This is a genomic window from Pseudomonas sp. JDS08PS003 (genome assembly GCF_045013505.1).
GTDB classification, from domain to species: domain Bacteria; phylum Pseudomonadota; class Gammaproteobacteria; order Pseudomonadales; family Pseudomonadaceae; genus Aquipseudomonas; species Aquipseudomonas protegens_B.
On sequence record NZ_CP120724.1, the window covers coordinates 340,344 to 396,293 of the forward strand.

Annotated in this window: 51 protein-coding genes and 2 pseudogenes (2 of these 53 running past the window's edge); 27 read left to right on the forward strand and 26 right to left on the reverse strand. The window is 62.8% G+C overall.

Annotated features, from left to right (window positions below; translation table 11 throughout):
- On the forward strand, positions 1-667 hold the end of the coding sequence (locus tag P7C00_RS01555) for a TonB-dependent receptor (RefSeq protein WP_404938028.1). The gene continues 1,712 nt to the left of window position 1, outside the view; the window shows 667 of its 2,379 coding nt (coding positions 1,713-2,379); its start codon lies off the left edge, out of view; its stop codon occupies positions 665-667.
- A 66-nt stretch (positions 668-733) separates the two neighbouring features.
- Positions 734-2,083, forward strand: a complete 1,350-nt coding sequence (locus tag P7C00_RS01560; RefSeq protein ID WP_404938029.1) for an aryl-sulfate sulfotransferase — start codon at positions 734-736, stop codon at positions 2,081-2,083.
- 102 nt (positions 2,084-2,185) lie between these two features.
- Here the strand turns inward: P7C00_RS01560 and P7C00_RS01565 are convergent, their stop codons facing one another.
- From P7C00_RS01565 to P7C00_RS01605, 9 genes and pseudogenes are all read right to left on the reverse strand, one after another.
- On the reverse strand, positions 2,186-2,527 hold the full coding sequence (locus tag P7C00_RS01565; protein ID WP_404938030.1) for a hypothetical protein: 342 nt from the start codon (positions 2,525-2,527) through the stop codon (positions 2,186-2,188).
- Entirely contained in the window at positions 2,524-2,961 is a 438-nt protein-coding gene (locus tag P7C00_RS01570) for an SMI1/KNR4 family protein (RefSeq protein ID WP_404938031.1), read from the reverse strand. Before P7C00_RS01570 ends, P7C00_RS01565 begins: the two co-directional genes overlap by 4 nt.
- Positions 2,962-3,056: 95 nt before the next feature.
- Positions 3,057-3,722: a hypothetical protein gene (locus P7C00_RS01575; RefSeq protein WP_346634077.1), complete on the reverse strand. Its 666-nt coding sequence runs from the start codon at positions 3,720-3,722 to the stop codon at positions 3,057-3,059.
- 75 nt (positions 3,723-3,797) lie between these two features.
- Positions 3,798-4,013, reverse strand: coding sequence for a helix-turn-helix transcriptional regulator (locus P7C00_RS01580; protein ID WP_016963103.1), 216 nt, complete (start codon positions 4,011-4,013; stop codon positions 3,798-3,800).
- A gap of 9 nt (positions 4,014-4,022) precedes the next feature.
- Positions 4,023-4,601, reverse strand: coding sequence for a hypothetical protein (locus P7C00_RS01585; protein ID WP_123725363.1), 579 nt, complete (start codon positions 4,599-4,601; stop codon positions 4,023-4,025).
- Between the two features lie 508 nt (positions 4,602-5,109).
- Positions 5,110-5,586, reverse strand: coding sequence for a DUF6392 family protein (locus P7C00_RS01590; RefSeq protein WP_404938032.1), 477 nt, complete (start codon positions 5,584-5,586; stop codon positions 5,110-5,112).
- A gap of 150 nt (positions 5,587-5,736) precedes the next feature.
- The gene (locus P7C00_RS01595) at positions 5,737-6,942 is read right to left on the reverse strand and encodes a CynX/NimT family MFS transporter (RefSeq protein WP_404938033.1); all 1,206 of its coding nucleotides are present in this window, start codon (positions 6,940-6,942) and stop codon (positions 5,737-5,739) included.
- Positions 6,929-7,390, reverse strand: a complete 462-nt coding sequence (locus tag P7C00_RS01600) for a nucleoside deaminase (RefSeq protein ID WP_346634080.1) — start codon at positions 7,388-7,390, stop codon at positions 6,929-6,931. The genes P7C00_RS01595 and P7C00_RS01600 overlap by 14 nt, the downstream gene beginning before the upstream one ends.
- A gap of 23 nt (positions 7,391-7,413) precedes the next feature.
- Positions 7,414-8,075: pseudogene (locus P7C00_RS01605) on the reverse strand (ankyrin repeat domain-containing protein).
- Between the two features lie 108 nt (positions 8,076-8,183).
- Here P7C00_RS01605 and P7C00_RS01610 point away from each other — a divergent pair.
- The 12 genes from P7C00_RS01610 (at position 8,184) to P7C00_RS01665 (ending at position 18,634) form a co-directional block, all read left to right on the forward strand.
- Positions 8,184-9,038: a LysR family transcriptional regulator gene (locus P7C00_RS01610; RefSeq protein WP_404938034.1), complete on the forward strand. Its 855-nt coding sequence runs from the start codon at positions 8,184-8,186 to the stop codon at positions 9,036-9,038.
- Between the two features lie 197 nt (positions 9,039-9,235).
- Positions 9,236-9,559, forward strand: coding sequence for a hypothetical protein (locus tag P7C00_RS01615; RefSeq protein ID WP_016963092.1), 324 nt, complete (start codon positions 9,236-9,238; stop codon positions 9,557-9,559).
- A 416-nt stretch (positions 9,560-9,975) separates the two neighbouring features.
- Positions 9,976-10,791 (forward strand): energy transducer TonB, encoded by an 816-nt coding sequence (locus tag P7C00_RS01620; RefSeq protein ID WP_265531645.1) that lies wholly within the window; start codon positions 9,976-9,978, stop codon positions 10,789-10,791.
- A gap of 55 nt (positions 10,792-10,846) precedes the next feature.
- Positions 10,847-11,572 (forward strand): MotA/TolQ/ExbB proton channel family protein, encoded by a 726-nt coding sequence (locus tag P7C00_RS01625; protein WP_123725356.1) that lies wholly within the window; start codon positions 10,847-10,849, stop codon positions 11,570-11,572.
- Position 11,573: 1 nt separating this feature from the next.
- Positions 11,574-11,975 carry a biopolymer transporter ExbD gene (locus P7C00_RS01630; protein WP_346634083.1) on the forward strand — a complete coding sequence of 134 codons (402 nt, stop codon included), beginning with the start codon at positions 11,574-11,576 and terminating at the stop codon, positions 11,973-11,975.
- A gap of 390 nt (positions 11,976-12,365) precedes the next feature.
- Entirely contained in the window at positions 12,366-12,947 is a 582-nt protein-coding gene (locus P7C00_RS01635; RefSeq protein WP_253166919.1) for an alpha/beta hydrolase, read from the forward strand.
- A 58-nt stretch (positions 12,948-13,005) separates the two neighbouring features.
- Positions 13,006-13,938 carry a sigma 54-interacting transcriptional regulator gene (locus P7C00_RS01640; RefSeq protein ID WP_346634084.1) on the forward strand — a complete coding sequence of 311 codons (933 nt, stop codon included), beginning with the start codon at positions 13,006-13,008 and terminating at the stop codon, positions 13,936-13,938.
- 317 nt (positions 13,939-14,255) lie between these two features.
- Positions 14,256-15,038, forward strand: a complete 783-nt coding sequence (locus P7C00_RS01645; protein ID WP_346634085.1) for a MetQ/NlpA family ABC transporter substrate-binding protein — start codon at positions 14,256-14,258, stop codon at positions 15,036-15,038.
- Between the two features lie 630 nt (positions 15,039-15,668).
- The gene (locus tag P7C00_RS01650; protein WP_011058611.1) at positions 15,669-16,334 is read left to right on the forward strand and encodes an amino acid ABC transporter permease; all 666 of its coding nucleotides are present in this window, start codon (positions 15,669-15,671) and stop codon (positions 16,332-16,334) included.
- Positions 16,315-16,974 (forward strand): amino acid ABC transporter permease, encoded by a 660-nt coding sequence (locus tag P7C00_RS01655; RefSeq protein ID WP_346634086.1) that lies wholly within the window; start codon positions 16,315-16,317, stop codon positions 16,972-16,974. Before P7C00_RS01650 ends, P7C00_RS01655 begins: the two co-directional genes overlap by 20 nt.
- A complete protein-coding gene (locus P7C00_RS01660) occupies positions 16,971-17,753 on the forward strand; it encodes an amino acid ABC transporter ATP-binding protein (protein WP_253166916.1) in 783 nt (260 codons plus the stop codon). Before P7C00_RS01655 ends, P7C00_RS01660 begins: the two co-directional genes overlap by 4 nt.
- The gene (locus P7C00_RS01665) at positions 17,750-18,634 is read left to right on the forward strand and encodes a transporter substrate-binding domain-containing protein (protein ID WP_346634087.1); all 885 of its coding nucleotides are present in this window, start codon (positions 17,750-17,752) and stop codon (positions 18,632-18,634) included. Before P7C00_RS01660 ends, P7C00_RS01665 begins: the two co-directional genes overlap by 4 nt.
- 243 nt (positions 18,635-18,877) lie before the next feature.
- Here the strand turns inward: P7C00_RS01665 and P7C00_RS01670 are convergent, their stop codons facing one another.
- Positions 18,878-20,038: an AAA family ATPase gene (locus P7C00_RS01670; protein ID WP_346634088.1), complete on the reverse strand. Its 1,161-nt coding sequence runs from the start codon at positions 20,036-20,038 to the stop codon at positions 18,878-18,880.
- 259 nt (positions 20,039-20,297) lie between these two features.
- On the opposite strand from P7C00_RS01670, the gene P7C00_RS01675 reads away from it, so the two are divergent.
- Genes P7C00_RS01675 through P7C00_RS01685 form a run of 3 tightly spaced genes read left to right on the forward strand, consistent with a single transcriptional unit; the run spans position 20,298 to position 25,542 of the window.
- Positions 20,298-21,392 carry an efflux RND transporter periplasmic adaptor subunit gene (locus P7C00_RS01675; protein WP_346634089.1) on the forward strand — a complete coding sequence of 365 codons (1,095 nt, stop codon included), beginning with the start codon at positions 20,298-20,300 and terminating at the stop codon, positions 21,390-21,392.
- The gene (locus P7C00_RS01680; RefSeq protein ID WP_346634090.1) at positions 21,389-22,459 is read left to right on the forward strand and encodes an efflux RND transporter periplasmic adaptor subunit; all 1,071 of its coding nucleotides are present in this window, start codon (positions 21,389-21,391) and stop codon (positions 22,457-22,459) included. Before P7C00_RS01675 ends, P7C00_RS01680 begins: the two co-directional genes overlap by 4 nt.
- Complete coding sequence (locus P7C00_RS01685) at positions 22,456-25,542, forward strand: efflux RND transporter permease subunit (RefSeq protein ID WP_404938035.1); 3,087 nt, start codon at positions 22,456-22,458, stop codon at positions 25,540-25,542. Before P7C00_RS01680 ends, P7C00_RS01685 begins: the two co-directional genes overlap by 4 nt.
- Positions 25,543-25,750: 208 nt before the next feature.
- On the opposite strand, the gene P7C00_RS01690 is transcribed toward P7C00_RS01685, so the two are convergent.
- The 12 genes from P7C00_RS01690 to P7C00_RS01745 all read right to left on the reverse strand — a co-directional run bounded on the left by P7C00_RS01690 (position 25,751) and on the right by P7C00_RS01745 (position 37,462).
- Complete coding sequence (locus tag P7C00_RS01690; RefSeq protein WP_346634092.1) at positions 25,751-26,377, reverse strand: class I SAM-dependent methyltransferase; 627 nt, start codon at positions 26,375-26,377, stop codon at positions 25,751-25,753.
- 154 nt (positions 26,378-26,531) lie between these two features.
- Positions 26,532-27,176 carry a methionine ABC transporter permease gene (locus P7C00_RS01695; protein ID WP_404938036.1) on the reverse strand — a complete coding sequence of 215 codons (645 nt, stop codon included), beginning with the start codon at positions 27,174-27,176 and terminating at the stop codon, positions 26,532-26,534.
- Positions 27,166-28,290: a methionine ABC transporter ATP-binding protein gene (locus P7C00_RS01700; protein ID WP_404938037.1), complete on the reverse strand. Its 1,125-nt coding sequence runs from the start codon at positions 28,288-28,290 to the stop codon at positions 27,166-27,168. The genes P7C00_RS01695 and P7C00_RS01700 overlap by 11 nt, the downstream gene beginning before the upstream one ends.
- 1 nt (position 28,291) lies before the next feature.
- Complete coding sequence (locus P7C00_RS01705; protein ID WP_404938038.1) at positions 28,292-29,101, reverse strand: MetQ/NlpA family ABC transporter substrate-binding protein; 810 nt, start codon at positions 29,099-29,101, stop codon at positions 28,292-28,294.
- 113 nt (positions 29,102-29,214) lie between these two features.
- Entirely contained in the window at positions 29,215-30,582 is a 1,368-nt protein-coding gene (locus tag P7C00_RS01710) for an LLM class flavin-dependent oxidoreductase (RefSeq protein WP_346634096.1), read from the reverse strand.
- A complete protein-coding gene (locus P7C00_RS01715; protein WP_346634097.1) occupies positions 30,582-31,781 on the reverse strand; it encodes an SfnB family sulfur acquisition oxidoreductase in 1,200 nt (399 codons plus the stop codon). Before P7C00_RS01715 ends, P7C00_RS01710 begins: the two co-directional genes overlap by 1 nt.
- 39 nt (positions 31,782-31,820) lie before the next feature.
- Positions 31,821-33,062 (reverse strand): SfnB family sulfur acquisition oxidoreductase, encoded by a 1,242-nt coding sequence (locus P7C00_RS01720; RefSeq protein ID WP_346634098.1) that lies wholly within the window; start codon positions 33,060-33,062, stop codon positions 31,821-31,823.
- A 374-nt stretch (positions 33,063-33,436) separates the two neighbouring features.
- Positions 33,437-33,817 (reverse strand): DUF2750 domain-containing protein, encoded by a 381-nt coding sequence (locus P7C00_RS01725; protein ID WP_346634099.1) that lies wholly within the window; start codon positions 33,815-33,817, stop codon positions 33,437-33,439.
- 55 nt (positions 33,818-33,872) lie between these two features.
- Positions 33,873-34,625: an L-cystine ABC transporter ATP-binding protein TcyN gene (tcyN, locus tag P7C00_RS01730; RefSeq protein WP_346634100.1), complete on the reverse strand. Its 753-nt coding sequence runs from the start codon at positions 34,623-34,625 to the stop codon at positions 33,873-33,875.
- A gap of 4 nt (positions 34,626-34,629) precedes the next feature.
- The gene (tcyL, locus tag P7C00_RS01735; RefSeq protein WP_123724242.1) at positions 34,630-35,295 is read right to left on the reverse strand and encodes a cystine ABC transporter permease; all 666 of its coding nucleotides are present in this window, start codon (positions 35,293-35,295) and stop codon (positions 34,630-34,632) included.
- Positions 35,295-36,092, reverse strand: a complete 798-nt coding sequence (tcyJ, locus tag P7C00_RS01740; RefSeq protein WP_346634101.1) for a cystine ABC transporter substrate-binding protein — start codon at positions 36,090-36,092, stop codon at positions 35,295-35,297. The genes tcyL and tcyJ overlap by 1 nt, the downstream gene beginning before the upstream one ends.
- A 374-nt stretch (positions 36,093-36,466) precedes the next feature.
- Positions 36,467-37,462: a D-cysteine desulfhydrase gene (locus P7C00_RS01745; protein WP_346634102.1), complete on the reverse strand. Its 996-nt coding sequence runs from the start codon at positions 37,460-37,462 to the stop codon at positions 36,467-36,469.
- A gap of 189 nt (positions 37,463-37,651) precedes the next feature.
- On the opposite strand from P7C00_RS01745, the gene epsC reads away from it, so the two are divergent.
- A complete protein-coding gene (gene epsC / locus P7C00_RS01750) occupies positions 37,652-38,578 on the forward strand; it encodes a serine O-acetyltransferase EpsC (RefSeq protein ID WP_041115170.1) in 927 nt (308 codons plus the stop codon).
- A gap of 388 nt (positions 38,579-38,966) precedes the next feature.
- The gene (gene betT, locus P7C00_RS01755) at positions 38,967-40,928 is read left to right on the forward strand and encodes a choline transporter BetT (protein WP_185073422.1); all 1,962 of its coding nucleotides are present in this window, start codon (positions 38,967-38,969) and stop codon (positions 40,926-40,928) included.
- A 9-nt stretch (positions 40,929-40,937) separates the two neighbouring features.
- Here the strand turns inward: betT and P7C00_RS01760 are convergent, their stop codons facing one another.
- Positions 40,938-41,195 carry a hypothetical protein gene (locus P7C00_RS01760; RefSeq protein WP_346634103.1) on the reverse strand — a complete coding sequence of 86 codons (258 nt, stop codon included), beginning with the start codon at positions 41,193-41,195 and terminating at the stop codon, positions 40,938-40,940.
- Positions 41,196-41,489: 294 nt separating this feature from the next.
- On the opposite strand from P7C00_RS01760, the pseudogene P7C00_RS01765 reads away from it, so the two are divergent.
- Positions 41,490-41,738, forward strand: a pseudogene (locus tag P7C00_RS01765) (type II toxin-antitoxin system HicB family antitoxin); the annotation flags it as partial.
- 2 nt (positions 41,739-41,740) lie between these two features.
- Here the strand turns inward: P7C00_RS01765 and P7C00_RS01770 are convergent.
- Entirely contained in the window at positions 41,741-42,787 is a 1,047-nt protein-coding gene (locus tag P7C00_RS01770) for a LacI family DNA-binding transcriptional regulator (RefSeq protein ID WP_346634104.1), read from the reverse strand.
- Between the two features lie 205 nt (positions 42,788-42,992).
- Between P7C00_RS01770 and P7C00_RS01775 the strand changes: the two genes are divergently transcribed.
- From P7C00_RS01775 to mgrA, 3 genes are all read left to right on the forward strand, one after another.
- On the forward strand, positions 42,993-45,251 hold the full coding sequence (locus P7C00_RS01775) for a TonB-dependent receptor (protein ID WP_346634105.1): 2,259 nt from the start codon (positions 42,993-42,995) through the stop codon (positions 45,249-45,251).
- Between the two features lie 273 nt (positions 45,252-45,524).
- Positions 45,525-46,853 (forward strand): LLM class flavin-dependent oxidoreductase, encoded by a 1,329-nt coding sequence (locus tag P7C00_RS01780; RefSeq protein ID WP_346634106.1) that lies wholly within the window; start codon positions 45,525-45,527, stop codon positions 46,851-46,853.
- A 153-nt stretch (positions 46,854-47,006) separates the two neighbouring features.
- Positions 47,007-48,044: an L-glyceraldehyde 3-phosphate reductase gene (mgrA, locus tag P7C00_RS01785; RefSeq protein ID WP_346634107.1), complete on the forward strand. Its 1,038-nt coding sequence runs from the start codon at positions 47,007-47,009 to the stop codon at positions 48,042-48,044.
- A 103-nt stretch (positions 48,045-48,147) separates the two neighbouring features.
- Here the strand turns inward: mgrA and P7C00_RS01790 are convergent, their stop codons facing one another.
- Positions 48,148-49,347: an HlyD family secretion protein gene (locus P7C00_RS01790; protein WP_404938039.1), complete on the reverse strand. Its 1,200-nt coding sequence runs from the start codon at positions 49,345-49,347 to the stop codon at positions 48,148-48,150.
- A 77-nt stretch (positions 49,348-49,424) separates the two neighbouring features.
- Here P7C00_RS01790 and P7C00_RS01795 point away from each other — a divergent pair, with 77 nt between their 5' ends.
- Positions 49,425-51,020 carry a DHA2 family efflux MFS transporter permease subunit gene (locus tag P7C00_RS01795; RefSeq protein ID WP_404938040.1) on the forward strand — a complete coding sequence of 532 codons (1,596 nt, stop codon included), beginning with the start codon at positions 49,425-49,427 and terminating at the stop codon, positions 51,018-51,020.
- Between the two features lie 19 nt (positions 51,021-51,039).
- Here P7C00_RS01795 and P7C00_RS01800 read toward each other — a convergent pair whose 3' ends face one another.
- The gene (locus tag P7C00_RS01800) at positions 51,040-52,086 is read right to left on the reverse strand and encodes a helix-turn-helix domain-containing protein (RefSeq protein ID WP_346634110.1); all 1,047 of its coding nucleotides are present in this window, start codon (positions 52,084-52,086) and stop codon (positions 51,040-51,042) included.
- A gap of 292 nt (positions 52,087-52,378) precedes the next feature.
- Between P7C00_RS01800 and P7C00_RS01805 the strand changes: the two genes are divergently transcribed.
- The 3 genes in view from P7C00_RS01805 to P7C00_RS01815 are tightly spaced (at most 31 nt apart) and all read left to right on the forward strand, a layout consistent with a single transcriptional unit that may run on beyond the window.
- Positions 52,379-54,250, forward strand: coding sequence for a fatty acyl-AMP ligase (locus P7C00_RS01805; protein WP_404938041.1), 1,872 nt, complete (start codon positions 52,379-52,381; stop codon positions 54,248-54,250).
- Complete coding sequence (locus tag P7C00_RS01810) at positions 54,247-55,155, forward strand: fatty acid desaturase (protein WP_346634112.1); 909 nt, start codon at positions 54,247-54,249, stop codon at positions 55,153-55,155. Before P7C00_RS01805 ends, P7C00_RS01810 begins: the two co-directional genes overlap by 4 nt.
- A 31-nt stretch (positions 55,156-55,186) precedes the next feature.
- Positions 55,187-55,950, forward strand: partial view of an acyl-CoA desaturase gene (locus P7C00_RS01815; protein WP_346634113.1) — the 5' portion only. 193 nt of this gene lie beyond the right edge of the window; only the first 764 of its 957 coding nucleotides appear in the window; it begins with the start codon at positions 55,187-55,189; its stop codon lies off the right edge, out of view.

The window sequence follows — 55,950 nt, forward strand, 5'->3', positions numbered from 1 at the left end:
CAACGCGGAACTGGGCTTCAAGAGCACCCTGTGGGACCGCCGCCTGCAACTCAACGCCAACCTGTTCTGGACCCAGGTCAATGGCTACCAGACCAACGCCTACGACGATGCCAACCGCGTGCAGTACCTGACCAACGCCGGTTCGGTGCGCTCGCGGGGGGTGGAAGTGGAAAGCACCCTGGTGCCGATTCGTGGCCTGACCCTGAACCTCAACGGCTCCTACAACGACGTGCGTTACCTGTCCTACAAGGACGCGCCATGCCCGCCGGAAGTCAGCCTGCGCCCCGGTGCCCCGGCCTCGTGCGACCTCAGCGGCCACCAGGTGGTGGGCGCCTCGAAATGGATCGGCAACGCCAACGGCGAATACAAGTGGAACCTGGACAACGGCCTGGAAGAGTACGTCACCGCCAGCTACGCGTTCCGCTCCAAGGCCGTGGGCACCGTGGAGGATTCCCAGTACGGGCAGATCCCCAGCTACGCCGTGGTCAACCTCTCCACCGGCCTGCGCGGCAACTACGAACAGGGCCAGTGGGACGTCTCGCTGTGGCTGAAGAACGCCTTCGACAAGACCTACTACACCACCCTCTGGACCGGCGGCAACGGCGGTTACGAAGGCCTGCTGGGCACACCGCGAACCCTGGGCGTCACTGGCCGCTACGACTTCTGAAACCCGGCTTCACGCACCTTGCGCCGGGTTATCCGGCGCCCTTCGACCTGAACAGGAGTGCTCGTCATGCTGCGCGTCAAAACCTCTTTGCCTTTGTTGATCTGCGCCACCTTGCTGGCCTCGGCGGTGCAGGCCGCCCCCAGCGTCTATCCCACCGGAGTGACCCGTTACGACCCGGACAAGGCCTTCAATCAGTACGTGATTTTCAGCGGCGCCGACAAACAGACGCACCTGATCGACATGAACGGCAACGAGGTCAAGAATTGGCCCCAGGCGGGTTTCCCCGCGGCCATCATCGACCCGCAACTGGTGAACGGCGAGCGCGGCCGGGTGCTGTTACAGCTCAAGGACAAGGAGCCGGGGCCCCTGGGTTCGGCGGGCAACGGCCTGGGCAACCAGAGCGTCGGCGAGCTGGATTGGAGCGGCAAGGTGGTCTGGCAGTGGGGCGACCAGGCACCCGGTGGCGCCGCCCAACAGCACCACGACCAGCGCCGCCTGAGCAATGGCAACACCCTGGTGCTGGCCAACAAGGTGCACAAGGTGGCGGGCTTCAAGGTGCCTCAGGTGATCGACGATGCGATCTATGAAGTCAGCCCCGACGGCCAGGTCAAATGGCAGTGGCTGGCCTCCGAGCACCTCAAGGAATTCGGTTTCACTGCGGCGCAATTGAAGCTGGTGTACGGCACCGATAACCCCGACTACTTGCACATCAACAACCTCAGCGTGGTGGGCCCCAATCAGTGGTTCGACGCGGGTGACAAACGCTTCGCCCCGGACAACCTGCTGATCGATTCCCGCAACGCCAACTTCATTGCCATCCTCGACAAGCACAGCGGCAAGGTGGTCTGGCGTCTGGGGCCAAACCTGGCGCCGATCAACCCCAAGACCGTGGCCAAGGTGCCGCGTCCGGTGGACCAGTTCGTCGGCCAGCATGATGCCCACATCATTCCTGCCGGCTTGCCGGGGGCAGGTCACTTGCTGGTGTTCGACAACCAGGGCACGGCAGGCTATCCCTCGGTGCCCCTGGGGCTGATCGCCGGTTCCCGGGTGTTGGAGATCGACCCGATCAAGAACCAGATTGTCTGGCAGTACAGCGCTGCCAGTTCCCGGCAGCCGGGTTGGGCTTTCTACAGCTCGTTCATCAGCAGCGCGCGGCGCTTGCCCAACGGCAACACGCTGATCGACGAGGGCATGAACGGGCGTTTCTTTCAGGTCACTGCCAGCGGCGAAATCGTCTGGGAATACGTCAGCCCTTACCTGGGCAAGGCTCCGGGCAGCGAGGCCATCAGCAACTGGGTGTACCGCGCCTTGCCGGTGAGCTACGACTGGGTGCCCCAGGGCACACCGCGTTCGGAAACGGCGGTGAGCGTGCCGGAGTCGGGGCTGAAACAGGCCAGTGCCAGCGCGGGGATCTGAGCTTGAGGCCGTGCTGCGGCTCCGGTCAGGTCGGGCTGGCGCCCCAGCGGGAGCAAGCGCCCTGGCCACAAATGAGCTGCGGGAGCCGCTCTGGGGAGGACCTCAGAAGTAGAAGAACAGGCCGGTGTCCCGTTCCAGGGCCAGTCGATTCAGGGCGATGAGCTTGTGGATAAGTTCATCCTCCGCCGTCGCGGTCTGGGTAAGGATCGACAACGCCGTGGCCAGGGCGGCCTGACCCTGGATCGAGGCGTCTTCGTAGTCGTCGATCAGAGTGCCCAGGGCGCGGTTCAAGTTCGGTAGCAGGTCGCTGCGCGACAGGGTCGTCCACTGTGCTGCGGACAGCGCCAGCTCCTCCAGGTCGCCCGGCAGGCACTGGTCCAGATCCAGGCGCTGTTGGGCGTCTTTGCTGGTGGGCACGACTATCCATTTACGCGGTGTATTCATGCTTGCCACAGCTCGACAAAGGCCTGGAAGTCGGCAGCCACCGGGTAGCGGCCGGCGCTCTCGGGGTCGAAGATTTCTACCGCTACGCCCGGGCTGTTGAAGTCCAGGCAGATCAGCAGACCGCCAGCGTCCCGGGCAATCGGCAGGCAACCTGCGGCCAGCCCCGGCACACGGCCGGGGCTGGCGTACCAGAGCAGGGTCCAGGGTTGGTTGTTCAGGCTGAAATCGAAGAACTCGCTGAGGCAGGCGTAGCCGTTGCCATAGGGGAAGGTGCCGATCCCCGGCGTGGCGGCCGCGGCGTACTGCACCAGCTGCAGATACAGCGGCGGGAATTCGACGCCGAGGCGTTGCTGCACCTGGGCGATCAGTTGTTCGTCCACCGCCGATCCGGGTTCTATTTCCCAGGCATTCCAATCCAGGGTCATGCTCGACATACGCCTTGTCGTTGAGGGGCCGCGCCCGCCCGATGGGGGATCGGGCGGGCGTCGAGGGGCGATTGTAGGCGTGTCGCCCGGTGGGTGGTAGGCGCTTAGTTGCAGCTTTGGCCTTCGGGCAGGGTGACGGTGTATTTGCGCTGCACCCGGTTGCGCAAGTCCAGGTTGTCCAGGCTCTCCTGCACCAGGAAATCCTCGACCTTGGCGTCCTGGCAGTCCTCGTTGTAGGACGAGGCCCGCAGCAGGAATACCGTGCGCCGGCTCTGCTCGTCCTTGGCCTGGATGTTGAAGGTCGAAAGGGTGGTGTAGCCGGTGCGTTCCGAGGAGCCGATAGCGCGGTAGGACATCGTTGGGGTGCTGGTGCACACGGTCTGTTGGTGCTTGCCGGGCATGCACGTGGTTTTAGTGCTGCTGGGCACCTGGCCGTAGTCGGTGGCGGTGTAGCGATAGCTGGTCTTTTTACTGCCCACATCAAGGGCAATGTTCATGCGAAACGGCGGGTGGTTTTTCGGCAGCGACGATTCGGTATACACCTGCGTAAATCCCATGCCATGAAGGGCGGCGACCATGTCGCGCAGGTAGTAGCTGGCTTTGAGGCCCTGGGCCTCCTTGGCGCTGTTGACGGTCACCAGCACCGGAGCCTTTGGATCGAAGTAGTAGTCTTGGGCCGGGGTGGCGTCGATGGCCACTTCGAGTTTGTTGGCGCAGCCGGTCAAAAGCAGGACGAACAGAAACAGCGGGCAGAGCAGGTAACGAGTCATGAATAAGCCAACGTGCAACGTGATGAATGGATAAGGCTTTAACGATCGGGACTCGGATCAAACAAACGCGGGGGGTTACGCGGGCTCGCTCGCCTGGTATTCCAGCAAGTCGCCGGGTTGGCAGTCGAGTGCGGCGCAGAGTTTGTCCAGGGTCTCGATTTTCATCCCCTTGACCTTGCCATTTTTCAGCAACGACAGATTGGCCTCGGTAATGCCCAGGATGGCGGCCAACTCTTTCGAGCGAATCTTGTTTTTAGCCATGACAACGTCAAGCCGAACGATAATGGTCATCTCATTGTTCTATATGTAGTGACTGTGCTCATCACTGAGGACTTTGGCGTCGCGCATGATAATGGAAAATGAGCAGAGCAAGATTCCTTTGACCACCTCGTAGGCCGCGTAGGACGAGAAACCAGCAGAAATCTGCAGAATCCGCTGGCCCGCTGGCAGGTCGATGGACAGGGCCAGGCCTTGCAGGGTTTCCACCATGGGGAAAGTGGCCGGGGCGACGATCCACAGCATGCCCACGCGCCAGAGGATGCGGATGTTGCGATCGCTCCAGGTTTCGCCGCGGGACAGGCGCAGGAAGAACACCCCGGTCAGCCAGAGGGCGAAGCTCGACAGCAGCAGGGGCAGGAAGTCGAGGATCACCAGCAGGGTGAAACTTGCGGACGAGAGTTTGAAGTCGGCTTCCAGCAGGCGTGGCGAGTGGTCGGCGAATACGCTGAGCAGGGCGCTCAGGACCTGGTCTTTGCTGTAGATCCAGAGTCCGGCGTTGCCGCCAAGCTCCACCACGCCCATGACCCAGGCCAGGATCGCGGCCAGCAGGCCGACCCGTCGTAAGCGGTATTGGGCTGAGCCATTTATTTGGGGGTTCATGCGTCATTCCTTGCAAAACTTGGGGGGTGGTGAATTATTGATAAGTAATTATCGAATTACAATAATTTATTTCTTTGTGAATGCCTTGGGGCTATAGCTTGGAATGATGATGTGGCGAGGGAGCTTGCTCCCGCCCGGGCGGCCGGCGTCCCGGCGCGTAGCGACCGTAAAATCTGAGGTTGCGGTGTTATGGGTGTACATATCCGTTGCTGCGGGTGTGGCGGCTGGCGGTTTCGCCCTTACGGCGAGTCACTTTGGGGCCCCAAAGTAACCAAAGGGCTTTGCCCCTCCACTCGGCGCCTCGCCTAGGCTCGGCGTGCCCTCTCTCCGGCATTGATCCGTGGGCCGCCGCCACAGGCCATCCATGGCCTGGGGCGGCTAACCCGGCGTCCTGCCGGGTTACCCACGGCTCAATGCCTGCGTTCGGCCATCGTGTCTAAGGGGGCAAGAAGATCAAGATCAAAATCTGACGGCGGCCTGCCGGCCGGCCTGAAGATGGGGCGGCGGGTCAGTCGCGATGGGGTTCCAGTAAGTCAAACGACAGGACCTTGATCTGCATGTCGGCGCTATAGACGAATCCAACCCGCGCACTGGGATGCAGAGGCTCCGGCAGGCGGTAGCTCTCCCAGGCGTTGAGCGTGCGTTGCCCATCGGCTGATGGCCTGCGTTCCCCCGAGCGCAGGGGCGTGCCCAACAGCTCGCGAATGTCGGCGCGGGTCATGCTGCGTGAGAACGGGGCGGGCAGTTCGCCGCTGTAGAACGAGCGCCCCTCTTCAAGGGGCATGAGCTCGATCAGTACCTTTTCCAGGGCCAGGCTGTCTTCCCAGAAGTCCAGCATCAGGCCGGGCTCGACGATCACGGTCAGCCATTCGAATTCGTCGTAGATCTTGTCCGTCGGGGGCTTGATACGCTCTCCCCGGGCGACCAGTTCTGCATGGCTGAGCCCGAGGCTGTTTACCCAGCGGCCGATCGTTGCAGCGTCCATCGCTTCTCCAGTGTCCTGAGTTGAGTCTGTGCCAGTTGGGGTGAGTGGCGTCGGCGGCCGATCTTAGCCGGTTGAAAAGGATAGTGGTGCTGTGGAGACATAAAGAAAGCCACCTGCTGCGCTGGCAGGCGGCTGGTTTGAGGACCGCTGTCAGGCCGGTTGTGGCGCTGTGTCGAGCTGGACACAGGCCTGATAACTGGCCGGGCTGAAGATTCGCGTCAACAGCAGCATCGCCAGTACGCCGAGGATCAGCACCCACCAGGCGCTGACAAAGCTGCCGGTGACTTGCCGCAGCCAGCCGCTCAGCCACGGTGAGATGGCGTTGATCAGAAAGCCCACGCCCTGGACGAAGGCCGCCAGTTGTCCGGCTTCCCGGGGATCACGGCGGTGATCCAGGGTCAGGATCAGGCTCAGGGCAAAGCACGCTCCGAGGCCGAAGCCGATCAAGGCTACCCACAGGTGTGGGCTCTGCAAGGGCCACAGCAGCAACCCGAGAAAGCCCACGGCCTGGGCCGCGAGGCTGATGCCCAGCAGCGGTCGGCGGTCGACGCTGCGTTGGGCCAGGGCCGGCATCAGCAGCGCGGCGGTCACTTGGAACAGGGTCATGAAGGCCAGCAACGAGCCGCTTTGGGTGGCGCTCCAGCCCAGTTGCAGGTAGTAGGCCGGCAGCCAGGCCACCATGCTCATGTAGCCGCAGTTCACCAGGCCAAAATACAGCGCCAGCAGCCAGGCGCGACGGTTGCCCCAGAGCTTGATGGTCGGCGCTACGGCGCCTGTGCGGCGCCCGGCTCCCAGTGGCAGGCACAGCCACAGCAGCAGCGCGGCCAGGGCCGGCAGTAGCCAGATGCCAAGCCCCACTTGCCAGTTGGCGAAGTGGCTGGCCACCTGCGGGCTGAGCAGGGCGGCAATGCCGCCACCGCCCATCAGCGAGGCCGAGTAGACGCCCATGGCCAGGGCCACGCGCTGTTGAAATTGGCGCTTGATCAGCGCCGGCACCAGGGCCTGGATCAAGGCCACTCCGGCGCCGCCGAGCAGGGCGGTGGCGAGCAAGGCCGCGGCCTGGCCGAAGAACAGCCGCACCAGGCAGGCCAGCAACACCAGCAGCAAACCCAGGGACACACCGCGGCGTTCGCCGAGGCGGGCTTCGATTCGCACGCCCAGCAGGGCCACCAGGCCCATGCAAATCACTGGCAGGCTGGTGAGCCAGGCGCTGCTCTGGAAGCTCATGCCGGTGGCGCCGCGAATTTCGTTGAGCAATGGGCTGACCGAGCTGAGGATCGGCCGCAGGTTCAGGCCCAGACACACCAGCAGCGCCCAGCCGGCGAGGGTCTTGAATATCGATTCAGTTCGCTGCATGGCGCTCCTGCCAGTCCTGGTAGAGGGCGGCCATTGCCGCCTGGGGCAGGTGCAGCATCGGCAGGCGCTGTGCCTCAAGGGGCTGGCTCAGCTCTTGGTAGATGGCTGCGGTAGAGAGGCCGAACGGTTGCGCCTGTTCATTGCTGGCGGCGAACACCGCGCGGGAGACGCCGCACAGGTACATGGCGGCCAGGCACATGGGGCAGGGCTGGCCGCTGGCGTAGATCACGCAGTCGTCCAGGCGCGGACCCAGTTGCCGGCTGGCGCTGCGGATCGCCAGCATTTCAGCGTGGGCGGTGGGGTCCTGGCTGAGGTGGATTTCATTCACCGCTTCGGCCAGCACCCGGCCGTTGCGCACCAGTAGTGCGCCGAACGGACGGCCGCCCTGTTCGACATTGTGCCGGGCCAGTTCAACGGCCCGTTGCAGGTAGTGTTGATCGTCGTGCATGCAAGGTTCCTAAAAAGGGGGCTTCAGGCAGCGCCGGCATCGCGCAGCAGCTTGGCAATGGCGCGCTGGCCACGGCGTTCGGCCTGTTGCAGCGGGCTGAGGCCGGCGCGGTCCGGCAGGTTCAGGTCGGCGCCAGCGGCAATCAGTTGGGCGACGATCTGCTGGTGTGGCGGGCCGCCGTCGGACAGCACGATGGCTTCCATCAGGCAGGTCCAGCCCAGGTGGTTGACGTGGTTCAGGTCGACGCCGGCTTCGATCAGCAGACGTACGGTTTCCACATGGCCGCGTTCGCAGGCCGGGATCAGGGCGGTGCCGCCGTAGCGGTTGGTGCTCTTGAGGTCGGCGCCATGGGCCAGGGTCAGCTGAGGATTTCGTTGTGACCGCTGGCGCCGGCCAGCAGGTAGGGGCTGTCCTGGATCAGGTTCTTGCGGTTGACGTCGGCCCCGGCCTCGATCAGCGCCCGGGCGATCTCGATACGGTTATCCCGGGTGGCCACCAGCAGCGGGCTGCTGCCGTCCAGGCCACGATCGTCGAGGGCTACGCCTTGCTGGATCAGTTGCTGCACTTGCTCTAACCGACCCTTGTGTACTGCATCCAGCAGCGAGTTGTCGCTGGCCATGACCACCCCCGCCGTTAGCAGACCCATGGCCATCAGGCCGCGTTTGAAGGACAGCTTGAGCTGCATGGGAACCTCCCGTTCCTGCTGATGAAAGGGGAGTATGGTGAAGCTCGTTAGTATTCTGAAATTAAATATAATCATGCCAATCAGTGGCTATCAGGATGGTGGTGAGCAATGTTCGATCCCGTGTTGCTGCGCAGTTTTGTGGCGGTTGCCGACTGCCAGAACTTCACCCGCGCGGCCGAGCGCCTGCACTTGACCCAGTCCACCGTGAGCCAGCAGGTGCGGCGCCTGGAGGAGAGTCTGGGCTGCCAGTTGCTTGACCGCGATCAGCGCCGGGTGGTGGCCACGGTGGAGGGCGAGCGCCTGCTGGCCTATGCCCGGCGCATCCTGGCTCTGCATGAGGAGGCCAGTGATGTGTTGATCAACCAGCGCGGCGAGGAAGTGCTGCGCCTGGGGGTGCCGGAAGACTTCGCCGCCGAGCGCCTGATGCCGATGCTCTCGCGCTTTGGTCGCGACTATCCGGCGGTGCGCCTGGAGGTCACCAGTGGTCTGGGACCGGAATTGCTGCGCCAGTTCCGCCGTGGCGAGTTCGACCTGCTGCTGGTCAAGCAGATGGGCCACAGCGACGACTGCCTGGACTCCTGGCCCGAGCCGCTGTGCTGGGTCGACAGCCTGCGCCAGCCGGCCTTTGGCCGTGATCCGCTGCCATTGGTGGCGTTTCCGGTGGGTGGCCTGTATCGCCAGGAAATGCTCCACCACCTGGAAGTCGGCGGCTGGCCCTGGCGCATCGCCTATTCCAGCGCCAGCCTGGCCAGTGTCTGCTCGGCGGTGGCGGCGGGCCTGGGCATCAGCCTGCTGCCGGTGCGGGTGCTGGGCAAGGGGCATCGGATGCTCGACGCCGACAGCGGTTTGCCGGATATCCAGGGCGTGCGCCTGGCGTTGTACGCCGGCAGCGGCTTGAGTCGGGCCGGCAAGGCATTACAGGAGCAGTTGCGAGCAGTGGCCAGCGTCAAGCCGCAAGTTTAAAACACGGGGAAGTTATAAATGCTTTAGTTTCGGTCATAACTTATAGAGAGCCGATTGCAGGCTATAGCTATTTAATTAGTTATTGCTCAAGTTTGTTTTGGACAGAGTTATAAACGCCGACCATGCTGGGTTTGTGAGTTCCGGGAGGAACTTGCTTCATTGGACGAAACATTCAATCGCATAAGGAAACCCGCATTATGTCGAGCATCAATGGAACCTATGTAAACTCCAACGCTGACGCCCGTCTGGTCGTGACCGACGGCAACGACTCCAACGGTTCGTTCAGCGGTGAGTTGACCCAGGCCGGGGTCAAGTACAGCGTCGCCGGGCATTACCACTTCCAGAACAGCACCGGGCAGCCGACCATCATCAATGTATCTGGCTACAACGATGGCTACGGCTACCAGGCCTGGGCACTGTTCTCTCCCGATCACAACTATTCCCGGTTGCGTGCCTCCGGTGCCCGCAGCAACTTCAGTGGCGATGTGGTCGGCCTGAGCGGCGAGTTCGTCAAGCAATAACACGTTCGATAACAAACAGCCGCTGAATACGCGCTGCCTTATATAGGGCCGCGGGCTATTTCAGCGGCTTTGTCGTGTGCGCTTGTAAAGTTTATTAAGTGCATGGCCACTGAAGTGAGTTGCGAGTGCAATGGAGTTCTATTGTTTTCTGCACTAACAGGCCTGTTTCGATGCTTTGCGGGAATATTTTCAATGCCTGCAAGGCATGACGTTTTTTCCTCTTGGCTACAGCCCTTGAATCACGGGGCCTGGGCTGTTTCTGGTGAGTCCAATATTCCGTTTCGATCTATCTATAACTTGAAAGATTACTTTAAGAGATAAGCGTGGGGCACTGATCATTGACCCGCGGCACCGTTGCGTGGGGGTTGTTCAAACGCCGGTGTCGGGTTTTTCAAAAGATCGTAGGGAGTGAATCCATGGGCAATGTCCAGACCGCCGCCAGTGCACACGAGGTGCTGTGGCGCCAGGCACCGAGCGGCGAGTTGGTCGACCTCGGCCGGCCTCACCGCTCGCCGCTGGGCCAATTACGTCTGCAACGGACGCCCAAGGGGGTATTGCGTCGTCGTGAGGCGATTCTCCTGGGCGTCGCGGCTCTGGTATTGCACGGTGCAGTGATCTACTGGCTGAGCCAGAAACCGACCCCGGTGCTGCCCATCGTGCCGCCGGAAATTCCGCCCATGACCATCGAATTTTCGCACCCGGCACCGCCCGTGGTGGAGCCGCCTCCGCCTGTGCCGGTACAACCGGTGGTGGAGCCGCCGCCTCCGGTGGAGGACGAGCTGGCGGTCAAGCCGCCACCGCCCAAGCCGGTGCCTAAACCCAAGCCCAAACCGGTACCCAAGCCCGAGCCGAAACCGGCGCCCAAGCCGGTGCAGCAGACCCCGGCGGCGCCGCAACCTGCGGCGCCAGTAGCCGCCCCGGCAGCGCCCGCTCCACCGGCCCCGGCCCCCGTGACCCCGGCTTCCGCCAGCGCCGCGTACCTGAAGAACCCGGCGCCGGAGTACCCGTCACTGGCTCAGCGCCGGGGTTGGGAAGGCACGGTGCTGCTGCGGGTGCATGTGCTGGCCAGCGGCAAGCCCGGAGAGATCCAGATTCAGAAGAGCAGCGGTCGCCAGCAACTCGACGATGCGGCCCTGGCTGCGGTCAAGCGCTGGAGTTTCGTCCCGGCCAAGCAGGGCGATGTGGCCCAAGACGGCTGGGTCAGCGTACCCATCGATTTCAAGATTCATTGAGCCGCAAGGCCGATCAAATAACGCGCGCTAAACGCTTACACAGAGGGAACACATCATGACGTTACTGGCATCTCCACTGGAATCCATCGAAAGCGCGGTGATCTGGCTGTTGGTGGTCTTCTCCGTCGCCACCTGGGGCCTGGCCCTGGTCAAGGGCGTGCAGTTCGCCCGCCTCAAGTCCCAGGATCGCAAGTTCCACAATCAGTTCTGGGCGGCGTCCAGCCTCGACTCCGCCGCCTCCCTGAGTGAAACCCAGCCCGGCGCGGCGGCCCGCGTGGCCCAGGCCGGCTATGCGGCGATCCAGGTCGGCGAAGCGCCCCATGCCGCGGACCTGAGCCAGGCGATCAACCATCAGGACCGTCTCGAACGCGCCCTGCGCCAGCAGATCGTGCGTGAGCGCCGCTCCCTGGAAACCGGCTTGGCGGTGGTCGCCAGTATCGGTAGCACCTCGCCCTTTATCGGTCTGTTCGGCACCGTGTGGGGGATCATGGAAGCCTTGAAAGGCATCAGCGCGGCGGGCTCTGCCAGCCTGGAAACCGTGGCCGGGCCGATCGGCGCGGCCCTGGTGGCCACCGGCGTGGGGATCGCCGTCGCGGTGCCGGCGGTGCTGGTTTACAACTACTTCCTGCGGCGCCTGAAGCTCACGGCTGCGGACCTGGATGACTTTGCCCACGACTTCTACAGCCTGGCGCAGAAGAACTCGTTCCGTGTGCTGATCCACCCGAGCGTGCACAAGGCTGCGGCCCAGGGCAGTCAACAGAAAGTGAAGGAGGCGTCCTGATATGGCCTTCTCCACCCAAGACAGCGATGAGGTGCTGAGCGAGATCAACGTCACCCCGCTGGTGGACGTGATGCTGGTACTGCTGGTGGTGTTCATCGTCACCGCGCCGCTGCTGACCAACGCCATTCCCATCAACCTGCCCAAGACCGAAGCCGTGGCCCCGGTGGAGCAGAAGGACCCGCTGGTGGTGAGCATCGACGGCGCCGGCAAACTCTTTATCAACAAGGACGAGATCCAGCCGGATCTGCTGGAAACCAATTTGCAAGCGGCCAAGCTCAAGGACCCGCAAGTGCGGGTCCAACTGCAGGCCGACGATGGCGTCAACTACGGGGAAGTGGCCCGGGCCATGGCGTCCATCGAGCGTGCGGGCATCACCAAGCTGTCGGTGATTACCGCGCGCTGAAACCGAGCAACAAAGCCACGACTTTTCAGGCCGTCTCCTTGGCAGGGTGCGGCCTTTTTTTTGCCTGACGAAAACCCACCTGCAAAGCCCCCCACCGACATGCCCTCCCGTTGGCCCCTTCGCCGGCAAGAACACCACCGAAATCGCGCCAGCTGCAGGAGCTGGCTTGCCAGCGAAGGCGTCCTTGAGAGCGGCGCAAGGCTTGAGGGGCCTCTTCGCCGGCAAGCCGGCTCCTACAAGACCGCCAGCGAAATCGCGTCGGCTCCTGCGGAGGGCGAAGGGATTTTCATATTCATTTAAGGTATTAATAAATAGCTTCTTATTCCTTAACGAATATAAATCCCCTCCCTATACTCGTCCGGGAACAGACACGCAGCAGGAGAGTTCCCCATGCGCAACGAATCCATTCGCTACTTGATTGTGCCGGGCTGGCAAGGATCGCCAGAAGATCATTGGCAAACCCATTGGCAGAACAGCCTGCCCAACAGTGCGCGGGTGGAGCAGGCCGATTGGCTGACGCCGCGTCGCGAAGACTGGGTAGCGGCCCTGGCGGAAGCCATCGCCATCGACGACACGCCGGTGATCCTGATTGCCCACAGCCTGGGTTGCATCACCGTGGCTCACTGGGCGGCTCGCGCGCCCGTAGCGGCGCTGCGCCAGGTACGCGGTGCGCTGTTGGTGGCGCCGGCGGATGTCGAGCGCCCGGCCTGTGCGCCGGCCCTGCGCAATTTCGCGCCTATCCCTCGGGACCTGTTGCCGTTCCCCAGCCAGGTGGTGAGCTCGGACAACGACAGCGCCGTCAGTGCGCCGCGTGCCTTGGAGCTGGCCCGCGACTGGGGCGCCGAAGCCGGGATTCTGGCGGGAGCCGGGCATATCAACGTCAAGTCCGGCCACCAGCGCTGGGAGCAGGGATTCGCCTATCTCTATCGCCTGCAGAACCGCATGGAACAACACGCCTTGCGTCGTGCCTGACCGTCTTTTTCTTGTTTAAACGCCCCCGTCCTCAGGCGGTTTTGGGCGGGAGTCTGCCATGAGTCCTCACACCCCTTTCGGTCAGCCGCTGCTGACCTTTCCCGATGCGGAAAAAAGCCCCCTGAGCATCCGCGCCAAGGCGCTGGTGTTCGTCGATCCGCGTTCGCGGCAACTGCGTGAAGAGCTGGAGCAACTGGCGCCCCGGGCGATCTCGGTGCTGATCCGTGGTGAAACCGGGACCGGCAAGGAGCTGCTGGCCCGGCATATCCACCGTGCCAGTGATCGCGGCGGGTTGTTCGTCTCGGTCAACTGCGGAGCCATCAGCCCCACCTACGCCGACGCCGAACTGTTCGGCTATGCCGCCGGCAGTTTCAGCGGTTCTGCCAGCAGCCGTGCCGGCTGGTTCGGTTCGGCCAATGGCGGAACCCTGTACCTGGACGAGATCGGCGACTTGCCGCTGCCGATCCAGACCAAGCTGCTGGCAGCCCTGGAGAACCACGAAGTGACCAGGGTCGGCGCCCAGCAACCGAGCCCGGTGGATGTGCGCCTGGTGGCGGCCACCAGCATCGACCTGGCCCAGGCGGTGGCGGCGGGCAAGTTTCATGAGCGCCTGTACCGCTACCTCAGCGAGGGCCAGCTGGAATTGCCAGCGCTGCGCGAGCGGGTCGGGGATATCGAATCCCTGGCCGAGTACTTCCTGGGGATCTACAGCCAGCGCCTGGACCTGCCGGTGCCGCTGATCAGCGAAACTGCGCAGCAAGCTTTGGAACGCCACAGCTGGCCGGGCAATACCCGGGAGCTGGAAAACGTTATTCACTTTGCGCTGCTGGTCAGTGGTGGCGAGGAGATCCTGCCGGAGCATCTCAACCTGCCACCGACGCCTTCGCCGCTGGAGCAGATCGAGCAGCTGCTGCGGCAGATCGGCGACAGCGGATCCGCTGCCGAGCGCCAGGCGCTGCACCTGTTGCTGCAACGCACCGCCCTGACCTGAAACCCCGGCCACCGTAGGAGCTGGCTTGCCAGCGAAGGCGTGCGCAAGGGCGATGCAAGGCTGAGGGCCTGTTCGCCGGCAAGCGCAGCGCCGCCCGGCCGGCTCCTACGAAAGGTTGGTCCGGCAGGCGGGAAATCGCAGGCCAGAGCGCTGGGATGCTGTATGAACAAAATGGAATATGAACGTGAACAAAAGATATTGTTCGGGAATAAAAAATCTCGGTATTGTCCGCTCCACGCCAGCAGTGGCACATCACTGGCACCTTGATAAGCACCTTATTTGAAGCCGTCGTCGATTCCGACACCTAAGGACCTTGCATGAAAAAAGTTCTGTTGTTCACCGCACTGGCGGCAGCCCTGAGCGCAGGTATTGCCCAGGCCGGCGAGAAGCTGGTCGTAGCCGCGACCCCGGTGCCCCACGCCGAGATTCTCGAGCTGATCAAGCCAACCCTGGCCAAGGAAGGCGTGGACCTGGAAATCAAAGTCTTCACCGACTACGTGCAACCCAACGTGCAGGTCGATCAGAAGCGTCTGGACGCCAACTACTTCCAGACCCTGCCGTACCTGAAGAGCTTCAACGAAGGCAAGGGCACCCACCTGGAAACCGTGATCGGTGTGCACGTCGAACCTTTCGGCGGCTACTCGAAGAAGGTCAAGTCCCTGGCCGAGCTGAAAGATGGCGCCACCATTGCCATTCCCAACGAAGGCAGCAACAGCGGCCGTGCCCTGATCCTGCTGCAGAAGGCCGGTCTGATCGAGCTCAAGGACCCGAAGAACGCCGTGTCCACGCCGAAGGACATCGCCAAGAACCCGCACAACTTCAAGTTCAAGGAGCTTGAGTCGGCCATGCTGCCACGGGTCCTGGATCAGGTTGACCTGGACATGATCAACACCAACTACGCCCTGGAAGCCGGTCTGAACCCGGCGAAGGATGCGCTGATCATCGAAGGTTCCGATTCGCCTTACGTGAACTACCTGGTGGCCCGTCCGGACAACAAGAACAGCCCGGCCATCCAGAAGCTGGCCAAGGCCCTGACCAGCCCAGAGGTCAAAGCCTTTATCGAGAAGAAATACAGCGGTGCAGTACTGCCGGCGTTCTGATGAACTAGGCTACTGACGCGACAAACCCCTTCAAGGTTTGAACGCCGACGGCTATCACAGCGTCGGCGTTTTTTATTGCGCCCGCGAAAGTCGTAGAAGCCTGGCGAGGCGCGCTTGGGGGATGCAGCGCTTTTTGGACGCCATCACTCAACTCCCGTAGGAGCCGGCTTGCCGGCGAAGAGGCCTTCGAGATTTGTATCGCTCTTACGGGCGCCTTCGCTGGCAAGCCAGCTCCTACACAAGCCTGCTCCTGCACAAGCAAACTGCTACAGCGGAGCGCTCTTGGCGGTGGCTTGGGTGGCTCGGCGCAACGCCGTCAGCCATTTCATCAATTCGTGGGGGTCCAGCGGTTGCGGGGTCTTTGCATCGGCCATGACGGTCGTCCTTGAGAGGTGCAGCGTCCAGTGGGGGGGTGTGGGCGCGAAAGCTCCGTTCGACCCGGTAGAAAAGGTAGTAGCCCTGCGCCAGCCCGGCAAATCCGCGGGTTAGGTTTTTGGGTGATATCAATATGCTTTAACGGTATTTAAAATCTTGTTTTTATAGCTATAAAGTTGCCGCAGCCGGGCGGTTACCCATCGCCCCATGGACTGCACCACCGCCGCTGTACCCCAGCGGCGTCCAGGACTTTCAATGACCCTCGATTACGCTTTTATCCTCAGCACCTTGCCGGCCTTTCTCAAGGCCGTGGGGGTGACCCTGCAGGTCGGCTTGATCGCCATCGGCACTTCCTTGCTGGTGGCCCTGATCAACGCCACGCTTCTGGTGTTTCGCACCCCTTATCTGCACCGGCTGATTGGCCTGTACGTGGAGCTGGCGCGTAATACACCGCTGCTGATCCAGCTGTTCTTCGTCTACTTCGCCTTGCCGGCCCTGGGAATCAAGGTCTCCGGCTTCACCGCGGCGATCATCACCATGACGTTTCTCGGCGGTGCCTACCTCACCGAAGTGCTGCGGGCCGGCGTGGAAGCCGTACCCCAGGCGCAGCTGGAATCGGGGCGCTCCATTGGCCTGTCGCAGTGGCAGTTGCTGCGCTACGTGATCCTGCCCCAGGCCGGGATTCTCAGCCTGCCGTCGCTGTTCGCCAATTTCATTTTCCTGCTCAAGGAAACCACCGTGGTCTCGGCGGTGGCGGTGCCGGAAATTCTCTACACCACCAAGAGCTACATCGCCCTGTACTACAAGACCTACGAAATGCTCGCGGTGCTGACGCTGATCTGCGTGCTGTTGTTCCTGCCGTTGTCGCTGTTGCTCAGCCGTCTGGAAAGGAGGCTGCAACATGGCCAGTTCGGGTCTTGAGTTACTGCTGGTGTCCTTGCCGCAACTGGCCCGGGGCGCTGCGCAGACCTTGTCGATTTCCCTGCTGAGCATTGCCTTCAGCACCCTGGGCGGGGTGCTCTACGGTGTGCTGCGCAGCCTGCAACGCAAGGTGCTGGACGTGCCGCTGCGGATCTACCTGGAGCTGTTCCGGGCGATCCCGGTGCTGGTCTGGCTGTACCTGCTGTTCTTCGGCTTTCCGATCTTCTTCGGCATCAGCATTCCCAGCTTCACCTGCGCGGTGCTGGTGCTGTCGCTGTGGGGCGCCAGCGAAGTCGGCGAGGTGGTGCGCGGGGCCCTGCAATCCCTGCCCCGGGGCCAGCGTGAAGCGGGCCTGTCCATCGGTCTTTCCGGTGTCCAGTTGTACGGCTACGTATTGCTGCCCCAGGCGCTGAAACGCATGACGCCGCCGACCATCAACGTCTACACGCGAATCATCAAGACCAGTTCCCTGGCGGTGCTGATCGGCGTGGTGGACGTGATCAAGGTTGGCCAGCAGATCATCGAGCGCACCTACGAATCGGTGCTGATCTACGGCGTTCTGTTCCTGTTTTTCTTCTTTATCTGCTACCCGTTGTCGGCCGCCTCTCGCGTGCTGGAACGGCGCTGGACGCAAGCATGAGCGCATTGATCGAGTTCCAGGGTTTCAACAAATTCTTTGGCCCGCAGCAGGTGCTCAAGGAGGTCGACCTCAGCGTGGCCGCAGGGGAGGTGATCGTCATCCTCGGCCCCAGCGGCTGCGGCAAGAGCACCCTGCTGCGCTGCCTCAACGGCCTGGAAACCGCCCACAGCGGCCACCTGCGTTTCGCCGGGCGCGAGCTGCTCAGCCCCGGCACTGACTGGCGTCTGGTGCGCCAGCAGATCGGCATGGTGTTCCAGAGTTACCACCTGTTCCCCCACATGAATGTGCTGGACAACATCCTCCTCGGGCCGCTCAAGGTGCAAAAGCGCGAGCCCCGCGAAGCCCGGGCCCAGGCCGAAACGCTGCTGGAGCGGGTGGGCCTGCTGGACAAGCGCGAAGCCTTTCCCCGGCAGTTGTCCGGCGGCCAGCAGCAACGCATCGCCATCGTCCGCTCGTTGTGCATGAACCCCCAGGTGATGCTGTTCGATGAGGTCACCGCGGCCCTTGATCCGGAGATGGTCAAGGAAGTGCTGCAGGTGATCCAGGGCCTGGCCCGGGACGGCATGACCCTGTTGATCGTCACCCATGAAATGGCCTTCGCCCGGGCCGTGGCCGACCGCATCGTGTTCATGGATGGCGGGCGCATCGTGGAACAGAACACCCCCGAGGCTTTCTTCACGAACCCGCAGAGCGCACGCGCGCAGCAGTTCCTGGAGAAGTTCTCCTTCGTTGAAGCACTGCCCAAGAAAGCCCCTAAAAAGGAACTGGAGCTCTTATGAAAACTGCCAAGTCTTCGCTGTTGTTACTGCCGCTGTTCGGTCTGGCCCTGCTGGCCGGCTGCGATAAATCCGCCGAGGCACCCAAGCCTGCGGCCACCGCTGCCAGCGCCGCGCCGGCGGCCGGCTACCTGGACAAGATCAAGGCCCGGGACAAGCTGATCGTCGGTGTATTCACCGACAAGCCGCCGTTCGGTTTCGTCGATGAAACCGGGCGCTATGTGGGTTTTGATACCGACATCGGCCGGCGACTGGCCAAGGACCTGCTGGGGGACGAGAACAAAGTCGAATTCGTCGCCGTGGAACCGGCCAGCCGCATTCCCTTCCTGCAGAGCGACAAGGTCGACCTGATCCTGGCCAACATGACCGTGACCCCGGAGCGCAAGGAAGCGGTGGAATTCACCAACCCCAACCTCAAGGTGGCGGTACAGGCCCTGGTGCCTGAAGGCAGCGTGGTGAAGAGCCTGGATGACCTGGCGAGCCGCACCACCATCGTCACCACCGGCACCACTGCGGACATCTGGCTGACCCAGAACCACCCGGACTGGAAACTGCTCAAGTTCGAGAAGAACACCGAGTCCCTGCAAGCCCTGGCCAATGGCCGTGGCGATGCCTATGCCCAGGACAACCTGATTCTGTTCAGCTGGTCCAAGCAGAACCCGGGCTACCGTGTACTGCCGCAGACTCTGGGCGAGCAGGCGCCGATTGCCCCGGCGGTGAAGAAGGGCAACATCGAACTGCGGGACTGGGTGAATGCCGAACTGGCCAAGCTGGGCGAAGAGAAGTACCTGCTCAAGCTGTATGACCAGTACGTGCGCAAAGAGCTGAGCGACGACACCAAGCCTGAGAGCGTGATTGTCGAAGGCGGCAAATGGCAGGGCTGACCCTCCTCCCTTCGCGTAGGAGCTGGCTGGCCAGCGAAGGCGTCCGTGAGGGCGATGCAGGGCTTGAGGGCCTATTCGCCAGCAAGCTGGCTCCTACGGGGGGGGGCGTATTGCGTTTGAGCCTTGTAGGAGCTGGCTTGCCAGCGAAGGCGTCCGCGAGGGCGATGCAGTGCTTGAGGGCCTCTTCGCCAGCAAGCTGGCTCCTACGACGGGGGCATGGCAATCGGGGCTGGTGGGGAGGGTTCAATCGGGCCAGTACCAGGCCGGTTCGTCGAGCAGGCGCTGGCCGACGATGCCGGTCTGGCCCAGCTCTTTCTCCAGCACGATGCAGTTGCACTCGGGGTCTTCCTGCAAGGCTGCGATCAGGCGCCGGGCGTGGGACACCACCCACACCTGGCACTGCTCTGAAGCCCTGATGATCAAGCGCGCCAGGGCCGGCAACAGGTCCGGGTGCAGGCTGGTCTCCGGTTCGTTGAGCACCATCAGGCTCGGCGGGCGCGGGGTCAGCAGGGCCGCTACCAGCAACAGGTAGCGCAAGGTGCCGTCCGACAGTTCCGCCGCCGACAACGGCCGCAACAATCCCTCCTGATAGAACTCGATGGCAAAGCGTCCACCCTGCAGCGGGGCGATGTTCAGCCGTGCGCCGGGGAAGGCGTCGCTGATGGCTGCCTGTAATGCCTCGGGGTCGCCGATCTCGCGAATGGTCTGCAACGCCGCCGCCAGGTCGCGGCCATCGTGATGCAGCACCGGAGTGCGGGTACCCAGCTGCGGCTGGCGCACCGGGGCTTCGCTGTCGCTGCGAAAGTGATCGTAGAAACGCCAGCGACGAATGAACTCGCGCATCTGCAGCACTTCCGGCGAGCCGCGCAGGCTGCCCACCTGATCGAACAGGCTGTCGAAGTCCGGCGTGTGCTGGGCCAGCACATCCCAGCTGCGGCCCTGACGCGCGCGGATCAGCGGGCCGTCGCGGTCCACCAGCAGGCTCGCGGGACGGTAGAAGGGGCCGGACCAGATGCATTCCTTCTTGATCTGCGGGTCCAGGGAAAACACCGAGCGGCTGGGCTCCGGCAAACCCAGGGCGATGGCGTAGCTGAAGTCTTCTGCGGCAAAGCCCAGGCGCAGGCGCTTGCTGGAAGAGCGCACGCTGGCCTCGATCGGCACTTCGCCGTTGCGCATGCGCCGGGTGAGGGTTTCCGGCCCGGCCCAGAAGGTCGAATCCAGCCCGCCTTCCCGGGCCAGGGCGTTGACCACGCCGCCCTGGGCGGTCTCTGCCAGCAGGCGCAGGGCCCGGTACAGGTTGGACTTGCCGCTGCCATTGGCGCCGGTGATCAGGTTCAGTCGCCCGAGGGGAATCACCAGTTTGTTGATGGAGCGGTAATTGGCCACCGCCAGGGTCTTGAGCATGCCGGGTCTCCTGTTGCGTGGTGCGCAGTGTGCCTGATTTGTAGAGCGGGAGCTTGCTTGCGGCGGCCCTCGAAACCGAGGTTGTGCTTGCCAGGATAGAGCGCGTCGAGGGCCGTTGCGGCTGCTGCGCAGCCGAGCGGGAGCAAGCTCCCTCGCCACCGAAGCCCTCACTGATGAGACCGGCGTGCAAGGGTTGAACCCTGTTCTAAGCTCACAGTCGTAACGTCACTGGCGCGACGATCAAGCACAAGGAGCCTGCATGGCTGGTCTCAAATCGAGGTGGATAGTGGGGCTGAGTCTGCTGGCTCTGCTCGGCGGTTGCGGAGCGGAAAAGCCGACCGAGAAGGAGCGCCCGCGGGTGCGTATCCAGGAAGTGCAGAGCAGCGATTTTGCCCCGTCGGTGACCCTCACCGGTGACGTCCAGGCCCGGGTGCAGACCGAATTGTCGTTCCGTGTCGGCGGCAAGATCATCCAGCGTCTGGTGGATGTCGGCGACCGGGTTTCCGCCCAGCAGGTGTTGGCCCGGCTCGATCCCAAGGATTTGCAGACCAATGTCGACTCCGCCGCTGCCGCGGTGTTTGCCGAACAGGCACGGGTCAAGCAGGCCAGCGCAGCCTTCGTCCGCCAGCAGAAACTCTTGCCCAAGGGCTACACCAGCCAGAGCGAATACGATTCGGCCCAGGCCGCCCTGCGTAGCAGCCAGAGCGCTTTGAGCGCGGCCCAGGCGCAGTTGGCCAATGCCCGGGAGCAGTTGAGCTACACCGAGCTGGTGGCCGAGGCGCCGGGGGTGATCACCGCGCGCCAGGCCGAGGTGGGCCAGGTGGTGCAGGCCACCATGCCGATCTTCAGCCTGGCCCGGGACGGCGAGCGCGATGCGGTATTCAACGTCTATGAATCGCTGCTGATGCAGCCGCCGGGCCAGGAAACCATCCACATCAGCCTGCTGGACAACCCCAAGGTGGCGACCACCGGCAAAGTCCGCGAGGTGACCCCGGTGGTCTCGGCCCAGAGCGGTACGGTGCAGGTCAAGGTGGTGCTCGATTCACTGCCGGCGGGCATGGACCTGGGCTCGGTGGTCAGTGCCACCGCCCGGGCCCATGGCAAGGCCACGGTGGTGCTGCCTTGGTCAGCCTTGACCAAGAATCTCAGCGAGCCGGCGGTGTGGCTGGTGGGCGAGGACGGCAAGACCGTGCTGCACAGCGTCAAGGTCGGGCGTTACCTGACCGGCAAGGTGATCATCAGCGACGGCCTCAAGGGGGGCGAGAAAGTGGTGGTGGCCGGAGGGCAGTTGTTGCACCCGGGGATGTTCGTCGAGATTGCCTCGGCCACCCAGGGTCAGGGAGCACAACCATGAAGCGCCTGTTGCCGTTGTTATGGGTCAGCACCTTGCTACTGGGCTGCTCCAAGGAAGAACCGGCGCCGGAGCCGGTGCGTCCGGTGCTGTCGATCCAGGTGGCACCGCAATCCGAGGAAAGCCTGGGGCGCTTTGCCGGCAACATCCAGGCCCGTTATGAAACCAACCTGGGCTTCCGGGTGCCGGGGCGGATTGCCAACCGCAATGTCGATGTCGGCGCCGAAGTGGGTCCCGGGGACTTGCTGGCGACCCTCGACCCCACCGATCAGCAGAACCAGCTGCGGGCCGCCCAGGGCGATCTGGCCAAGGTCCAGGCGCAGTGGATCAACGCCCAGGCCAATGCCCGGCGCCAGCAGGAGCTGTTCGACCGTGGTGTCGGCGCCCAGGCGCAACTGGACATCGCCCAGACCGACCTGAAGACCACCGGCGCGTCCCTGGATCAGGCCAAGGCTTCCGTACGCCAGGCCCAGGACCAGCTCAACTACAGCCAACTGCGCAGCGATCACGGCGGCGTGGTCACCGCCTGGAACGCCGAAGCCGGGCAGGTGGTGACCGCCGGCCAGCAGGTGGTGACCCTGGCCCGGCCGGAGATCAAGGAAGCGGTGATCGACCTGCCGGCGACCCTGGTGGATCAACTGCCGGCGGACGTGGAGTTCAAGGTCGCGGCCCAGCTCGATCCAAGCATCAGCACCACGGCCACGGTGCGCGAGATCGAGCCCCAGGCCCAGAGCGCGACCCGTACCCGTCGCGCCCGCCTGACCCTCAAGGACACCCCCGAGGCCTTTCGCCTGGGCACCGCCATCAGCGTGACCCTGAGCTCCGCCATCGAGCCGCGCACCGAGTTGCCCCTGACGGCCCTGCAAGAGGTGGATGGCCAGACCCGGATCTGGGTCATCGATCTGCAGAGCCAGACTGTTGCCCCCCGGGAGATCAAGGTGCTCAGCCGCGACAGCGATTCGGCGCTGATCAGCCAGGGGGTCAAGCCCGGCGAGCGCATCGTCAGTGCCGGGGTCAACAGCCTCAAGCCGGGGCAGAAAGTCAAAATCGATGAGGACCGCGCACAATGACGCCTGACAGCAAAGGGAGCTTCAACCTGTCCGAGTGGGCGATCAAGCATCAGTCCTTCGTCTGGTACCTGATGTTCGTTGCTCTGCTGATGGGCGTGTTTTCCTACATGAACCTGGGGCGTGAGGAAGACCCGTCCTTCACCATCAAGACCATGGTGATCCAGACCCGCTGGCCCGGCGCGACCCAGGAAGAAACCCTGAAGCAAGTCACCGACCGCATCGAGAAAAAACTCGAGGAGCTGGACTCTCTCGACTACGTGAAAAGCTACACCCGCCCCGGCGAATCGACGGTGTTCGTCTACCTGCGCGACACCACCAGTGCCAAGGACATCCCCGAGATCTGGTACCAGGTGCGCAAGAAGATCAACGACATCCGCGGCGACTTTCCCCAGGGTTTGCAGGGGCCGGGTTTCAACGATGAATTCGGCGATGTGTTCGGCTCGGTCTATGCCTTCACCGCTGATGGTCTGAGCATGCGCCAGCTGCGCGACTACGTGGAACAGGTACGGGCGCAGATCCGCGAAGTGCCGAACCTGGGCAAAGTGGAGATGGTCGGCGAGCAGGACGAAGTCATCTACCTGAACTTCTCCACGCGCAAGCTGGCGGCCCTGGGCATCGACCAGCGCCAGGTCCTGCAAAGCCTGCAAGCGCAGAACGCGGTGACCCCGGCCGGGGTGATCGAGGCCGGGCCGGAGCGGATCTCGGTGCGCACTTCGGGGCAGTTCGCCTCGGAGAAGGACCTGGCCACGGTCAACCTGCGCCTCAACGACCGCTTCTATCGCCTGGCGGACATCGCCGACATCAGTCGCGGCTACGTCGACCCTTCTACACCGCTGTTCCGTTTCAACGGCCAGCCGGCCATCGGCCTGGCCATTGCCATGAAGAAGGGCGGCAACATCCAGGACTTCGGCAAGGCCCTGCATGCGCGCATGGACCAACTGACCGCCGACCTGCCGATCGGCATCGGCGTGCACAAGGTGTCCGATCAGGCCGAGGTGGTGCAGGAGGCGGTGGGCGGTTTCACCAGCGCCTTGTTCGAGGCGGTGATCATCGTGCTGGTGGTGAGCTTCATCAGCCTCGGGGTGCGCGCCGGGCTGGTGGTGGCCTGCTCGATCCCGCTGGTGCTGGCCATGGTTTTCGTGTTCATGGAGTACAGCGGCATCACCATGCAGCGGATCTCCCTGGGGGCGCTGATCATTGCCCTGGGGCTGTTGGTGGACGACGCCATGATCACCGTGGAGATGATGGTCACGCGCCTGGAGAAGGGCGAGAGCAAGGAGCAGGCGGCGACCTTCGCCTACACCTCCACCGCCTTCCCGATGCTCACCGGTACCCTGGTGACCGTGGCCGGCTTCGTGCCCATCGGCCTCAATGCCAGCTCCGCTGGTGAGTACACCTTCACTCTGTTCGCGGTGATCGCCGTGGCCATGCTGGTGTCGTGGATAGTCGCGGTGCTGTTTGCCCCGGTGATCGGCATCCACATCCTCAGCACCAACGTCAAACCCCACTCCGAGGAGCCGGGGCGCGTCGGTCGCGCCTTCAATGGCGGCTTGCTCTGGGCCATGCGCAACCGCTGGTGGGCGATTGGCATCACCGTGCTGCTGTTTTTCGCCTCGGTGTTCTGCATGCGTTTCGTGCAGAACCAGTTCTTTCCGTCTTCCGATCGGCCGGAGATCCTGGTGGACCTCAACCTGCCGCAGAACGCCTCGATCAACGAGACCCGCATGGCCGTGGACCGGCTGGAAGCGACCCTCAAGGACGACCCGGACATCGAGCGCTGGAGCACCTACATCGGCGAGGGCGCGATCCGTTTCTACCTGCCCCTGGACCAGCAACTGCAGAACCCCTACTACGCCCAACTGGTGATCGTCAGCAAGGGCCTGGAGCAGCGCACGGCGCTGACCCAGCGCTTGCAGAAGCGCCTGCGCGAAGATTTCGTCGGCATCGGCAGCTATGTGCAGGCCCTGGAAATGGGCCCGCCAGTGGGGCGGCCGATTCAGTACCGGGTCAGCGGCAAGGACATCGACCAGGTGCGCAAGCACGCCATCGACCTGGCCACTGAACTGGACAAGAACCCGCACATCGGCGAGATCATCTACGACTGGAACGAACCCGGCAAAGTGCTGCGCATCGACATCGCCCAGGACAAGGCGCGGCAACTGGGGCTGTCCTCCGAAGACGTGGCGCAACTGATGAACAGCATCGTCAGCGGCTCCACCGTGACCCAGGTGCATGACGACATCTACCTGATCAACGTGGTCGGCCGTGCCGACGACAGTGAACGCGACTCACCGGAAACCCTGCAGAACCTGCAGATCGTCACCCCCAATGGCACCTCGATTCCGCTGCTGGCCTTCGCCACGGTGCGCTACGAACTGGAGCAGCCGCTGGTGTGGCGCCGCGACCGCAAACCCACCATCACCATCAAGGCCGCAGTGCGCGACGCGATCCAGCCTACGGATCTGGTCAAGCAACTGAAGCCGGACATCGAGCAGTTTGCCGCGCAGTTGCCGGCCGGCTACTCGGTGGCCACCGGCGGCACCGTGGAGGAAAGCGGCAAGGCCCAGGGGCCGATCGCCAAAGTGGTGCCGCTGATGCTGTTCCTCATGGCGACCTTTCTGATGATCCAGCTGCACAGCGTGCAGAAGCTGTTCCTGGTGGCCAGCGTTGCGCCCCTCGGGCTGATCGGCGTGGTCCTGGCCCTGGTGCCCACGGGCACGCCCATGGGCTTTGTGGCGATCCTCGGGATTCTTGCGCTGATCGGCATCATCATCCGCAACTCGGTGATCCTGGTGACCCAGATCGACGAATACGAGCGCGAGGGTTATCACCCTTGGGACGCGGTACTGGAAGCCACCCACCATCGGCGTCGACCTATCCTGCTGACCGCCGCGGCGGCCAGCCTGGGGATGATCCCGATTGCCCGCGAAGTGTTCTGGGGGCCGATGGCCTACGCCATGATTGGCGGCATCATCGTTGCCACCTTGCTGACCTTGCTGTTCCTCCCGGCGCTGTACGTGGCCTGGTACAAGATCAAGGAGCCGAGCCAAGACACCGACCGCAACCGCCCCACCGCCCCGTAGGAGCTGGCTATTTCAGTAGGAGCTGGCTTGCCAGCGAAGAGGCCCGAGAGGCGGGCGCCTGATCCGGAAACGCCTTCGCCGGCAAGCCGGCTCCTACAGAGGATTTGTGCAGTTCCGTAGGAGCTGGCTTGCCAGCGAAGGGGCCCGCAAGGCAGGCGCTTGATTTTCAGACGTCTTCGCCGGCAAGCCGGGCGGTGTTGTGGGTAGATCAGGCCTTGCGCCAGACGCTGGCCAGCCACGGTTGCTGTTCGCGAGGCAGGCCGGCGGGGCGGTAGTAGTGCTCCAGTTCGACAAACCCGGCATCAGTCAGCAGTGCCTGCCAGGCCGCCAGGTCGTGGTAGGCGCCATAGCGCGGGCCGTTCCAGCCTTCCTGGTTTTCCCCTCGCGGATTGGAGCTGAACAGCACGCCGCCGTCCTTCAGGCTGGCATGCAGCTGCTTGAGTATCCGCGGCAGTTCCTGGCGTGGGATATGAAACAGCACCGCGTTGGCGAAGATGCCGTCGAAGTGACCCGCCGGCAGATCGAGCTTGAGAAAGTCCTGTTGCCAGACTTCGCAACCGCTGTCCTCCCGGGCCATCTGGGCAAAGCGCTCGCAACCGTCGAGGCCGATGGCCACGTGGCCCAGGCGGGTGAAGGTTTGCAGATCACGCCCCGGACCGCAGCCCAAGTCCAGCACGGTGAAGGGCGTCGGGCCCTGGATATGCCGCAGCAGCGCGTCGATGTTCTGGCTGACGTCGTGGTCGCGGGTGCCTTCACGAAAACCTTCGGCTACCTGGTTGTAGTGGCCGAGAGTGGTTGCAGTGATGGTTTCAAGATCGTCGGGGGCGAGTTTCATGGCGGGCTGCGGGGGTTGAGGGCAGGGTGGCCAATATAACGCCAATGGCGACCTTGCGGGCCCAATCGCGAGCAAGCTCGCGCCTACACAGGGCGCTGATCGACCCGTAGCAGCGAGCTTGCTCGCGAAGGCGTGCGAACGGACACCACAACCCTCAACGCTTGTTCAACACCCGCGCCAGACGGTCGCCACCCAGCTGGATCGCCGCCACCAGGATCACCAGTAGCACGATCACCGTGAGCATGATCTGGCTGTCGAAACGCTGGTAGCCGTAGCGGTAGGCAATGTCCCCGAGCCCACCCGCGCCAATCGCGCCGGCCATCGCCGAGGAATTGATCATGGTCACCAGGGTGATGGTGAAACCGCCGACGATGCCCGGCAACGCTTCGGGCAGCAGCACGTGCCAGACAATGTGCCAACGGCGGCAGCCCATGGCCTGGGCGGCTTCGATCAGGCCGTGGTCCACTTCCCGCAGGCTGACTTCGGCGATGCGCGCAAAGAACGGCGTAGCGGCGATGGTCAGCGGCACTACTGCCGCCCACACGCCGTAGGTGGTGCCGACGATCAGCCGGGTAAAGGGAATCAGCGCCACCATCAGGATCAGGAACGGGATCGAGCGGAACAGGTTCACAAAGGCCCCCAGGGCCCGGTTCAGGGTCGGTGCCTCGTAGATCCCGCCCTTGCCGCTGGTGACCAGGATCACCGCCAGGGGAATCCCCGCCAGCAGGGCAATCAGCGAGGACACGCCGACCATCAGCAGGGTGTCGAGAATGCCCTGCAACAAGCGATCAAACCACATAGCCCAGTACCTCCACCTGTTGTGCCCAGTGCCCCGCGCGCTGGCGCAGTTCCTCGGCGCCCAGAGGCGAGCCCTGGACCGCCAGCAGCAGTTGCCCCAGGGCGTGGCCCTGGATCCGTTCCACCCCGCCTTGCAGCAGGCGCACGCGACCGCCCAGGGCGCCGAACAGCGCCGCCAGGTCCGGCTCTTCATGCTTGACGCCGGTGAAACGCAGGCTCAGCACCAGCGCCGCGTCGGCCGCCGTCGGCTGGCTGTGCAGGCGGTTTTGCAGCTCTTGCGGCAGGCCGTGCTGCAAGGGCGCCAGCAGGGTCTTGCTGACCTCGTGTTGCGGGTTGCCGAAGACTTCCCAGACCGGGCCCTGCTCGACAATGCGTCCATGTTCCAGCACCACCACCCGGTCGCAGATGTCGCGGATCACCGCCATCTCGTGGGTGATGAGGATGATGGTCAGGCCCAGGCGCTGATTGATCTCCTTGAGCAGGCCGAGGATCGACTGGGTGGTTTCCGGGTCCAGGGCCGACGTGGCTTCGTCGCACAGCAGGATGTCGGGATCGTGGACCAGGGCCCGGGCGATCCCCACGCGTTGTTTCTGGCCGCCGGACAGCTGCGCCGGGTAGGCCTTGTGCTTGTCCTTGAGACCAACCAGTTCCAGCAGCTCGCGGACCTTGCGCTCGCGCTCGGCCCTGGGCACGCCGGCCACCTTCAGCGGCAGCTCGACGTTGTGCCATACGGTCTTGGCCGACATCAGGTTGAAGTGCTGGAAGATCATGCCGATGCGCCGGCGCAGGGCGACCAGGCGGTCTTCGTCGAAGTCGCCGATGTCCACCTGATCAATCAGCACCCGGCCGCTGCTGGGTTGTTCCAGGCGGTTGATGGTGCGGATCAGCGACGACTTGCCGGCGCCGCTGCGGCCGATGATGCCGAACACTTCGCCGCGCTGGATCGCCAGGTCGATGCCGTGCAGGGCCTGCACCGGCCCCTGCTGGCCCAGGTAGGTCTTGCCCAGGCCGATAAAGCGCACCTGGGCGCGGTTCAGGTCAGGGTGCAGCTCGGTCTGCCCGGAGCGTTGGGGCGCAGCTTCTGGCAGCTTGCGCTGGAGCGTCGCGACACTCATTTCAACCTTCCCAGCCGGCTTGGTAGAGCTTGCCGTGGGCCTTGTCCAGGGCGGCGCGAACGGCTGGCGAGTGCTGGTAGATATCGACGAACTTGATCAGCCGCGGGTCGTTCTTGCTCTTGGGCTGGATCACGAACTGAATCACGTATTCCTTGTGGTCCAGGCCGTCGAACAGCAGCGCCGAGCCGGCATCGAAGGTCTTGGCCAGGCGGATGTAGGCCGGGTAGCCCTGGACCAGATCGGCGTCGTCATAGGCACGCACCAGTTGCACGGCTTCGACCTGGAGGATCTTGATTTTCTTCGGGTTGCTGACGATGTCTTCTTCGGTGGCCTTGTAGCCCACGCCCGGCTTGAGGGTGATCAGACCGGCCTTGGCCAGCAGTTGCAGGCCGCGCCCGCTGTTGATCGGGTCGTTGGCGATGGCCACGCTGGCGCCTTGTGGCAGTTCGGCGAAGCTTTTGTATTTTTTCGAGTACAGGCCGACGTTGTTGATGATGCCCGGGGCGAAGGGCTCCAGATCGAAACCGGCGGCGGCCTTGGCGTTTTCCAGGAAAGGAATGTGCTGGAAGTAGTTCACGTCGATATCGCCGGCGGCCAGGCTGACGTTGGGCGCGATCCAGTCGGTGAACTCCACCAGCTCCACCTTCAGGCCCTGCTTGCCGGCCTCTTCCACGGCGGCCTCCAGGGGAATGGCGAAGGCGGCGGTGGTGCCGACCTTGAGCGGCGCGTCAGCGGCGAAGACGGCGCTGCTGAACAGGCCGAGGGCGAGGGCCAGGGCTTTGACCGGGTGGCGCAGGTGTTTGGTTTTCATGTGGGTCAGGGTCCAAGTCGGGGCGAGGGAATGTGCAGGTTTTGCTGGCTTCTTCGCTGGCAAGTCAGCGCCTACAGGTGAGGTGTGTAGGAGCCGGCTTGCCGGCGCAGCGGTTAGCGGCGGTAGGCCGCGCCGGTGTGTCGTTCAGGCAGTTTGCGGCCTTCGTGGAACAGTTTTTCCCGCAGGGTGCCGTCGTCGTAGGCGGTCTTGTAGGAGCCGCGGCGCTGCAGTTCGGGGATCACCAGGTCGATGAAGTCGACGTAGCTTTCCGGGGTGACGATGCGGGTCAGGTTGAAGCCGTCCAGGCCGGTCTCGGCGATCCAGGACTCCAGGTCGTCGGCCACCTGCTGCGGCGAGCCGACCACGGTGAAGTAGCGGCCGCCCAGTGCGTGCTGGTCCAGCAGCTTGCGCCGGGTCCAGTCGTTGTTCTGCAGGTTCTTGGTGGCCGACTGGATGGCATTGCTCTTCACGTACTGGATGGGTTCGTCGATCTCGTACTGGGAAAAATCGATCCCGGTGGACGCGGAAAAATGCGCCACCCCGGCTTCGGCGCTGGCGTGGCTGCGGTACTCGGCGTGCTTCTTCCAGGCCAGTTCCTCGGTCTCGCCGACGATCACGTTGAGGCCCATGAACACCTTGATGTCCTCGGGGTTACGTCCGGCGGCCACGGCGCTGGCGCGGACCTTGTCCACCTGGGCCTTGGTCGCCGCCTTGTTCTGTCCGCTGATGAACACGCACTCGGCGTGGCGCCCGGCGAACAGCAGGCCGCGATCCGAGCTGCCGGCCTGGAACAGCACCGGGGTGCGTTGCGGCGACGGTTCGCACAGGTGGTAACCACTGACCTGGTAGAACTCGCCCTGGTGCTCGACCTTGTGCACTTTTTCCGGCTGGGCATAGATGCGTTGCTCGCGGTCATTGAGTACCGCGTCGTCTTCCCAACTGCCTTCCCAGAGTTTGTACAGCACCTCCAGGTACTCGTCGGCCTGGTCGTAGCGGCGGTCGTGCTCGATCTGCTCCTTGAGCCCCATGGCCTGGGCGGCGCTGTCCAGGTAGCCGGTGACGATGTTCCAGCCGACTCGGCCACGGCTCAGGTGGTCGAGGGTGGAAAGGCGCCGGGCGAACAGGTAGGGCGCCTCGTAGGTGAGGTTGGCGGTGAGGCCGAAGCCCAGGTTCTTGGTGACAGCGGCCATGGCCGAAACCAGCAGCAGCGGGTCGTTCACCGGCAGTTGGATCGACTCCTTGAGGGGCACGTCCACCGAGTTCTGGTAGACGTCGTAGACCCCGACGATGTCAGCGATGAACAGCCCGTCGAACAGCCCGCGCTCCAGCAGTTGGGCCAGTTCGGTCCAGTATTCGAGGGTCTTGTACTGGGTCGAATTGTCCCGCGGGTGGGTCCACAGGCCGTGGTTGATGTGCCCGATGCAGTTCATGTTGAAGGCGTTGAGCAGGATCTTTTTCTTCACCGTTTCAGGAGCGGCCATCAAATGGTCCCCCGCAGCGGCGGGTTCTGCTGATTCAGGTAGTAGTTGCCCACCGCGTGGTACTTCCAGCGCACCGGGTCGTGCAGGGTGTGCACCCTGGCGTTGCGCCAGTGGCGGTCCAGGCCATGTTCGGCCAGGGTTGCCTGGCTGCCTGCCAGTTCGAACAGGGTGCTGCCGGCGGCCAGGGAGATTTCCGTGCTCAGGGCGCGGACCTCAGCCACGGCGATGGACGCGGCGGCCACGGTGTCGGCGTTGGTCTCGGCCTGGGCCTTGTCGAGGAATTCCCCGGCGCGCTCCAGCAGGGCCTCGGTGGCGTGCAGGCGGATGCTCAGGTGGCCGAAGCTCTTGATGGTCAGCGGGTCTTCAGTGGCCTTGTCGTGGCCGGAGTCGATCCATGGCCGGGTCTTGGTGCGAACGAAGCGCAGGGCGTCCTCGTAGGCGGCGCGGGCGATGCCGGTGTCGATGGCGGCGTGGAGAATCTGCGCCAAGGGGCCGACCGGGGTCGGGCGTTCGAAGGCGCTCTGGAACGGCACCACGTCGGCCTCGTCCACCCACACGTTTTCGAACTGCACCGAGCCGCTGCCGGTGGTGCGCTGGCCGAAGCCGCTCCAATCGTCGATCACGTTCAGGCCCTGGGCGTCGGCGGGGACGAAGGCCAGTTGCTGCACGCCGTGCTCATCCACCACCGAGGTGGGAATGCGCTGGGCATAGATGGCGCCGGTGGCGTAGAACTTGCGCCCGTCGATGCGGTAGCCCTGGTCGCTGCTGTCGCGGCTCAGGCGGGTGGTGCGGTCGTGGGCGGTCTTGGTGCCGAGCTCGGCCAGGGCATTGCCGAAACGGCGGCCGGCCAGGACTTCGGCGTACAGCCGCTGTTTCTGCTGAGGGCTGCCGTTCACCCGCAGCACTTCCAGGGCGTAGAAATGGTTTTGCGGAATCTGCCCCAGGGAGGCGTCGGCCTCGGCGATCAGGGCGATGACCTTGGCCAGGGTGACGTTGGACACACCGGCGCCGCCGTATTCCTTAGGCACGCTGATGCCCCACAGGCCAGAGCGGGTGAAGGCTTCCAGCTCGGGGTGCGGCAGGCGCCGTTCGCGGTCGCGCAGGGCGCTGTCGCGTTTGAAATCTTCCGCCAGGTCGCTGGCGACAATCAGGGCTTGTTCATCGCTGGTGATGACCGCGACGTGTTGAGAAAGAGACATGTGTTTCTCCAGAGATCTGGTCAAAAGCGTTCTGGGCGGTTAAATCCAGGAATGCCGAGCCGGCAGCGTGCCGTTCAGGTGGTAGGCGCCGACAGCGTGGTACTTCCAGCGCACCGGGTCGTGCAGGGTGTGCACCCGGGCGTTGCGCCAGTGACGGTCGAGGTTGAATTCGGCGAGGGTGGCGCGGCTGCCGGCCAGCTCGAAGAGCTTTTCGCTGGCCAGCAGCGAGATCTCGGTGGTCAGCACCTTGGCTTCGGCCACGGCGATGGATGCGCGGGCGGCGGACTCGGCGGTAATCGGCGCCGCGCTGACCTGATCCAGCACCTGCCCGGCCTTGCGCAGCAGGGCTTCGGCGGCGTGCAGTTCGATCTGCAGCTTGCCGATGTCGGCGATCACATACAGGTCATCGCTGGCCCGCTCGACGTTGGCGTCGATCCACGGGCGGGCACGTTCACGGACAAAGGCGATGGCATCGGCCACGGCTTCCCGGGCAATGCCGGCGTCGATGGCGGCCTGGATCAGTTGGGAAACCGCACCCTGGATATTGGGCGACTCGTTGATCCGCCAGTTGTCCAGCACCAGCTCGGACTCGACCCGCACATCGTTGAGCAGGATGGTGCCGCTGGCGGTGGTGCGCTGACCGAAGCCGGACCAGTCGTCGACGATGCGCAAGCCTGGGGTGCCACGGCGGACGAAGGCCAGCACCTGGCGGCCTTCCTCGTTGAGTGCCTTGACCGCTACCCAGTGGGCGAACAGGGCGCCGGTGGAGTAGAACTTCTGGCCATTGATCACATGGCCGTCGGCGTCGGCGGTGATCCGCGCCTTGAGTTCCAGGGTGTTCTTGGTACCGCGTTCCGGCCCGGCATTGCCGATGCGCCAGCCTTCCAGGACGCTCTGCAGCAGCTGTTTTTTCTGCCGCTCGGTGCCGCAGCCGAGAATCAGGTTGAGAATGCCGAACTGGTTCTGCGGGATCTGTCCCAGGGCCGGGTCGGCCGCGGAAATGATCGCGAAGACCTCAGCCAGGGTGACGAAGGAAACCTGTGGCCCGCCGTAGGCGCGGGGGATGGAAATACTGCCCAGGCCGCTGCGGGTGAACTGTTCGATCTGCGCCCAGGGCAGCTTGCGCTGACGGTCACGTTGGGCGGCTTGCTGGCGGGCAACGTCCGCCAGTTCATGGGCGGCCTGAAGGGCTTCGGCGTCGTTGCGCAAAACCCGTGCGGGCAACAAAAGGGGAGCAATATCCAGGTCACTCTGGACCTGAGCTTCGACCAGACTGGACATCAGCGCCACTCCTTGGCTGCACGCAATGCCCTGGCGATCTGCACTGGGGTGATTGTGTTCCGGACCATACCTACCTCACATCTCATGGATATGCCGCGTTCGTGCGGCGAAATCAGAATCAAGAATGTCCGGTGGTCCGGTGCATATACCCTATGCGCGTATAAAAATTAAATAAACTAACTTTTAGGAATATGAATAGAAGGGGTTTACGTATACGGCAGGATGGCCGGTTGCGGCCCAGTGGCTGCGGGCTGGCGCGGTGTGCGGCAGAGGTCGGCGAGCATTTTTCGTCGGCAGAAAAGAACACGGACAGGGGGATAGAAACACGCGAAGTGAGGCGCTCAGCGGTGAACTTTAAGGCTGCGCCGCAGGCGTTACTGGTACTGATCCAGCTCGTGGGTGAGCGATTGCAGCAGTGACTCGGGGGGCAGCAACAGGCCTTGTCCGTGCACATCCGCAAACACCAGGCAGAGCGTGGCGTCGCGCTGCATGCCGGGCAGCCAGTGAGAGAGGAAATGGCTCAGCTCAATGGGCTTGGGTTCAAAGCCGTGCCATGGGCCATGGGCACACAAGGCGGCGAAGTCCGCCTCCGGCCAGAACGCGATGGCGCTGGCCTGGGCAGAGCCGGCGGTGGCCCAGCCGTCAGCGAACAGCCCCCAGATGACCTGGAAATCCGCCACCTTGCGAATCAGGTAGTCGCACCGGGCCTGGGGCGAGAGCCGGAGCAGGTTGTGGATTTTCTGTGGCGCCAGCATCAGGCCTCCATGGCCTGGAGTGGGAGCGGGCAGCCGGCGATGGGGGATTGAAGCTTCATGTGCCGGGTTGGAGAAACTTGCTCAGAAACTGTCGCGTGCGCTCTTGCTGAGGGTTGGCGAACAGCGCCTTGGCTTCGCCCTGTTCGACGATCACGCCCTTGTCGAAGAAGATCACTCGGTTGGCCACGTCCCGGGCGAAGCTCATCTCGTGGGTGACGATGACCATGGTGCGTTTCTCTTCGGCCAGGCTGCGGATGGTGGCCAGTACTTCGCCCACCAGCTCCGGATCGAGGGCCGAGGTGGGCTCGTCGAACAGAATCACCCGGGGTTCCATGGCCAGGGCCCGGGCAATCGCCACACGCTGTTGCTGGCCGCCGGACAGGCGCCTGGGGTAGCTGTCTTCCTTGCCCGCCAGGCCGACCTTGGCCAATAGCTTGCGGCCCAGGGTCAGGGCCTGGTCCCGTGGGGTTTTCTTTACCACCAGCGGGCCTTCGATGACGTTCTCCAGGGCGGTGCGGTGGGGGAACAGGTTGAAGTTCTGGAACACGAAACCCACTTGCTGGCGCAACTGGCGTATCCGGCCTTGTTGCTGGTTGAGGGGGATCTGGCTGTCGATGGCAATGTCGCCGATCCTGATGCGTCCGCTGGTCGGTTCTTCAAGAAAATTGAGGCAGCGCAGGAAGGTGGTCTTGCCCGAGCCGCTGGGGCCGATGATGGCAACCACTTCGCCTTCCTTGACCTCCAGGTCGATGCCGTTGAGTACGGTCTGGCCCTTGAACTGCTTGGTCAGTTTTTCCACCACGATCATGGCTTCAAGACTCCTGGTCGTGCCGATTGACCCGCTCTTCCAGACGGTTCTGCAGGTGCGCGAGCACGCTGGCGAGAATCCAGTAGATCAGAGCGGCGGCAAGATACATGGTGAAAATTTCGAAGGTGCGGGCGGTGATCAGCTGCGCCTGGCGGAACAGTTCCGGCACCTGGATGGTGGCGGCCAGGGCCGTATCCTTGACCAGGGAAATGAAACTGTTGCCCAGCGGCGGCAAGGCGGTGCGCATGGCTTGCGGGAGGATAGCCCGGCGTAGCGTCTGGGCCCGGGTCATGCCGATGCTGGCGGCCGCTTCCCATTGGCCGCGTTCGATGGAGCCGATGGCGGCCCTGAGGATTTCACAGGCGTAGGCCGCCATGTTCAGGGAAAAACCGATCAGCGCTGCGGGCAACGGGTCCAGTTCCAGCCCCAGTTGCGGCAGGCCGTAATAGATCACGAAGAGTTGCACCAACAGCGGCGTGCCGCGAAAGAACGACACGTAGACTCGGGCAATCCAGCTCAGCAGCTTGAAGCGCGACAGCCGCATCAAGGCCAGGCCAAAGCCCAGCAGCAGTCCGAAGAACATGCCGCCGAGGCTGAGGATGACCGTGTAATACGCGCCCTTCAGGAGAAATGGCGCCGAATCCAGCGCCAGTTGCAGACCTGCTTCCATTATTGGGTGACGTCAGCGTTGAAGTATTTCTCCGAGAGCTTTTTCAGCGTGCCGTCGGCCCGCAGCTCTTCGATCGCCTTGTTCACCGCTGCCAGCAGCTCGGGTTCACCTTTGCGCAGGGCCACACCGGCTTCCTGGCGGGAGAAGGGTTCGCCGGAAACCACCAGGGTGTCCTTGGTTTTCTTGATCAACTCGAAGGCGGCCAGACGGTCCACCAGGATGGCGTCGATACGGCCTACGCGCAGGTCCTGGTACTTGGTCGGATCATCGTCGTAGGTCTTGATGATGGCGGTGGGGACGTTGTCCTTGAGCCATTGTTCGTAGTTGGTGCCTAGGCCCACGCCGACCTTGTGGCCACCCAGGTCGGCGGCAGTCTTGAACTTGCCTTCATCCTTTTTCTGGGTCAGGGCCTGGATCCCGGAGACGGTGTAGGGGGTGGAGAAATCGTACTTTTTCTTGCGCTCTTCAGAGATGGTCACCTGATTGACGACCGCGTCCAGGCGCTTGGACTCCAGGGCGGCGAGGATGCCGTCCCATTTGGTCGGTTGCAGCTTGACCTTGACCCCGAGCTTGTTCGCCAGGGCTTCGGAGAACTCCACTTCGAAGCCGGCCAGCTTGCCGTTTTCGTCGACGAAGCTGAACGGTGGATACGTGCCTTCCAGGCCAACGTTGATCACTCCCGCATCCTTGATTTTCTGCAGTTGCTCGCCGGCAACCGCTTGTCCCATCAATCCGGCACCGAGGGCCAGGCCCAGTGTGCCGATCAGCAGATTTCGACGCAGTACGGAAAAGTTCATGACAAGCCCCTGTGATTTCTTATGCACGATGCGGGTGGGAGATGCAGGCCAATCGGTGAGCCGAAAGTAACGCTTTATCCTGCCTTAAATGCAGCTTATGCGTCTCGCGGCAAATGAGCCTGCGGCGCGACTATAAAGTGATGTCTATAGGTTTAAAAATAATATAAATTCACTTTGTTATTCCATTTGGTTTTATATCGCGTGAACGACTCACCCCTCGTAGGAGCTGGCTTGCCAGCGAAGGCGTCTTCGAGGGCGACGCCAGGTTTGCGGGCCTGTTCGCCGGCAAGCCGGCTCCTACAAAAAGCCTTCACGGTGCACATCCCGTAGGAACTGGCTTGCCAGCGAAGGCGTCCTCGGGGCGGCGCAAAGGATCAGGCGAAGGCGCCGGCATAGGCGAACAGGGCGGGGGCTCCACCGGTGTGCAGGAAGATGATCGGACCTTCGTTGAAACGCTGGCGACCGACGCCGTCCAGCAAGCCGGCCATGGCCTTGCCGGTGTATACCGGGTCCAGCAGCAGGCCTTCCTGGCTGGCCAGCAGCTTGACCGCCGCCAGGGTCCCGGCATTGGGTTCGCCGTAACGGGGAGCGAAGTACTCGTCCCACAACTGCACGTTGAAAGCCTCGGGCAGCTTCACTCCCAGCAGTTCGGCGGTGCGTTCGGCCAGGCCCTGGACCTTGGGCCGTTGGTCCTCGTCGCTGCGGGACACGGTCACGCCGATCACCGGCAGTTGCGGCAGTACTTCGCTCAAGGCCAGGGCCAGGCCGCTGTGGGTGCCGGCGCTGCCGGAGGCCAGCACCACCGCGGCAAACTCCAGGCCGCTGTCTTCGATCTGCTGTGCCAGTTCCAGGCCGGCACGCACGTAACCCAGGGCGCCCAGGGCATTGGAGCCGCCGATGGGCACAACGTAGGGTTTCTTGCCGTTGCTGCGCAGGCGCGCGGCCAGAGCGTGCAACTGTTCATCAGCCTGGTCGAGGTTTTCCACCAATTCGACCTTGGCGTCGAACAGGTCCAGCAGCAGGCGGTTGCCGTTGCCCAGGTAGTTGGGGTCTTCGGTGCCGATGGGGTTTTCCAGCAGGGCCACGCAGCCCAGCCCCAGCTTGGCGGCCAGGGCCGCGGTCTGGCGCACGTGGTTGGACTGCAGGGCGCCGGCGGTAATCAGGGTATCGGCACCCTGGGCCAGGGCGTCGGCGGCCAGGTATTCGAGCTTGCGCAACTTGTTGCCGCCCATGGCCAGGGGTGTGGTGTCGTCGCGTTTGACGTAGATGTCGCGTCCGATCCAGGCTGACAGGCGTTCGAGTTTTTCCAGGGCGGTGGTAGAACCGAGCAGGTCGAGACGGTTAAAGCGGGCAAGCTGTTGTTTGATCATGAGTCCGCACGGAACAGGGAAGGTGCAAGGACTATAGGCAGCGATATTTGCCCGGGCAACCGCCAATCGCTTATGCGAAAAAGTGCTTGAAGCCACACAATTAGTTCTTAAGCGCGGCCCTGGCGGGGCGTAAAGTGATCGCCGTTTGCGCGGCCAGATTGTCCGGCTGCCCGAGTAAGGAGTCTTATCGTGAGCGAGCGTTCCAGCCATTGGCAATTGCAGACCATCGTGGGGCAATTGCGTGATGCCCGTGATCAGTGGCGTACCCGCAACGGTCGGGTCAGTGGCGAGCAGGGTGGGCGCGAATTGCCGTCGCGAGCGGCCATGGCGGAGATCCTGGAAGCCCTGTGCGGTGCTCTGTTCCCCATGCGCCTGGGGCCGGTGGACTTGCGCGAAGAGAGTGAAGACTTTTACGTCGGCCACACCCTGGACGCGGCGCTCAATGCCTTGCTGGCTCAGGCGCGCCTGGAGCTGCGTTATGTGGCGCGGCAGAACGGCGAGGCGGACGCCGAGGTCAACGCCAGGGCGATCCGCCTGATCCAGGATTTCGCCCTGGCCCTGCCGGGCCTGCGGGTGTTGCTGGACACCGACGTGCTGGCGGCCTACCACGGTGACCCGGCGGCCCGCAGTGTGGATGAAGTGCTGCTGTGCTACCCGGGCATCCTGGCGGTGATTCACCACCGCCTGGCGCACCATCTGTATCGCGCCGGCCTGCCGTTGCTGGCGCGGATCAGCTCGGAAATCGCTCACTCGGCCACCGGCATCGACATTCACCCCGGGGCGCAGATCGGCCGCAGCTTCTTCATCGACCATGGCACGGGCGTGGTGATCGGCGAGACCGCGATCATCGGCGAGCGGGTGCGTATCTACCAGGCGGTGACCCTGGGCGCCAAGCGCTTCCCGGCGGACGAAGATGGCCAGTTGCAGAAGGGCCACCCGCGCCACCCGATCGTCGAGGACGATGTGGTGATCTATGCCGGCGCGACCATCCTGGGGCGCATCACCATCGGCAAGGGCTCGACCATTGGCGGCAACGTCTGGCTGACCCGCAGCGTGCCGGCCGGTTGCAACCTGACCCAAGCCAACCTGCAGCACGACGACGGCTCGCAGAAGTAGGCGCTGGCTTGTGTAGGAGCTGGCTTGCCAGCGAAGGCGTCCCTGAGAGCGATGCAGGACTTGCCGGCCTCTTCGCCGGCAAGCCGGCTCCTACGGGTGTGAGGCCGTTTCCGAGCAGGGGCTTTTTCGGGCGGAACGATTGCGTGCGACATACGTCATACCCTTCCTTGAGCTAGCGTACTGACAGTACCGCTGAGCCCTGCGATTAGTCCTCGAGCGCCTATCCATGTTTAACTTGAACGCTCGTTCAAGTTAAACCGGTGGTTCGCTGCCCGCTCACAACAGGAGGCTTGCCTTTGCTGAGTCCGTACATTTCAGCCATGTTTCATCCCTTCGAGGTGCACCCTTCATGAGTGCGCCATCCACCTCCGCGAATACTCTGATTCGCATGAACCCTCCGGTGTTCTACTTCGCCGCGAGCTTTATCCTGATCTTCGGCGTGGTGGTGATTTCCATGCCGGAACAGGCCGGCGCCTGGCTCCTGGCGGCGCAAAACTGGGCGGCCAACACGGTCGGCTGGTACTACATGCTGGCGATGACCCTGTACCTGGTCTTCGTGGTGGTCACCGCCTTGTCCGGCTACGGCAAGATCAAGCTCGGTGCCGACCACGACGAACCCGAGTTCAGTTACCTGTCCTGGGCCGGCATGCTGTTCGCCGCCGGGATCAGCATTACCCTGTTCTTCTTCTGCGTCTCCGAGCCCCTGACCCATATGCTGCAACCGCCCCAGGGCGAGGCCGGCACTGCCGAGGCGGCACGTCAGGGCATGCAGTTGCTGTTTCTGCACTGGGGGCTGCATGGCTGGGGGGTGTTCGCGTTCGTTGGCATGGCCCTGGCCTATTTCGCCTACCGGCATAACCTGCCGCTGGCTCTGCGTTCGGCGCTGTATCCGCTGATCGGCAAGCGCATCAACGGTCCTATCGGCTACGCGGTGGACGGCTTCGGCATCATCGCCACGGTGTTCGGCCTGGGCGCCGACATGGGCTTTGGCGTGCTGCACCTGAACTCCGGTCTCGACTACCTGTTTGGCATTGCCCACACCCAGTGGATTCAGGTCGGCCTGATCACCTTGATGATGGGGGCGGCGATCATTGTTGCGGTGTCGGGAGTCGACAAGGGCGTGCGGGTGATGTCCGACATCAACATGCTGCTAGCGGTGGCGCTGCTGCTGTTCGTGCTGTTCGCCGGCCCCACCCAGCACCTGCTCAACACCCTGATCCAGAATCTTGGGGACTACCTGGGTGCTCTGCCGACCAAGAGTTTCGACGTCTATGCCTATAACAAGCCCAGCGACTGGCTGGGCGGCTGGACGGTGTTCTACTGGGCCTGGTGGATTGCATGGTCGCCGTTCGTGGGCCTGTTCATCGCGCGGATTTCCCGTGGCCGGACTATTCGTGAGTTCGTCTTCGGCGTGCTGTTGATTCCCCTGGGTTTCACCCTGGCGTGGATGTCGATCTTCGGTAACAGCGCCATCGACCAGGTGCTCAACCACGGCATGAGTGCCCTGGGCATGTCGGCCATCGACAACCCGTCGATGACCCTCTACCTGTTGCTGGAAACCTATCCCTGGAGCAAGACCGTGATCGCGGTCACGGTGTTCATCAGCTTCGTGTTCTTCGTCACCTCGGCGGACTCCGGCACTGTGGTGCTCTCGACCCTGTCGGCCAAAGGCGGCAACGCTGATGAGGATGGGCCGAAATGGCTGCGGGTGTTCTGGGGCGCGATGACCGCCCTGGTCACCAGTGCGCTGTTGTTCGCCGGCAGCATCGACTCGCTGAAGTCGGCGGTGGTGCTGACCTCGCTGCCGTTCTCGCTGATTCTGCTGTTGATGATGTGGGGGTTGCACAAGGCGTTCTACCTGGAGTCCCAGCGGCGTATCGCCCAACTGCATTCCCTGGCACCGGTAGCGCCTTCGCGACGGGGCAAGGGCGGTTGGCGCCAGCGCTTGAGCCAGGCGGTGCATTTCCCGTCCCGTGACGAGGTGTATCGCTTCCTCGATCAGACGGTGCGCCCGGCCATCGAAGAGGTAACCGCGGTGTTCGTCGAGAAAGGCCTGAACGTGGTGACCCAGCCGGACCCGGCCAATGACAATGTCAGCCTGGAAATCGGCCATGGCGACCAGCATCCGTTCATCTATCAGGTGCAGATGCGCGGGTACTTCACCCCGTCCTTCGCCCGTGGCGGCATGGGCCCCAAAGAGCTGCGCAACCGCCGTTACTACCGGGCCGAGGTGCACCTGGCCGAGGGCAGTCAGGACTACGATCTGATGGGCTACACCAAGGAGCAGATCATCAACGACATCCTCGACCAGTACGAACGCCACATGCAGTTCCTGCATCTGGTGCGCTGAGCCAGGTGCTCAGGCCCTGGTGAACAGTAGGTAGAGCACCAGGGCCAGTACCGGCACCGCAAACACCAGGCTGCCGACCATCAGCTCCGATCTCAGGGGCTGATGGGCGGTGACCATCCCCACTGCGCCGTTGATCACCGTCAACGCCAGCCACAATCCGATAAATCCATAGCTCAATGTCTGTCGGGCAAAGCCCAGTCGTTCGCCGATAAACAGCAGCAGCGCCAGCAGAATCAGGCCGAAGGTGATGATGATGGTGGTGTGCATGGAAAGCGTCTCCTGCAGGAGCGGTCGGACGATGTCGCGCCAGCCGGCACAGAGTGTTTGCCGGCCTGTTCATGGAGCATAGGTGGCAAATCAGAGCATCTGATGCAACGAGACGGGTCTCTTGGTCGGCAAGCCGTCTCCTGTGCTCACGAGCAGGCATTGGGCTATCTGCGTATTGATTAACCAAGTGTGTACAGTGTGTATCTCGGCGTGCTTGGTTGGATAAGGTGCCTGATGGTTCGGTATCCACAGGGCAGGGTTATGCGCTGTCGGGAGATGGTCGGCAAGATTGAGGCGGACGGCGAGCCCTTGCCTCAGGTGCACGAGATCGATGATCACCTGGATAACCCCGACTACGTCGGGGGCGTATGGGGCGTGGTGGAGTTCGACGTGACGCCGTATTTCGGCAAGTCGGTGCGCTTCAATGCCACCCTGCCGGAACACCTGCTGGAGCGCATCGACCAGACGGTCAAGCGTGACCAGCGCTACCGCTCGCGCTCCGGGTTCCTGGCTGCCGCGGCGCTGCGCGAACTGTCGGCCTGAGGCTAGGTGCTTTCACGCTCGATCACCTGGCATTGCAGCAGGTTCAGGCGCTGCACTTCGCCATGGGTTGGCAGTACCCCGAGACTCTCCAGGACCCGGGTTGCGGCCAATACGCCGATTTCCAGTGCCGGTGGTTTGATGGTGCTCAGGCTTGGCAGCAGCATCTCGGCAAAGGGGTAGTCGCCAAAGCCCAGCACCGCGCATTCTTCGGGAATCCTCAGCCCGGCTCGTTGCCCCGCCAGGAGGCCGCCAGCGGCCAGATTGTCGTTGGCGAAGATGATCGCGTCGGGGCGCTCTGAGCCGTCCATCAGGGTTTCCATGGCCTGTTTTCCGGCCTCGAAGGGGGCACGGTCGGCATCCGGGGCGAACACCCGGGACGGCAACTTAAGCTCGGCCAGCGTCGCCAGGTAGCCGTCGCGCCGTTCAAGGGCGCTGAAATCGCCAGGCGCGCTGTTCTGCACGAAGGCGATACGCCGATAGCCCTTGGCGTGCAGGTGGCGAACCGCGCTGACCCCCACCTGAAAGTGGGAAAAACCTATCTGCATGGGCTGGCGCTGTGGCTGGTAATCCCAGGTTTCGATCAGCGGGATCTCGGTTTCGGCGAGCATTTTTTCCGTGCCCGGGCTGTGGAAGTGGCTGGTCAGCACCAGAGCCGCCGGCGACCAGCCGAGAAAGGCCCGTACCGCGCTTTCTTCCTGTTTCGCGTCGAAGTAGCTGGACGCCAGCAGCAACTGATAGCCATGGCGGCTGAGGGTGTCGCTGAAGCCCTGGATGGTCTGGGCGAAGATCGGTCCGGAAATGTTCGGAATGACCATGGCGACGATCCTGCCCCGGGCCGACGCCAGCCCGCCGGCCACCAGATTGGGCACATAGCCGAGTTCGGCCACCACGGCGGCGATGCGTTCCCGGCGTTCGGGGGAGACGCTGTCCGGCTGGTTGAAGTAGCGCGATACGGTGATCGCCGAAACCCCGGCTTGGCGGGCCACGGTGTTCAGGGTCACGCGGCCGGCGCCGCGGCGCTTGCGCACAGGCGTTGGGTCAGTGGTCATGAGCGCTTTCCTTGGACTGAACCAAAAGGCATATAAAAGTAATTTTTCAGTATTGGACGCTCTATGAAGTGCTTGTCGATACTGGCGATGTTAGCGCTAACAAGGCGCCATGTCTGCTACTCGCTCGAGCGAATGCCCAAGACAGATTTCAGGCGCTGCCGGCGCAGATCGGCAGCGGTTCGGGGCATTTTCCAGCAGGTGCAGCATGCAGAATTTTCTTGGGGAACAGTTCAGGCTCCGGCAATCGATTCGTGCCGCTACGCCATTTCGTCCACATCTGGGCTGGCTATTGGCGGGGTTGGCTGCGGTGCCGTTACCGGGGGCCTACGCCGCCCAAAGCGCGGTAACGGCGCAGGATCAGGAGCCGACGCTGAAGTCGGTGACGGTCACCGCCACCCGCCGCGAAGAGTCGCTGCAGAAAGTGCCAGTGGCGGTTTCGGTGGTGGATGGCGAGCAGTTGGAGCGGGACAATCGCAACGGCGTGGCGAGCATCGTGCAGCAGGTGCCATCGCTGAATTTTCGTACCGGTGCTTCGAACAAGGACACTTCGCTGTTCATCCGCGGCGTGGGCACTATTTCCACGTCGCCCGGGGTCGAGCCGACGGTGGCCACGGTGATTGACGGTGTGGTTTACGGCCGGCCCGGGCAGGCCACCCTGGATTTGCTGGACCTGGAACGGATCGAGGTGCTGCGCGGTCCCCAGGGCACCCTGTTCGGCAAGAACGCCTCGGCCGGGGTGCTGAATATCGTCACCAGAGCCCCCACTGCCCAGACCCACGGCTACATCGATCAGTCCTACTACAGCGGCAATGAAAGTCGCACCCGCTTCGGCATTGGCGGCAGCCTGATTCCCGACACCCTCAAAGGCTCTGTCACCACCTTGTTCGGCAGCTACGACGGCAATGTGGATAACCGCCACAACGGCCAGGAGGTCAACGGCTACAACCGCAAGGGCGTGCGCGGCAAGTTGGAGTTCACCCCCGGCGCGGACCTCAAGTTCACCCTGTCCGCGGACTACATGCAGTCTCATGACGACGCGCCCAATGGCGTGGTCAGCAAGGCCCTGACTCCGGCCTTCGCCAATGCCCTGAACCCGGTCCGAGCCAGCAGCGACAACCGCGATATCAACACCGATACCCGGACCCACGTGGAGGACGTCAACAAGGGCTTGTCCGGGCAGCTGGACTGGAATCTGGGTGACTACACCCTGACTTCCATCACCGCCTGGCGTGGCTGGAACAACACCCAGTATCAGGATGGCGACCGACTCGGGAGCGTGACGGCAGCCTTCCCAGGGACCGCCGACAAGGGCGACCTGGACTACAACCAGTACTCGCAGGAATTGCGCCTGGCGTCGCCCAAGGGGCAGTTCCTGGAGTATGTCGGTGGCCTGTTCTACATGCATGGCAAGGACGAGGAGACCTACCAGCGCACCCTGACCACGACCACTGGCGTCAACCGCGGAATTGCCGACTACAGCACCACCAATGACAGCTATGCGGTCTTTGGTGAAAGCACGCTGAATTTCACCGAGGATTTTCGGGGCATTGCCGGCTTGCGCTGGACCCATGACGACCTGAAATACGACCACCGGCGGGTCTCGACTTCGGCCACCACGGTCAGTGGTATCCAGCCGGGTACCCGCAGCTCCGGCTCGGTGGACGAAGATGGCTGGTCGGGTCGCCTGGGGCTGCAATACGACCTCAGCGACAGCATCACCAGCTACCTGACCTATTCCCGAGGCTACAAGGGGCCGGCCTACAACGTCTTCTTCAACATGCAGCCCCGGGACACCGACGCGCTGAAGCCCGAGACTTCCAACACCTGGGAAGCCGGGATCAAGGCCAGCAGTTGGAACAATCGCCTGACCACCAATCTGGCGGTGTTCCACAGCGAGTACGACAACTACCAGGCCAACTTCTTCGACACCGTGGCCGGGCAGGTGGTGACTCGGCTGATCAACGCCGGCAGCGTCAGCACTGAAGGCGTCGAATTGGACTACGCCTTGCAGGCCACCCAGCAACTGAAGTTCTCTGGAGCCTTGGCCTACACCCGGGCGCGGATCGACGAGTTTGCCTGCCCGCCAGGGGCGGCTGCCTCGTGCAACGTCAATGGCAAACCCTTGCCCTTCAGTCCGGACTGGAAAAGCTACGTACGGGCCGACTACAGCATCCCGCTGGATAACGGCCTGGATATCGAGTTGGGCACCGACTACAGCTGGCAGAGCGAAGTGCAGTACGACATCAGCCAGAACCTCGACACCCGGCAGGGCGCCTACGGTATCTGGAACGCCAGCATCGCCCTGGCGGATTACAACGACGGTTGGCGCGTGGCCTTGCTGGGGAAGAACCTTGCCGACAAATCCTATTCGCCCTTGCTGGCCAGTGGCGGCAACTACATCTATCGCGCGGTGCCTCGCGATGACGAACGTTATTTCGGCGTACAGCTGCGCAAAGACTTCTGATGCCCTTGCCGTTGTAGGAGCCGGCTTGCCGGCGAATGGGTCAGCGAGATGGGCGCAGGTCTTGAGGGTGCTTTCGCTGGCAAGCCAGCTCCTACGGTGGAGGCGGTGATAGCGGCCGTTGTGTCTGTCACCAACAGGCTGTTGTAGGAGCCGGCTTGCCGGCGAATGGGCTAGCGAGATGGGCGCAGGTCTTGAGGGCGCTTTCGCTGGCAAGCCAGCTCCTACGGTGGGCGTTGGGGTGTCTCTTTTGCAGGATGAAACAAGGAGTGATCCATGTCCCGTTCCACTCGCCAGCTCAAGCTCGGCGCCTTTCTTATGGCCACTGGTCACCACGTTGCCGCCTGGCGTCATCCGGATGTGCCGGCCCAGGCAGGGCTGGATTTTGCAGTCTATAAAGAACTGGCGCAGATCGCCGAAGCCGCTCGCTTCGATGCACTGTTTGTCGCCGACAGCCTGGCAGCCGCTACGGGCACCATCGCCAGCCGCATGGCGCGCTCCGACTACTTCGAACCCTTGACTTTACTTTCGGCCCTGGCGGCTGTGACCGAGCGTATAGGGCTTATTGCCACTAGCACTACGAGCTATAACGTACCGTACCACGTAGCACGTAAATTCGCTTCGCTGGACCATCTTTCAGGGGGGCGGGCGGGGTGGAATCTGGTGACTTCCGACAATGCCGCCGAAGCGCAGAACTTCGGTCGTGACGAACATTTCGGACATGCCGAACGTTATCGCAGAGCCCGTGAGTTCTATCAGGTGGTCACCGGGCTCTGGGACAGTTGGGAGGACGATGCTTTTGTCCGGAACAAGGCCAGTGGCGAGTATTTCGATCCGAATAAGCAGCATTTACTGGAGCATCGTGGCGAATTCTTTCGGGTCAAAGGGCCGTTGAATGTGGCGCGTCCGCCGCAGGGTTATCCGGTGATCGTTCAGGCCGGCTCTTCCGAGAGCGGTCGTCAGCTGGCGGCCCAGACTGCTGAAGTGGTGTTCACTGCGCAGCCCTCCCTGGCCGCCGCACAGGCCTTTTATGCCGACCTGAAAGGGCGTCTTGAGCAGTACGATCGTAGTACGGAATCGCTGAAAATCATGCCCGGGGTGTTCGTGGTAGTGGGGGACAGCGAAAACCAGGCCCGGGAAAAGTTCGAATCTTTCCAGGAGCTGGTGGAGCCCGAAGTGGGGGTGGCTCTGCTTGGGCGGATGCTGGGCAATTTCGATTTGTCTGGTTTTGCGCTGGATGCACCTTTGCCGCCATTGCCGCTGACCGACAGCGGTCAGCAGAGCCGCCAGAAGCTGCTCACCGAACTGGCCGGCAAGGACAACCTGACCCTGGCCCAGCTAGGGCGCAAGATTGCCGGCGGCCGTGGGCATTACAGTCTGATCGGTACGCCCGCGCAGATTGCCGATGAGCTGCAAGCCTGGTTCGAGGAGGGCGCGGCCGATGGTTTCAATGTGCTGGTGCCGCATCTGCCTGGCGGGTTACGCGATGTTGCCGACCGGGTGATTCCGGAACTGCAGCGGCGCGGGCTGTTCAGAACTGAATATGAAGGCCGCACGCTGCGGGAAAACCTGGGGTTGGCACGGCCGAAGAATCAGTTTGTGTAACAACGGTTTGTTGTAGGGGCTGGCTTGCCAACGAAGGTGCTCGTTAGGGCGGTGCCAGGCTTGAAGGCTTGTTCGCCGGCAAGCCGGCTCCTACAGGAATGTGAATTTATCGACGTTAGTCGTTTTGCAAAGATCTGACCCAGAGAGGATTCGATGACTTACATAGCTGCCGAAAACCGTTACGACTCCATTCCCTATCGCCGTGTCGGCCGCAGTGGCCTGGTGCTGCCGGCGCTGTCCCTGGGGCTTTGGCACAACTTTGGCGACAGCACGCCCATCGACACCCAGCGCGCCTTGCTGCGCACGGCTTTTGACCTGGGTATCAATCACTTCGATCTGGCCAACAACTATGGGCCGCCCTATGGCAGCGCCGAGATCAATTTCGGCCGGCTGCTGCGGGAAGATTTCAAGGCCTATCGCGATGAGTTGATCATCTCCAGCAAGGCCGGTTGGGACATGTGGCCAGGGCCTTACGGCCAGGGCGGAGGTTCGCGCAAGTATGTGCTGGCCAGCCTGGACCAGAGCCTGCAGCGCCTGGGTGTGGATTATGTGGATATCTTCTATTCCCATCGTTTCGACCCGGATACCCCGCTGGAGGAAACCGCCAGTGCCCTGGCCAGCGCAGTGCAACAGGGCAAGGCGTTGTACATCGGCATTTCTTCCTACTCCGGGGTGAAAACCCGGGAAATCGCCGCGCTGCTCAAGGAGTGGAAGGTGCCGCTGCTGATCCATCAGCCGGCCTACAACATGCTCAACCGCTGGGTGGAGAAGGATTTGCTGGATACCACCGACGAGCTTGGGGTTGGGGTCATCGCCTTTACGCCGCTGGCCCAGGGGCTGCTCACCGACAAATACCTCAATGGCATTCCCGAGGATGCGCGAGTCAATCGTCCGGGCGGTGGTTCGTTGCAGGCCGCTCATTTGTCCGAGGCCAACATCGCCCACGTGCGGGCCCTCAACGAGATCGCCAGGAATCGCGGCCAGAGCCTAGCGCAGTTGGCCCTGGCGTGGACCCTGCGTGATCCGCGGGTGACGTCGGCGCTGATTGGGGCGAGCCGGCCGGAGCAGATCATCGAGAACGTCGGAGCCTTGCAGAATCTGAGTTTTACCGTGGAGGAACTGGCGGAAATCGATCATTTCGCCAAAGAGGGTCGGATCAACCTGTGGGAAAGACCATCGACGGCAGAGTAAAACCTTCAGGATCTGCGCTGAGCAAACAGCCCCCAACAGAGCCATCTGTCGGGGGCTGTCTGGCCGCCTGGAGCGGGGCGGTGGGTGAAGCTCTCGGACCCAGTCATTGCGCTGGAGCGGGGGTGTTGGCGCTGACTTTCAGCGAGGTCTGGGTGCTGGCTACGGCCCGATCCTGAGAGTCGTCCAGGTCGACTTTCGCGGTGACCGACAGGCCCGGTCGCAGGCGCTCGAGACCCGGTTGGTCGGCGTTGAAGCGAATGCGCACCGGAACCCGCTGCACTATCTTGGTGAAGTTGCCGGTTCCCGGTTCAAAGGGCAGCAGGGCGAAGGTCGAACCTGAACCCGGCGCCAGACTTTCCACGGTGCCGACGATGCTCACGCCCGGCAAGGCATCGATCTTGATGCGGGTGGATTGGCCCGGGTACATGTGCTGAGTCTGGGTTTCCTTGAAGTTGGCCAGTACATAAAGGTCATGCAGCGGCACCAGGGTCAGCATGCGTGAGCCCGGTTGCACATAGTCCCCTACTTGAATCTGCCGATTGCCTACGGTGCCATCCATTGGCGCATAGACCGTGGTGTGTCGCAGGTCCTGTTGCGCCAGCTCCAGTCGGGCTTTCGCTGTCACCACCTTGGCCTTGGCCATTTGCAGCTGCGCCTGCAGGCGTTCGCGTTGGGCTGAAGTGACGGCAAGGTCGTTTTCCGCCACTTGCAGCATGGCCTGGGCATAGGCAAGACCTTGCTCTGCCGAGATCGCCTGGGTGCTGTACTTCTCTACTTCGTTGCGCGCCACGGCGCCGGTCGTGACCAGGGTATCGAAACGGTTGCGTTCAGCCCCTGCGCGCTTGGACTCGGCCTGGTTGGTGCGGATTGAGGTGCGGGCCGCCAGTACCCGAGCGTTGGCCAGGCGCTGCTCGGCATCCTGGATCGTCAGGGCTGCTTGGGCCAGGGCGACCTGGGCTTGATTGTCGGCGAGATCGCCTTCGGCCAGGGCGACTCGGCTATCGAACTCTTCGCTGTTGATGCGCACCAGGGGCTGTCCGGCAGTCACAGTCTGGTGGTCCTTGACCAGGACTTCGGTCACCAGGCCATGAACCCGTGGCGCGACGGAGGTGGCATCGGCAGCGATGTAGGCGTCGTCCGTGGCTTCAGTTGAAGGCGCCATCAGCACCCAGCCCACCCCGACCGCCACCAATGTCATGGCGATGGCGCCAGCGATCAGAGGGCGTTTGGAGCGCTTGCGCGGCTTTTCCGTCTCTTGCGCGGCTTGCAGGATGGCGTTCTGAGTCTGGGTGCTCTGCTCCATGTTGAAGCTCCATGCTGTTTTGAATTACGATCATAATATTCATATGGCGGTCGCAATACTACAGGGAAGTACCTACCGTGACGACAAGCGTATCCGACCTCCCTGACGCAGGCGCACAGCCTGGTCAACAGTCCACCCGACGCAAGTTTCTGGTCTTCACCATCATGGCTTTTGGCATGTTCATGGCGTTGATCGATATCCAGATCGTGGCGGCATCCCTGAACGATGTGCAGGCCGGACTCAGTGCCGGTCCTGATGAAGTGAGCTGGGTGCAGACCGCCTATCTGATCGCCGAACTGATCATGATTCCCTTCTCGGCCTTCCTCGCCCAGGCGATTTCCACCCGCTGGCTGTTCTCTGCCAGTGCGGCATTCTTTACCCTGTTCAGCATTGGCTGCGGGATGGCCTGGAACATCGAGTCGATGATTGTATTGCGGGCCCTGCAGGGCTTCGCCGGCGGGGCCATGGTGCCTACGGTGTTTGCCGTGGGTTTCGTGTTGTTCGAGGGCAAGCAACGGGCGATGGTCCCGGCCATTCTCGGCATGACCGCGGTGCTGGCGCCGACGCTGGGCCCCACGGTGGGCGGGTTGGTGACCTTCTACCTGGACTGGCGCTGGATCTTCTTTATCAACGTGCTGCCAGGGCTGCTGATCTGTATTGGCGCTGCGCTGCTGATCGATGTGGATCGTCCCGATCTGTCGATGTTGCGGCGTATCGACTGGCTGCACTTTGTGGCCATGGCCCTGGCATTGGGTTGCTTCGAGTACGTGTTGGAGGAGGGGCCGCGCAAGGACTGGTTCAGCGATAGCGCGATTGTCATTGCGGCCTGGGTTTCCATTGTCTCCTTTGGTTTGTTTATTGAGCGCTCGCTGTATTCGAATAATCCGATTGTGTCGTTGGTGCCCTTTCGCGACCGGACCTTTTCCATTGCTTGCCTGTTGAATCTGGTGATTGGCTTCGGCCTGTATTCCTCGACTTATCTGGTCCCGGTGTTTCTCGGGCGTGTGCGGGGCTTCGACAGCCTGGAAATCGGCACCACGGTTTTCGTCGTGGGGATCGGGCAACTGGTGAGTACCATCATTGCCGCCCGGGCTTCGGAGAAGGTTGATCGTCGCTTGATCATCTCGATGGGCTTTCTGGGACTGGCACTGAGCCTGTGGCTGACTTCCCGGGTCACGTCCAACTGGGGATTCGATGAGCTGCTGGTTCCTCAAGTTGCCCGGGGCCTGTTCCTGATGCTCTGCATCGTTCCCAGCGTGAACATGGCCTTGAGTTCTTTCCAGGGCGTCGAATTGCGTCAGGCCTCCGGTCTGTTCAACTTGATGCGCAACCTGGGAGGCGCCATTGGCATCGCAACGGTCAATACCTGGCTGCAGGACGACGCCCGAACCCAGGTGCTGCGTCTGTCGGAATCTTTGGGTGCCAAGGCTGTTGCGGCCCAGGAACTGATGGGGCAACTGGCCCTGAAGATCGCTGCCGATACTCCCGACTCCAGCCACGCATTCCTGATGGCCCAGGGCATTCTCGGCAGATTGGTGGGGCGTGAAGCCCTGACCCTGGCGTTTGGCGATGTATTTCGCCTGATGGCCATGATGTTCGTGGTGGCGCTGTTGCTGGTGCCGCTGTGCAAGGTTCCCCCGGCCGCACCAGGCACGGCCGAGGATGAGAAGTGATGGCTCCAGTGCTTGCTGATTAGATGATCGGTGGGCCGGACCTGGCCTTGCGCAACTGGCTCGGAGTGCAGCCCATGCTCTTCCACATCAATCGACGTAGTGCCGTCGCGTCGGAATAGCCCACTTTAAAGGCAACTTCTTCAATGCTCATATTGGTAGTTTCCAATAAACTTTGAACATGTTGCAGGCGAACTTTCTGAATGAAGGCCATGGGCGGCTTACCCGTGGCGCTGCGGATTCTGCGCGATAAGGTCTTCTCGGTGATCCGTAAATGCTCGGCAATGGTGCTCAATGGCGGAACGTTGGGCAGGCAGTCCTCGATGAACTTCTCCAGCATCAGTACTTCGCGATTTTCTGTTTGTAAGTTGGATAGGGCCATGTAGTGATATTGCGCAGGTCGACCATCTATCAGTAGATAGCGCATGGTCAGTTCGGCAATTTGATTGCCCATCTTATTGCGCAGTACATAGAGCATCAGGTCCATTTGCGACATGCCTGCGCCTGCAGTAATCATATTTCCGTCATGAATAAGCATGCGCTTTGTGTCGAGTATCGCCTCGGGATATCGCTGCTTGAAGGTGTCGTACAGTTGCCAGTGAGTGGTGACGGTCCGGCCCTCGAGAATCCCTGCCTCCCCCAGAACGAAAACCGCCGAGCAGGACGCCGCAGTCTCTTGCCCGCGCAGGTGATGTTCTTGCACCAGCTTGCTCAGCTTGCGGATGTCGTTGTGCCCGAGCCGGTCAATGAGCTCGGTGGACTGACTGAGGCCCGGCTGCCTCTTTTCCCGGCGACAGCCAAAGAAATCCAGCTCCTGGGTGTTTTCCAGCCCCAGCCCAGGGATGACCAGCATGCTGCCTTCAATGGTCTGGGCCTTGTCCAGCGGCAGTGCATCCAGGCGCATGCCATTGCGCATTCGTACGGACTCACTGCTGCCGATGATCTTCCAGGTAATGGTGGGGCGTCCCATGACTTCGGCGACCTGGTTGGCAGTACGCAGCACATCCAGGGTGATCGCCACACTTGACCCCATGGCTCCTTCCAGCGCGATCAACGTGAGCACATCCATGTCCATTTTCTCCCTGTAAGTGTCCATTTGTGCATTAGCAAAATATACAAGCTGATGGCAGACTTCTCAACGCGTCCAAATCTAACTTTCTCTGCCCACGCTATTCCCAGTGGGACATATAAGAAAAAATGCATTCATCAAGTGAATGCTTCGCTCTGTCAATAAAATGACATCTTGTCTACTGCCTAGTAAGAGCTCCCCTTCTTAGGGGCGTTTGTTCGGTTCCTTAGTGCTGAAAATAATAAACGACCATTAGGTCAATATATGGCTCTCCATTTAAAAAGGATTTTGAATGAACTACGCCGTGCCTCGTGATTATCTAAATGATGTCAATCAAACCTTCTCGGCGCATCTAGCAGTGGATGATCTGGCGCTGGCCGGCACCCTGGGAATCGAATGTTTAAGTTCGGTTACCGAAGTACTGGCTTATCGCGCCTGGCTTCAACCTGATGCGACAGCCTTTATTCACTTGCTCGATGGCGAGCAAGAGGAGGCGCCCATCAGCTACGCCGAACTGTGGCAGCGTAGTCAACGATTGGCCGCGGCGCTGCAGATTTTCGAGCCCCGGGGAAAACGGGTGCTGATGCTGTTCGAGACCGGTATCGACTACATCGTTTCGCTGTTCGGTCTGTTCCTGGCCGGTGCGGTGGCGATTCCCGCTTTCCCGCCAGTGGGGACCCGAGGCCTGGAGCGTCTGGCGTTGATCTGTGCCGACGCCCATCCGCAGATCGTGCTGACCAGCTCGCGTTTCATGCGCTCCCAGGAGCGGGTCAACGCCTTGCTGCAGGGTGATGTGCCCGCGCCGCAATGGGTCGATCCGCAAGAGCTGGCCACAGAGAATTCATCTTGGCAGGGGCAGGCTGTGACCCCCGGTCAATTGGCCCTGCTGCAATACACCTCGGGTTCCACCTCCGCGCCCAAGGGCGTGATGCTGACCCACGCCAACCTCTACAGCAATTGCCGCAGCGCCAGCCAATGGATGGGCGAGGCCAAGGATCGCGTGGGCTGCAGCTGGCTGCCGCCCTATCACGACATGGGCCTGATGGGCGGCATATTGCAGCCGATCTACGACGCCTTTCCCACCGTGCTCATCAGCCCCGGGCATTTTGTCCAGCGGCCATTGCGCTGGCTGGATGCGGTGTCCAGGTATGGCGCCGACGTCACCATCGCGCCGAACTTCGCCTTTGATCTGTGTGTTGAAAACATCACCGATGACGAGCTGGCAGCCCTCGATCTGAGCAAGCTCAAGGCCATCTACTGTGGGGCCGAACCGGTCCGGCAAAGCACCCTGGCGCGTTTCTCCGAGCGCTTTGCCGCCGCCGGCTTCAACCCTGCGGCCCTGGGCCCCTGCTATGGGCTGGCCGAGGCGACGGTGCTGGTTTCGGGCAAACCCCATGACGAACCGGCATTCAATACCCAGGTGGATCGGGACCAGCTCGCCACCGGGACCTTGGCCATTGTCGACGCCGAGGATGGGTTCGCGCTGCCATTGGTCAGCAGCGGACGGGTGGCCCCGGGCTTGCGCCTGGCGATTGTCGATCCCGTCAGCCTGCAGCCGGTCGCCGACGGCCAGATCGGTGAGATCTGGGTCCAGGGCGACAACGTGGGGGCCGGTTACTGGGGCAAGGAAGTGTTGAGCGAGCAAGTGTTCCGCGCCAAGTTGCCGGGCGTCGACGGACACTTCATGCGTACCGGCGACCTGGGGGCCTTGTATCGGGATGAACTGTTCGTCACCGGCCGCCTCAAGGATCTGATCATCATCGCCGGTCGCAACCTGTATCCCCAGGACCTGGAGCTGGCGGTCGAGAGCGCAGACCCGCGCATCCGCAGCAATGGTTGTGTGGCGGTGGGCGTGGATAACGGCCAGCAGGAGCAGTTGGCGATCGTGGTCGAGATCAAGCGCAGCGAAAAGCTCGACGAAGCCCAGCAGGAACAACTGCGCCAGCTGATCACCAGCACCCTGGTCAGCCAGTTTGGCGTGTCCCCGGCGCGTATCCATCTGGCGCCCATGGGCGGCATCCCGCTGACCACCAGCGGCAAGGTCCAGCGTCAGGCCACCCGGCAGGCCCTGCTCAACGACAGCCTGGCGCGTTACGGAGCCGGACGTTCGGCTGCAGCGGCCTCGGCACAACCCCTTAAAACCCCTACGGATGCTCTGTCATGACGGCCATGAATCCTCATATCGACCGTACCGGTCATCGCGAGCGTCAACTGGCCTGGCTGACCGTCGGTGTGCCGGCGGTGGGCACCGTGGTCGCTCTGGTCCTGGCCTGGCAGCAGGGCATTGGCTGGCTGGAATTTGCTGCGCTGGCCAGCATGTACCTGCTGACCGCTCTGGGGGTGGAAGTGGGGATGCACCGCTTCTTTTCCCACCATGCGTTCAAGGCCGGCCCGGTGGTCACTGCGTTGTTCGGTATCGCCGGTTCGATGGCGGCCCAGGGCCCGATCCTGTTCTGGGCGGCCACCCATCGCCAGCATCACGCCTTCACCGACAAGGAAGGCGACCCGCACTCGCCGCGTCCGCTCAAGGAAGGCTTTGTCGGCAATATCCAAGGCTGGTGGCACGCCCATCTGGGCTGGCTGTTCAGCCTGAGAAAGCAGAACTGGAGCCAGTTCGTTCCCGACCTGATTCGCGACCGACTGATCATGCAGATCAACCAGCGCTACTACCTGTGGATCATTCTCGGCCTGCTGCTTCCTACCTTGGTGTGCGGGCTGATTACCCGCAGTTGGGAAGGCGCACTGAGTGGCCTGTTGTGGGGCGGTTTTGTGCGGATCTTCCTGGTGGACCACGCCACCTGGTGCATCAACTCCTTCGCCCATCGGGTCGGCGGCCGTGACCATCCGACTCGGGACACCAGCCGCAATGTGTTCTGGCTGGCGATTCCAACGGTCGGCGGCGGTTGGCACAACAACCACCACGCCTTTCCGGCGCTGGCTCACGCCGGGCTCAAGCCCTGGCAGCTGGACATCGGTGGCTGGTTCATCGAGTTGCTGGCCTTGTGCGGTCTGGCTTGGGACGTGAAGCGTCCTGGTGCGCCCGCCGCTGCAGAACCTACAGAAAGCTGATTGCCGGTACTTACCTCACAGGAAGCTATTCATGGACGAGATCCTCACAACCACAGCAACTCCAGAGATCAACGGGGTCGCGCAGCTGAGTCCGGCAGCCGCCAGAACCAAGGCGCGCATTGCGCTGGCGGTGATGCTGGTTCCCCTGTTCGGTGCCTTCGAGGCGATCCGCCTGTGGGTCACCGGTCAGGTGCACGCCCTGGACTTCATCCTCTTCGGGGTGTTCTACGCGATCCAGATGTTCGGGGTCTCCATGGGCTATCACCGCTACCTGGCCCATCGCGCCTTCAAGACCTCGCGCCTGATGAGCAGCCTGATGCTGATCGCCGGCTCCATGGCGGCCCAGGGTCCGATCCTGTTCTGGGTCACCACCCATCGCCGGCATCACACCTACAGCGACCAGCACGGTGATCCGCATTCGCCGAACCTGATGGGCCAGAGCCGCCTGGAGCGCGCCAAGGGCCTGTGGCATGCGCACATGCCGTGGATGCTGGCGCCGGACATGTCGAGCTGGAACTTCTTCGCCCCCGACATCCTGCGTGACCGTCGTTTGTTCTTCTACAACCAGACCTACCTGTTCTGGGTCGCTCTGGGCGTGGTGCTGCCGGGGATCATTGGCGGCCTGGTCACCCAGAGCTGGTCCGGCGCCTGGAGCGGCCTGATTTTTGGCGGCCTGGCGCGGATCTTCGTTGCCAACCAGGCGGCCTGGTGTGTGGGCTCCATTTGCCACCGCTATGGCGCCCGGCCGTTCGTGACCCACGACCAGAGCACCAACAACTGGATTGTCGCGTTCCT

Excerpts from the sequence above, each read along its gene's own strand:
- P7C00_RS01560 (WP_404938029.1), top strand. The coding sequence starts at position 734 with ATGCTGCGCGTCAAAACCTCTTTGCCTTTGTTGATCTGCGCCACCTTG.
- P7C00_RS01565 (WP_404938030.1), bottom strand. The coding sequence starts at position 2,527 with ATGAATACACCGCGTAAATGGATAGTCGTGCCCACCAGCAAAGACGCC.
- P7C00_RS01570 (WP_404938031.1), bottom strand. The coding sequence starts at position 2,961 with ATGTCGAGCATGACCCTGGATTGGAATGCCTGGGAAATAGAACCCGGA.
- P7C00_RS01575 (WP_346634077.1), bottom strand. The coding sequence starts at position 3,722 with ATGACTCGTTACCTGCTCTGCCCGCTGTTTCTGTTCGTCCTGCTTTTG.
- P7C00_RS01580 (WP_016963103.1), bottom strand. The coding sequence starts at position 4,013 with ATGACCATTATCGTTCGGCTTGACGTTGTCATGGCTAAAAACAAGATT.
- P7C00_RS01585 (WP_123725363.1), bottom strand. The coding sequence starts at position 4,601 with ATGAACCCCCAAATAAATGGCTCAGCCCAATACCGCTTACGACGGGTC.
- P7C00_RS01590 (WP_404938032.1), bottom strand. The coding sequence starts at position 5,586 with ATGGACGCTGCAACGATCGGCCGCTGGGTAAACAGCCTCGGGCTCAGC.
- P7C00_RS01595 (WP_404938033.1), bottom strand. The coding sequence starts at position 6,942 with ATGCAGCGAACTGAATCGATATTCAAGACCCTCGCCGGCTGGGCGCTG.
- P7C00_RS01600 (WP_346634080.1), bottom strand. The coding sequence starts at position 7,390 with ATGCACGACGATCAACACTACCTGCAACGGGCCGTTGAACTGGCCCGG.
- P7C00_RS01610 (WP_404938034.1), top strand. The coding sequence starts at position 8,184 with ATGTTCGATCCCGTGTTGCTGCGCAGTTTTGTGGCGGTTGCCGACTGC.
- P7C00_RS01615 (WP_016963092.1), top strand. The coding sequence starts at position 9,236 with ATGTCGAGCATCAATGGAACCTATGTAAACTCCAACGCTGACGCCCGT.
- P7C00_RS01620 (WP_265531645.1), top strand. The coding sequence starts at position 9,976 with ATGGGCAATGTCCAGACCGCCGCCAGTGCACACGAGGTGCTGTGGCGC.
- P7C00_RS01625 (WP_123725356.1), top strand. The coding sequence starts at position 10,847 with ATGACGTTACTGGCATCTCCACTGGAATCCATCGAAAGCGCGGTGATC.
- P7C00_RS01630 (WP_346634083.1), top strand. The coding sequence starts at position 11,574 with ATGGCCTTCTCCACCCAAGACAGCGATGAGGTGCTGAGCGAGATCAAC.
- P7C00_RS01635 (WP_253166919.1), top strand. The coding sequence starts at position 12,366 with ATGCGCAACGAATCCATTCGCTACTTGATTGTGCCGGGCTGGCAAGGA.
- P7C00_RS01640 (WP_346634084.1), top strand. The coding sequence starts at position 13,006 with ATGAGTCCTCACACCCCTTTCGGTCAGCCGCTGCTGACCTTTCCCGAT.
- P7C00_RS01645 (WP_346634085.1), top strand. The coding sequence starts at position 14,256 with ATGAAAAAAGTTCTGTTGTTCACCGCACTGGCGGCAGCCCTGAGCGCA.
- P7C00_RS01650 (WP_011058611.1), top strand. The coding sequence starts at position 15,669 with ATGACCCTCGATTACGCTTTTATCCTCAGCACCTTGCCGGCCTTTCTC.
- P7C00_RS01655 (WP_346634086.1), top strand. The coding sequence starts at position 16,315 with ATGGCCAGTTCGGGTCTTGAGTTACTGCTGGTGTCCTTGCCGCAACTG.
- P7C00_RS01660 (WP_253166916.1), top strand. The coding sequence starts at position 16,971 with ATGAGCGCATTGATCGAGTTCCAGGGTTTCAACAAATTCTTTGGCCCG.
- P7C00_RS01665 (WP_346634087.1), top strand. The coding sequence starts at position 17,750 with ATGAAAACTGCCAAGTCTTCGCTGTTGTTACTGCCGCTGTTCGGTCTG.
- P7C00_RS01670 (WP_346634088.1), bottom strand. The coding sequence starts at position 20,038 with ATGCTCAAGACCCTGGCGGTGGCCAATTACCGCTCCATCAACAAACTG.
- P7C00_RS01675 (WP_346634089.1), top strand. The coding sequence starts at position 20,298 with ATGGCTGGTCTCAAATCGAGGTGGATAGTGGGGCTGAGTCTGCTGGCT.
- P7C00_RS01680 (WP_346634090.1), top strand. The coding sequence starts at position 21,389 with ATGAAGCGCCTGTTGCCGTTGTTATGGGTCAGCACCTTGCTACTGGGC.
- P7C00_RS01685 (WP_404938035.1), top strand. The coding sequence starts at position 22,456 with ATGACGCCTGACAGCAAAGGGAGCTTCAACCTGTCCGAGTGGGCGATC.
- P7C00_RS01690 (WP_346634092.1), bottom strand. The coding sequence starts at position 26,377 with ATGAAACTCGCCCCCGACGATCTTGAAACCATCACTGCAACCACTCTC.
- P7C00_RS01695 (WP_404938036.1), bottom strand. The coding sequence starts at position 27,176 with ATGTGGTTTGATCGCTTGTTGCAGGGCATTCTCGACACCCTGCTGATG.
- P7C00_RS01700 (WP_404938037.1), bottom strand. The coding sequence starts at position 28,290 with ATGAGTGTCGCGACGCTCCAGCGCAAGCTGCCAGAAGCTGCGCCCCAA.
- P7C00_RS01705 (WP_404938038.1), bottom strand. The coding sequence starts at position 29,101 with ATGAAAACCAAACACCTGCGCCACCCGGTCAAAGCCCTGGCCCTCGCC.
- P7C00_RS01710 (WP_346634096.1), bottom strand. The coding sequence starts at position 30,582 with ATGGCCGCTCCTGAAACGGTGAAGAAAAAGATCCTGCTCAACGCCTTC.
- P7C00_RS01715 (WP_346634097.1), bottom strand. The coding sequence starts at position 31,781 with ATGTCTCTTTCTCAACACGTCGCGGTCATCACCAGCGATGAACAAGCC.
- P7C00_RS01720 (WP_346634098.1), bottom strand. The coding sequence starts at position 33,062 with ATGTCCAGTCTGGTCGAAGCTCAGGTCCAGAGTGACCTGGATATTGCT.
- P7C00_RS01725 (WP_346634099.1), bottom strand. The coding sequence starts at position 33,817 with ATGCTGGCGCCACAGAAAATCCACAACCTGCTCCGGCTCTCGCCCCAG.
- tcyN (WP_346634100.1), bottom strand. The coding sequence starts at position 34,625 with ATGATCGTGGTGGAAAAACTGACCAAGCAGTTCAAGGGCCAGACCGTA.
- tcyL (WP_123724242.1), bottom strand. The coding sequence starts at position 35,295 with ATGGAAGCAGGTCTGCAACTGGCGCTGGATTCGGCGCCATTTCTCCTG.
- tcyJ (WP_346634101.1), bottom strand. The coding sequence starts at position 36,092 with ATGAACTTTTCCGTACTGCGTCGAAATCTGCTGATCGGCACACTGGGC.
- P7C00_RS01745 (WP_346634102.1), bottom strand. The coding sequence starts at position 37,462 with ATGATCAAACAACAGCTTGCCCGCTTTAACCGTCTCGACCTGCTCGGT.
- betT (WP_185073422.1), top strand. The coding sequence starts at position 38,967 with ATGAACCCTCCGGTGTTCTACTTCGCCGCGAGCTTTATCCTGATCTTC.
- P7C00_RS01760 (WP_346634103.1), bottom strand. The coding sequence starts at position 41,195 with ATGCACACCACCATCATCATCACCTTCGGCCTGATTCTGCTGGCGCTG.
- P7C00_RS01770 (WP_346634104.1), bottom strand. The coding sequence starts at position 42,787 with ATGACCACTGACCCAACGCCTGTGCGCAAGCGCCGCGGCGCCGGCCGC.
- P7C00_RS01775 (WP_346634105.1), top strand. The coding sequence starts at position 42,993 with ATGCAGAATTTTCTTGGGGAACAGTTCAGGCTCCGGCAATCGATTCGT.
- P7C00_RS01780 (WP_346634106.1), top strand. The coding sequence starts at position 45,525 with ATGTCCCGTTCCACTCGCCAGCTCAAGCTCGGCGCCTTTCTTATGGCC.
- mgrA (WP_346634107.1), top strand. The coding sequence starts at position 47,007 with ATGACTTACATAGCTGCCGAAAACCGTTACGACTCCATTCCCTATCGC.
- P7C00_RS01790 (WP_404938039.1), bottom strand. The coding sequence starts at position 49,347 with ATGGAGCAGAGCACCCAGACTCAGAACGCCATCCTGCAAGCCGCGCAA.
- P7C00_RS01800 (WP_346634110.1), bottom strand. The coding sequence starts at position 52,086 with ATGGATGTGCTCACGTTGATCGCGCTGGAAGGAGCCATGGGGTCAAGT.
- P7C00_RS01805 (WP_404938041.1), top strand. The coding sequence starts at position 52,379 with ATGAACTACGCCGTGCCTCGTGATTATCTAAATGATGTCAATCAAACC.
- P7C00_RS01810 (WP_346634112.1), top strand. The coding sequence starts at position 54,247 with ATGACGGCCATGAATCCTCATATCGACCGTACCGGTCATCGCGAGCGT.